The organism is Methylobacillus rhizosphaerae (genome assembly GCF_900187985.1).
GTDB classification, from domain to species: domain Bacteria; phylum Pseudomonadota; class Gammaproteobacteria; order Burkholderiales; family Methylophilaceae; genus Methylobacillus; species Methylobacillus rhizosphaerae.
The window spans coordinates 3805-59804 of record NZ_FZOA01000002.1; the positions used below are offsets into that span (position 1 = coordinate 3805).

A 56000-nucleotide genomic window follows, 5' to 3' on the forward strand; every position below is an offset into this window, starting at 1 on the left:
AGGTCAGGTCAGGTCAGGTCAGGTCAGGTCAGGTCAGGTCAGGTCAGGTCAGGTCAGGTCAGGTCAGGTCAGGAGTAGGGCGGCGATATGCTGATACTGGCTTTCTGATACGCCGGCAATTTCCGCTGCTTCCTGCCATCTTCCCACCGCATTGTGTACTTCCTCGATCACGTTTTTTGCCGTCCCTATACCGTAGCGTTGTGCTTCAGCAAGCATATCTGCCGGTGTGATCTCTTTGAATTTGCCGTTGACAGCCATGAGGTGTTGGTAGGTCCATTCTCCATGAGGGTTATAGGCAAAGCTGATGTCATACGCGGGTGCCAAGCGCCAGGCATGTTGTTGCGGCAGGATGAATGAGATATTTTTTGTATGGTCGTCACAGTTTTTTGCCATGACGTTAAACACCATGCGCCGGAAGGCTTCTTCCAGATCCTTGTATGGCAGGTTCAGTCTCTTGATGCAGGCAAATAGTTGTCCGTAGCTATTTGTTTCACGTACATTGAAATCCAGATGGGCCATGGCACAAAGCGTCTGGATATGGTTACGTGTTTCCGCGTTTCGGTCAAAACGGCGCGTCATGAAATGAGCGCGGCCATTTTCTTCGAGTAACTGGCTTTCCATCATATTGATGCCAGCAGCAATGGCCATCAGGTAATAGGCATATTCAATGCGTCCGTATCCTTGAGACATTTCCAGCTCGTTATCATGGATGCCGTCGAACTTGAGTAACCAATGTTCAAAACCCGCCGGGGTATCCATCTGGCCGGAACGGATTTCTTTCGTGACCGGGTGCATGGCAATGACCGCCTTTGCGCGTGCACCACCTGCAGAGGTGCCTACTTCGATGAGGCGGTGTAATGCCTCACGCGCCTCGTGGTTGTCAGCGAAATTTCCAGTCAGGGCCTCTCTCGCTCCTGACACCAATTGGGCCAGCTCGATTGCAGAGGAGTATTGCGCAAATGGTCTGGCATCGGGTTCGAATGTCAATGCTCCCATGGCGCGTGAACCCTGGTAGGCCAATCGATCCAAAGGGGTAATGGCCTCAGCGGGAACACCATGATCTGCCATGTAGCGATTCACCAGCGCATTGCCAAATCGATCTGGCAGGGCATCCGCCAGGAAGGCTGGTAGCCTGTGATAGGTATGCATGGCTAAGTCCGGGAATACGTATACCTTCCCGAATTCTGCCGGGGCTTGTATTGGAGAAAGCTCAATACCTGTTTCACAGAATTCTCTTGCATACGCAAATGCGTAGTAGCCGGTATTGGGATCCAGGGCCAGTCTGCCAACTTCCTGTCCCCAGATTTTGACGATGATCCGATTGACTGGAGTGTAGCCTGCAAGTGCCATTATTTCTTCTTCCCTGAGGTCGTGGTGGGAGTGGTGGCGTTATACCTGGCTAGTTCTTTTAAACTCATCTCCGCACGCTGTTTGCCAGATAGGGAGGTGATAAGGGTGTTTTTGATGACCGGCGTAGCGTCTATCGCATCAACTTGATGTTGCCGTGGTTTCACGTTCATGGCACCTGGCCTGGATGCGGCACGTTGCCGCGGTTTTGCGTCCAGCGTCATGACCAGGGGGTTGATGGCTGGGATAGGCGCTACTGTTTCAATCCAGCTCTCTCTGCCAAGTGCTTTGAGAATATTCATCAGGGTTTTCAGGGTGCACCCTTTGCCCGACTCCAGGGACTTGAGTGCGCCCAAGCTGACTCCTGCCTGGATGGCCAACTCTTGTTGGGTAATGTTGCGGTGCAGGCGTAGTTTTTTCAACTCGAGACCCAGGAACGCTTCCATTTCTTCGGGAGTGCGGTTGGTGGTCATAATAGTCTTTTTTCTGGACGTAGAAAGCTAATACATTACTCTATAGTTAATTTTATGGCTATTAATTTATTTTCATTAATAGCTTATATTAAAGCTGTTGTGTGAATAAATTCTGGCTAATAGTCGTAAATAAATCTATTAATAGATAGGGGCGTTGTCTGTAGTACGGTGTATTTACAGTGTTTGAACCATTCGGGTTCAGTATCTTTGGCTTACAGGATGTCGATGATTCATTTGAGATGGAATTTGTAATACGATGTATTACTTATCGATACATATCGAACAATAATGTGTCCGGAAATGCTTCGGTGAGAGTCCACTAGGGAATATATGAATAAAGAAGAAGTAATGAAGGCCGGGTCGCATGGTATTCAGGTGATTTCGCGGGCTTCCCTGATCCTAAGGATATTGGCCAAGAACCCGGCGGGGCTGAGTTTAGGGAAAATTGCAGACATTGCATCTCTGCCACGCTCTACGGTGCAACGGATCGTCAAGGCGCTTGAAGACGAAGAGCTGGTCACCATGCTGGATGGTGGCCGAGGCTTCAAGCTGGGTATGGCGCTGGGGCAACTCATGCATGAAACCCAGGTGGATATCATCACGGTCTTACGGCCTCATCTTGAGCTTTTGAGCAGTGATGTGAATGAAACCGTGGTGCTGTCTTCCATCTCGAACCAGCAATCCAATGTGATAGACCGCATTATCGCGGAAAGGGAGTTGCGGGTAGTGGCGGTGCTGGGCGCGGTGCATACACTTTATACGACGGTGGATGGCAAGCTGTTGCTGGCTAACCTTACCGATGAGCAAGTGATTGCACGTATAGGCAGGGATTATCCGAAAATAACGGAGAAAACCAAGCAGATCAACGATTTGCTCAAGGACCTGAATGATATCCGCAGGACGGGGTTTGCGATCGACCGGGATGAGAATGTACTGGGCATCAGTGCGGTGGCTGTTGATCTGGACACGTTCCTGGGCCGTTATGTGGTGGCGATTGTTACGCCAAGTTGCAGGTTTGAGGATTCCCTGTCAGTGTTCAAGACAAAGTTGGATACGCTCAAGCAGCGCATCCTGTTGGAATTGGGCAGGGTGGCCTGACAAATTATTGAATATATTTTTATCAGCAGGATGCGCTTGAAAACGTGTATGCCAACATAGGCTGAGCTGACAATCGGTGCAGGGTAACAATGAACGGTGTTCTCAGAGTGGGGAGTGTTTATGCATCTATAGTCATGCGTGAATGATGGAGTTGTTGTCTGCTATTGTGCGGAATGTTCATGGCGGAAAAATTTCCATTCATCTACCACAGAGCCATCTGGCAGATGGCACATGCCTTTTTCACCGGCTTCCTCTTTAACAATCTCAAGCTTGCCACCCTTGCGTATACAGTATTCGGAGGCGGGATTCACCAATCCCGTAGATAAATCCGGCTCCTGATCGGAATTGCAAGCGCTGAGCAGTAATAGTGCACACATATTGGAAAGTAGGATCGCATTACTTGCAGAAATCTTCATGGTTCCCTCCTGAAATAAATGATGGCATACCGTCAGTGGATGCTGTGATATGCGTTAACAGCCACCACCGCCATCCCCGCAACCTGAGCCGCCGCCATCGAAGCTTCCGCTATCATGGCTGCCAGAATAGCCCCCATCATGTGACTGGAAAATGGATGAAGTGCTGGAAAGGTTTTGCGTGTTGTACGCTGCAAGTACCAGGCAGGCAGCGGCCCCGAAGCCAGGAACCAGCCAGATCAATGCACATTGGAGCGCCCGTTTTGATGTAGAAGTGCCAGGAACACGAAGTACTGCAATCATCGCAATAATGTTCAAGAGCGCAAATATTGTAATAGGCACCAGAAGTATCAAGTTCATCTTGCTGGGGTCTCCTGTGTTTGGTTGATGAAGGTAGGCTGACGGGTAGTTTTCCGGCTTGTGTCCGGGAAGAGCGGGTCATCCAACCTGATGTTTCAAGTATCCCCGAAAAACTGACTAGCACCTGCTGCGATAAGGGATAGCTGGCCGAGTTCAGTAGTTAGCGCTGCAGATACCTGCCATTCCTCTGGTGATCCCTGCAGGCCGTGCATGCGCACCGAGAAGCTGACCTCACCAAGCGGAGAACAGCTGGCAGACAGTGTAAACTCACCCTCAATCGATTCCCAGCATTCATTGCCATCCCACGGATGCTCATATGAAGCCAGCCGTACAAACAGATTGGCAAGGGCTGGTGTATCCGAGTATGCCCAAACTGTCTGCGTTGCCTGGACGGAAAAACCCCTGAGTTCAACAGTGAAAGATTCACCGTGTCGTGAAAGAAACACCAGCTCCCGGTCTGATGAACTTGATTTTATCGAAAACAGAATATGCTCCTTGGAATTGGGGATTGGCAGCAGGCCCGCACTAGCGCGCCTGGCAGGACTGCCGATGTTAAGGTATCAAGCGTATATCGTCGGCAGGAAATGGTGGGAAAGGTAGATGAGTCGATGCTATCCATTTTTCGATTCACTACTTTGATTTGTTCAGTCATTATTCAATATCATCGCATCTGGTTGATCAGTACTTTCCAGTTTTCAGCATTTTTATCATCTTGACCAAAAGGCAGTGAAATCCAAAAGGGTTGTTGGCCTTTTGCAAGTTGCACCTGCACTTCAAGCGTGTAGGTGTGTGTGATGGTGGTGTGGGTTGTGGTTTGTGTAGTGGATTTTCCTTTTCCGACCATGCCAATATTTTTGCTTGCCATCAAGACGGTTCGTCGATCATGGACTGTGCTACTGGTGGTGTTATGGCTGACATGTTGCTCGGCGGTCACTCTTGTTTCCAACACGGTACGGCTTGGATCAAGCACTACATGCTGATCCTTGCTCAATGAACCAAAGTAATAGAGTAAGGCTGCATCGGGCAGGATAGCGAGATACTCCCCATTGCGTTGAATCCATTGATACCGGCCTTTGCCCATACTCGCAAGATACTCTTCAACTTCATCCTTTCGTGTATTTGCAAGCGCTGTACTGGCTTCTGTCTGCTGTTTTTTTTCATTATGGGTAAACAGGCCGACAAGGAGATGAAGTACAGATAGCGGAATCAGCATCAGGATTGCCATGAAAGCTGAACCAAGCAGGGAATGAGACCATATCCATTTGAAGAACAGTGCTCCTGCGATGATGCATTGTGCGATAAAGATGCGTTTATGCCATAGAGCTACGGCCTGACTATGTGCCTGAGAAGCCTCTTTATGCCTGTTCCGCACTTGTGACAAAGTAGGGGATGGGCTAACAATGACATGTGTTGCATTATCAGGCAGGAGAGTAGTGTCCATAAATATTAACTGTTTGTAAAATAAAGATGTTTTTATATTTTCATCGTATTCGATGCTGGCGCCTCAAGTCAATAAATCTCCCGAGTGGTGCCGGTATTTTCCAATTTACTGCATTCAGGTCATCTTAGAAACCAGGTTGTTTGCTGTCCTGAAAAATGCAGACGCGCCGACAGGGTTTGAGTGTTTCGCCTCATGCATCATTGGCAGGTGATGGCGGGCAATCGGCATATCCTTTTGATTCACGTTGCGGGCTGACCTAAAATGGCGGCATGTCATTGCCACTCATCCAACAATATCTGCCCGGTTATCCGGCCCATGTGCAGGCGCAGGTGGCGCAATTGCATGCCCGAGGGAAGTTGGGGCATTATTTTAAGCAGCGTTATCCGCAGGGGCATGCCATTCAAAGCGATAAAGCCTTGTATGAATTCTGTAATGGCCTGAAGCAGCGTTACTTGAAGAATGCGCCGCTGCTGGACAAGGTATATTTTGATAACCAGTTGACGATAGAACGTCAAACCCTGGGTTTGAATACGGCCATTTCGCGTGTGCAGGGCGGCAAGTTGAAGGCGAAAAAGGAAATCCGCATTTCTTCCTTTTTCAAAACCACTTCGCTCGAATTCCTGACTATGATTGTGGTGCATGAGCTGGCGCACCTCAAGGAGCGCAATCACGACAAAGCGTTTTATCAGTTGTGTCTGCATATGGAGCCTGACTATATGCAGTATGAATTTGATTGCCGCTTATATTTGTTATCACTGGTCGTGGACAAGCATCCTGCCAGTCCGGCTGCGCAGCTCGGCTAGGCTGGGGTCTTCGGCGCGAGCTGTCAGGCACATCCAGTAATCTCTCAATCTCCTTCTTGCTGCCTGATGTAGCTTGCCTGGAACATGGCATGGTTTCCCAACCGTTTCATGAGAATATCTACGCTGTATGATTACTTGATAGAGTGTGCCTGGTGATGCGGTCATGGCTGGGAGATATGGAATAGGTGGATGGGGATGCAGTAATGCAGATAGCGATTGAGACACATGAGATGGAACAGGGGAGGCAGGGTGTGCGGCACGCACGCTTTGCTTTTGCAGCTGTCCTGTTGAGTGTCGTTGCCTGCCTGCTGGCATGGGGCGTGCCCGCTTATGCCATTACCAGTATCAGCATCGAGGCGGATTCAGTCGAGGCGGATACTGCCAAGCTGCGCAAGGTGCGGGCGGAGTGGAAGTTGGATGGAGTGGTGCAGGTACAGGCTGATATTCGCCCTGCGGAGAGTGCTGATTGGCAGGCTGTCAGCCTGGCATGTATGCAGCCTGCGCGACCGTTGCCTGATGCCTGGCAGTGTGCCGAGGGCAAGCTGACGATGCCGGGAGTCAACATGCCATTCTCTGCGCAGGTGGTGCAGGCGTCCGGGAAGCCGCAATATCAGGTGAATGTGCGGCTGCAGCAGGCCTCATTCAGCAGCCCGGCAGGCACGCAGGCGGCAGAGAAGCTGGATGCCAGGTTGAGTCTTGATTTGCAGAGGCAGGCTGCTGGCTGGCAATGGCAGGCCATGCTGGACTGGACGGGAGGCGAGCTTTATTGGCAGCCCTGGTATTTCGCCAAGGGCGGACATCAGGTATCGGCACGTGGTTATTACGCCGGGGATGTGTTGCGGGTGGAGAATGCAGAGCTAAAGCTGGCCGGAGTGGGGAATGCCAGGCTGCAAGGCAGTTGGCAGGCAGGCAAATTGCAGGACCTGGATGTGGATGCGCAGGAGCTGGAGCTGGCACCGCTTTATGCCTTGTTGCTGCAACCCATGCTGACGGATGGGGCGCTGGGCAAGCTGGAACTGGGCGGCAAAGTTGGGGTGAAACTGGTGTTGCAGCATGGTGAGCCGGTTTCTGCCACATTGATGCTCAAGGATGTTGATCTGGAGGATAAGAACGGGCGGTTTGCGCTCTATAAGCTCAATAGCCGGATTCCCTGGTCGTACAATGAAGCGCAGGTGGTCCAGCTTGCCTATGCAGGCGGGCATGTGCTGAAAATTCCACTGGGTGAAGCCAGCATACTGGCTGACCTCAATCGCTATTCGCTGACTGCCTCACAGCTTTACCTGCCTGTGCTGGATGGCGCGCTCAGCCTGACGGATATCTCGGCCACCCGCGCTGGTGGTGATTGGCACTGGCATTTGCGCGCCAACCTGATCCCGATTTCAATGCCGGCATTGAGCCATGCGCTGGGATGGCCGCGCATGGAAGGAAAAGTGGCGGCAGCAGTGCCCATGATGACGTATAGCGGCGGTCAGCTGACGGTGGATGGCGATTTGTTGTTCCAGATGTTCAATGGCAGTGTGGCGGTGAGTAACCTCAGCATGCAGACTCCGCTAGGAGCAACTTCCAGTTTGCGTGCCGACCTTGAGGTGCAGCGCCTGGATCTGGGCGACCTGACGCGGACGTTCTCGTTTGGCGCGATTGAAGGCAAGCTGGATGGCAGTGTGAAAAACCTGCTGCTTTCCAATTGGCAGCCTGTCAGTTTTGATGCGGATTTCCATAATAGCCCCGGGCGTTATCGCAAAAAAATCTCCCAGCGTGCGGTGGAGAATATCAGTGCGCTGGGAGGGGCTGGCGCGGCCGCTGCCATACAGCGCAGTGTGTTGCGGTTTTTCAATGAATTCAATTATTCGAAGATCGGCTGGCGCTGCCAGTTGAGCAATGATGTTTGCAAGATGAGCGGGGTGGAATATACCTCGCAGGGTTATGTGATCGTGAAGGGCAGCGGCATTCCTGCGATCACGGTGATGGGCTATAACCACAATGTAGGCTGGAGCGATTTCCTGTCGCGCCTCAAGCGGGTGACGGAGGGGAACGCCAGCCCGGTAATTGAATAGCTTTCTGTGTTGGCACCAAGCGTTGAACACCACAACTAGGGTACAATTCTGCGTGAATAACTGTGGTATGAATGCACGCTTGTACGGGAGAAAAACGGAATGCAAATGAACTGGAAATGGATGGCACCTGCATTGCTGCTTGTGGCATTGCCTGCCTGTGTCACCATCAATATCTATTTCCCGGCGGCAGCGGCAGAAAAAGCTGCGGACCGCATTATTGACGATGTCTGGCAATTGAAGGACAAGGCATCTGCGCCTGAACAGACAGAAGAGGCCAAATAACATGAAACGTTTGATGAATATACTGGTGTTGCTGGCAGGTTTGATGACTGCCATGCTGGTGCAGGCGGCTGATATGGAAGTCAATACGCCTGCGATTACCGGACTCAAGGGCAGTATGAAGGCACGGCACGGGCAACTGGCTGGTTTCTATGCCAGTGGTGCTGTGGGTTTCACGCGGGATGGCCTGATCACGGTACGTGATGCCAACACTGTTCCCCTGGCGCAGCGCCAGTCAGTCAATACTTTGGTTGCTGCTGAAAACAATGACCGTAATGCCTTGTACAAGGAAATCGCCAATGCCAACGGCCATCCTGAATGGGAGGCTGAGGTGCGCAGCACGTTTGCCCAGCGCTGGATACAGAAAGCACCTGCAGGTTGGTATTACCAGGATGCCAGTGGCTGGGTGAAGAAGTAGATGACGCCTACCCTGGTCTTTGATATTGAAACGGTTCCCGATACGGCTGGCCTGCGCAAGCTGCTGGACCTGCCTGCGGAAACGTCCGATGAAGATGTGGCGCGTGTCGCGTTTCACCAGCGTCGCCAGCACAATGGCAGCGAGTTCCTGCCGTTGCACCAGCATCGTGTGGTGGCAATTTCATGCGCGCTGCGTGAGGGTGACAGCTTTCGGGTCTGGACGCTGGGTAGCCCGGATGCACCGGAACAGGAAATCATCCAGCGTTTTTATGACGGCATAGAAAAATATACGCCCAACCTGGTGTCGTGGAACGGTGGTGGGTTTGACCTGCCTGTGCTGCATTACCGTGCGCTGGTGCATGGCATCAGTGCGCCGCGTTACTGGGATATGGGCGACGATGATCGCGACTTCAAGTGGAATAATTACATCAGCCGTTACCATACGCGCCATCTTGACCTGATGGACTTGCTGGCTATGTTCAATGGCCGCGCCAATGCGCCGCTGGATGAAATTGCGCAGTTGTGCGGTTTTCCCGGCAAGCTGGGCATGGATGGCAGCAAGGTCTGGGATGCCTATGCCCATGGCGAGATTGACGCCATCCGCGATTACTGCGAAACCGATGTCGCCAATACCCACCTGGTGTTCCTGCGTTTCCAGCTGATGCGTGGCATGTTGGACCAAGGCGCTTATGAACGCGAAGTGGCATTGGTGCGCGATACTCTGGCAGCATATCCAGGGCAGCACTGGCAGGAATTTTTACATCATTGGCAGCCATAGCCCCTGTCGGCTGCCTGGTTTTACACTCGATTAATTCATGAATACATCTATTGCACTGATTGAATCCCTGGACCAGGAAGGTCGCGGGGTTGCCCATGTGGATGGCAAGACCATTTTCATTGATGGCGCTTTGCCTGGTGAACAGGTCACTTACAAGACGCGTCGCCGCAAGGAAAGGTTTGAAGTGGCGGATGTGGTGGATGTGCTGCAGGCTTCTCATCTGCGTACCCAGCCGGCATGTAAACACTTTGGCGTATGCGGTGGTTGTGCCATCCAGCACCTGGAGTTTTCCGGGCAGGTGGCTGCCAAGCAGCGCATGCTGGAGGGTAATCTCTGGCATATCGGCAAGACCCGCTCCGAGCGCATGTTGTCGCCTATCTATGGCCCGGCCTGGGGTTATCGCCACAAGGCGAGGCTGCGTGTGCGCTATGTCGAGAAAAAAGGCGGCGTGCTGGTTGGTTTTAATGAAAAATCCAGCAGCTTTGTTGCCGATATGGATAGTTGCAAGGTGTTGTCGCCCCATGTTTCCAACCTGATCGAGCCGCTGAAAGTGCTGGTGGGGAAACTCAGTATCCGTGACCGTTTGCCGCAGATCGAAGTGGCTGTGGGTGAGTTGTCCACGGTATTGGTGTTGCGCATCCTTGAACCGTTGCAGCCGCAGGATACTGCACCGATCAAGGCGTTTGCCGACCAGTATGGCGTGGAAATCTGGACCCAGAGCAAGGGGCCGGATACCGTCAGGCCGTTTTATCCTGAACAGGGGCCGGGCCTCAGTTACTCCTTGCCTGAGTTCAACCTGACTTATCCGTTCAAGCCGACTGAATTCACCCAGGTCAATCCGCATATCAACCGTGTGATGTTGCGCCGCGCCATGCAATTGTTACAGCCTCAGGCAGGTGAGCGCATTGCTGACTTTTTCTGCGGACTGGGCAACTTTACCCTGCCCATTGCGCGCAGTGGTGCGTCGGTGTTCGGCATGGAGGGATCTGCTGCGCTGGTGGCGCGCGCCAACGAAAGTGCTGACCTGAACGGGTTGGCAGGGCAGGTGGAGTTTCAGGAAGCTGACTTGTTCCAGATGACACCGGCATTACTGCAATCCCTGGGGCATTTCGATAAATGGCTGATTGATCCGCCGCGCGATGGCGCGGTTGAGCTGGTCAGGTCGCTACCGGATGTGGGGGATACGGAGGCTGAAACCGCCCATGTGCCACAGCGTATTGTCTATGTTTCATGCAATCCGGCCACGCTCGCGCGTGATACCGGTATTCTGGTGCATGAAAAGGGTTATCGCTTGCTGGCAAGCGGGGTCATCAATATGTTTCCGCATACTTCCCATGTGGAATCCATTGCCTTGTTCGAGAAGACCTGATCATGAAGCCGGGCCAGGTGTGCAAGTACATTGGTCTTGTCATCATCATGATGACTACGGTGTTCTTGCTCAATGCCTGCAACCGGCATAGCGGACAGGATGAAATCCGCAGTGCGGTCAGTCAGTTGCCCCAGACGCTGGATCCGCGCTATGCGATGGATGCAGCCTCAGCACGTGTCAATCGCCTGATTTATCGCTCACTGGTGGATTTCGACGAACACTCCCAACCGATACCTGCGCTGGCGAGCTGGCGTGTCCTGTCGCCACGCCTGTTTCGTTTTACACTGGGGCCGGAAGGCCGCACCTTCCATGATGGCCGCTACCTGACAGCAGAGGATGTGGCGGCGACTTACCAGTCCGTGCTGGATCTGCCGGATTCCCCGCTTGCCGCTGAATTTGGCAATATCAGTAAAATTGAAGTACACGATGAGAACACGCTGGATTTCTTCTTGCGTGATGCAGACAGTAATTTCCCCATGCGCTTGATACTGGGTATCCTGCCGCTGGAGTTGATTGCTACCAACCATGATTTTTCTGCAGAACCGGTCGGCAGCGGTCCGTTCAAGTATGTCTCATGGCGGCAGGCATTGCACCTGGAGCGAGTAAAGGACAAGCAGCGCTTCAGGCTGGAGGAAGTCAAGGATCCGACCGTGCGTGTGCTTAAGCTGGTGCGGGGAGAAACGGATATCCTCCAGGGTGACCTGCCGCCGGAGCTGGTACGTTACCTGCAGAAACAGCACTCACTGGAGGTGCAGGAGTCGCAAGGGACGAATTTCGCTTATATCGGCCTGAACATGCGAGACCCTGTGTTGAGCAACCCCTTGGTGCGGCAGGCCCTGGCTCATGCAATTGATCGTGAGGCCATTATCCAGCACGCGCTGGTGAGCGGCAGCCGCCTGGCGGAAACGATATTGCCGCCGGAACATTGGGCCGGCAATGCAGATTTGCAGGCAAATGCCTATGATCCCGGGCTGGCGCGGGAGTTGTTGCAGCGTGCCGGTGTCCGGCTGCCGCTGAAGCTGGTCTACAAAACTTCCACCGATGCGCAGCGTGTACGCCTGGCTACCATGATGCAGGCGCAGATGCATGAAGCGGGTATTGCGCTTGAGATCCGCAGCCTGGACTGGGGAACGTTTTTTGAAGATATCAAGCGTGGTAATTTCCAGCTTTATAGCCTGATGTGGGTGGGCATCAAAACGCCGGAAATTTATCATCTGGCTTTTCATTCCTCTGCGATTCCACCAACAGGCGCAAATCGCGGGTATTTCATGGATAAAAAAGTAGATACGTTGATTGCTGTCAGTGACTGGACTAATGCAGCAGCTCGTATTCACGAACAACTGCCTTATATCCCGCTCTGGTATGAAGGACAGTTTGCCGCCACGCAGAAGTACATCACGGGCTATACCTTGCAACCCGATGGCAATTGGGATGGCCTGGTCGATGTCCGGCGCAGCAAATTGCGTTCCGTATTCCCGGGCAAGAATACGCTGGAGGGATTCAAGTGAGAATCGAGATATCCATTCCCGCACAAACCCTGCGCCTGTATGACGCGCAGGATGTATTGCTGCGGGAATATCCAGTTTCCACAGCGCTGAATGGCGTGGGTGAGGAAAAAAACAGTTTCCGTACACCGCGCGGGCCGCATATTATCCGCGCCAAGATAGGTGCCGGGCAGGCATGTGGCACCGTGTTCCGCGCACGTCGCACAACGGGAGAAATCTGGACGCCGGAATTGCACGCGCAGCATCCCGGACGCGACTGGATATTGAGCCGTATCCTGTGGCTGTCTGGTTGCGTACCGGGCTTCAACCGCCTTGGCAATGTGGACAGCATGCAGCGCTATATTTATATCCATGGCGCGCCGGATAATGCACAGGAACCATTTGGCGCTCCTCATTCGCATGGCTGCGTACGTATGCACAACCGCGATGTGATCGAGCTGTTTGATCTGGTGCCCCTGTATACCCCGGTGATTATCCAGCATGATTAAGCGTTTGCTTGGTGTGGTGCCTGTGGTGTTTGGCGTCCTGCTACTGACTTTCCTGCTTGTGCATCTGGTTCCCGGCGACCCGATTGAGGTGATGCTGGGAGAATCCGCGCCGATGGCCGACCGCGCCAAATTGCGGGCAGAGCTGGGGCTGGATCAATCCTTGCCCGTACAGTTTCTCCATTACCTGCAGGCACTTGCCCACGGGGATTTTGGCTATTCTATTCATACGCGCAAACCCATTGCCGATATGCTGCTGATCCGTATTCCCGCAACTGCCGCCCTTGCATTGTGCGCGCTGGCCATTGCCATTGGCCTGGGCCTGCCGCTGGGCATTATCGCCGCACTCAGGCAGGGGAAGTGGCAGGATGGCCTGGCGACATTGTCCAGCCTGACCTTATCCGCCATGCCACATTTCTGGCTTGGCCCTTTGCTGATGCTGCTGTTTGCCTTGTGGCTGGGCTGGCTGCCTGTCAGCGGCATGAGCGAGCCGGGTTCCATCGTGCTGCCTGCATTGACCCTGGGGTTCGGCCTGGCGGCGATCCTGACGCGCATGACGCGCGCCAGCATGCTGGAAGTCATGAACGAGGATTTTGTCCGTACCGCCCGTGCCAAGGGTATTAATGAGCACAAGGTGATTCTGCGACATGCCCTGCGAGCCGCCCTGCTGCCGATAGTGACTGTGGTCGGTCTGCAATTGGGCAGCCTGCTGGCGGGAACTGTCATTACCGAAACCGTGTTCGGCTGGGAAGGCATCGGGCGCCTGTTGGTGGAATCCATAGAAAAACGGGATTACCCGGTGACCCAGGCTTGTGTGGTGGTGATTGCACTGACTTATGTCGTGATCAATCTGCTGACCGACCTGCTGTATACCAGGATTGACCCCCGCGTGAGGTTTGCGTCGTGAAGCGCTGGCCTTGCTGGGTACTGGCATTCTGGTCGCTGGTGATATTGGGAGCCGCGTTGTTTGACTTGCATCCCGACGTGATTCACCTGGAACAAGTGCTGGCGCTCCCCAGCCAGGATGCCGTGCTGGGTATGGACGATCTTGGACGTAGCATTGCAGCACGAGTAGCGGTCGGTGCCGGAGTATCCCTGCTGGTGGCTTCTCTGGTGACAGTGGTGACGCTCACCGTGGGCACCATGATAGGCTTGCTTGCGGGTTATTGTGGCGGCTGGGTGGACAGGGTGCTGATGCAGGTAACCGACATATTCCTGGCTTTCCCCGGCATCCTGCTGGCGATCGCTTTTGCGGCCGTGCTTGGCCCCGGTCTGGGTAACCTGTTGCTAGCCTTGTGCATGACCTCATGGGTGGGCTATGCGCGCCTGACCCGTGCGCAGACCTTGAGCCTGCGCCAACGTCAGCATGTATTGGCGGCCCAGTCGCTGGGCGCGCCCGCACATCGCATTATGTTCAGGCATATGCTGCCATTGCTGGCTGCGCCGCTGGTGGTAGAAGCCACTTATAGCATCGCCGGGTTGGTGATTGCCGAGGCCAGCCTGTCATTCCTCGGCCTGGGCATACAGGCACCGCACGCTTCATGGGGTGCCATGCTCAGGGATGGCGTGCGTTACCTGCTGGTTGCGCCACATTACGTCCTCGTTGTCGGCATCAGCCTGATGTCCGTAGTCCTTGCCATCAATGTATTGGGCGATCAGCTGCGTGATGCCTGGGATGTCAGGCGGGCTGCGGATTAGAGGCTGGTGATGCAACAGCGTACATACCGCTATTACGACTTGGTCATGGTGGCCTTTGTCGTGGTGCTGGTTTGTTCCAACCTGATCGGGCCGGCCAAGGTGGCGCAACTGGACCTGCCTCTGATTGGTACGCTGACATTCGGTGCTGGCGTGCTGTTTTTCCCGATTTCCTATGTTTTTGGCGATGTACTGACCGAGGTATACGGCTACGCGCGCTCGCGCCGCGTCATCTGGACCGGGTTTGCCGCCCTGGCATTTGCCTCGGCCATGGCCTGGGTCATCGTAGCCTTGCCACCGGCCCCGTTCTGGGAAAACCAGAAAGCCTACGAAATCGCATTTGGCTCAGCCTGGCGCATCTCGCTGGCCGGGTTGATTGCCTTTGCCTGTGGCGAGTTGGTCAATTCCATTGTGCTGGCCAAGATGAAGGTCTGGACAGAAGGGCGCTGGCTATGGATGCGCACCATAGGCTCGACCATTGTGGGAGAGGGCGTGGATTCCATGTTGTTCTATCCTCTGGCATTCTATGGCAGTGGCATCATCCCTGACGACAAGCTACCTTTGGTTATGCTGGCACAATTTCTTGCCAAGACGGGAGTCGAGGTAGTATTGACGCCAATGACGTACCGGGTCGTGGCTTTCCTCAAGCGTGCTGAAAATGAGGATTACTATGACAGATATACTGATTTCAACCCATTCCGCCTGAGGTAACAGGCATCAACCCAATTGACGTGATTACAATATGACCCTAGGCCCCATCATGCTTGACGTCGTCGGCACCGAGCTCAGCCCTGACGATATCCGCCGCATTCGCCATCCCTTGGTTGGCGGCATCATCCTGTTTGCCCGCAATTTCGAATCACCTGCCCAGCTTAAGGCACTGACCGCAAGCATTCACGCAGTCAGGCAGCCCCCTTTATTGATTGCCGTCGATCATGAAGGCGGGCGGGTGCAGCGTTTCCGGGAAGGTTTTACCTCCATTCCTCCCATGCGCGAATTTGGCAAGATCTGGGATGAGCATCCCCGTAAGGCCCGACAACTCGCGGAACAGGCGGGCTGGATCATTGCTGCAGAACTGCGTGCGCACGGTGTGGATTTCAGCTTCACGCCGGTGCTGGACATGGACTACGGCGAAAGCCAGGTCATTGGCAACCGTGCGTTTCATGGCAATGTGCAAGCCATCAATGAACTGGCGTTTTCATTGCTGCAAGGCCTGCGCCGCGGTGGCATGGCGGCGGTTGGCAAGCATTTTCCCGGACACGGCTACGTCATTGCGGATTCGCACGTGGCCATTCCCGTGGACGAGCGCGAATTTGACCAGATTGCCTCAACAGACATGCAGACCTTCCGCCAGCTGATAGATGACGGTATCCAGGCCATCATGCCTGCTCATGTCATCTACCCCAAGGTAGATGAAAAACCTGCAGGCTTCTCGGAACGTTGGTTGCAGAAAGTCCTGCGTCAGCGCCTGGGATTCAATGGCGTGATTTTCAGCGATGACCTGTCAATGGAGGGCGCCGGTGTGGCAGGAGACGTCACCCAGCGAGCGCTTGCCGCGTTGCACGCTGGTTGCGACATGGTGCTGCTATGCAACCAGCCCGAAAAGGCAGATGAACTACTGGATAACCTGAAATGGGATATCCAGGCACAAAGCCTGGCACGACTTGCCCGCATGCATGGCGGCCGCCATCCAAGCGAGATGGTAGCGCTGCATGAAGACCCTGACTTCATGAAAGCCGTGCACCAGGTGGGCATGGTAGGCAAGGCAGATGGAGACTTGCCGTTGGCGTGATGGCAAAGAGAGAGTGAGAAAGACGGTATTTATCTGCAAAATTTTATGCGAGAGGTGATGCATGCGAGGTTTGCTTGATATGAGTTCTGGCTCGGCAATTCTGACGACATTGCTGGTTCTGGCGTTGATGTCTGTGATGGCGGTTGGTATCCGACTGGTTTTTATGCAGACTTTCCAGCGCTGGCGTGAGCGTGAGAACCGTCAGATCAACGAACGATTGAAGGTGTTGATTGCCGCTTACAAGGTGTTGGGAGGTTCCTTCACGGGGGAGTTGGCGGTGAATCCTGCTCATTTGCGTGAGTTACGGGAGTCTGCTGGTGCGGAGGATGATTTAAGTGCTATTGTCAGTGCTTCTGAACGCCGTCGGCGTATCCGCGATGCGGTAGAAACGGCGCTGTCGGATATTATTCTGCTGGGTACAGAGGAACAGGTCAGGTTGGCGGCGCAGGCGGCGAACGATATGGTGGCGGGCAAGACGATCGAAACCGCCGCACTAGTGGTTTCACTGCGTAATTTTATCCGCCACTCCCTGGATTTAACACCCATTCCGGCTGGTATCACTGTACCTGACCAAGGGCCAGTACGCATTGTGACAGGCAGCAGCGCGGGTAAGCGTGGCGGTGCTGGTGGAGGTGATGCGCGTACTGGTGGTAAGGGTGGTGGAGGAAATGACGGCGGAGGTGGCGGTGGCTCTGGCGGTATTGCGCTGACGGGTAGCGGACTGACCAGTGAAACACCTTGATAACAATGTTGTCGACGCTGGCGCAGAAGGTCAGGTGAAATTGATCTTCTTCTGCGCTGATCGTGTTTCATAGCACGGTTGAATGCAGACGTGAGATGTGTATATGTCCCAAGAGATATTTGATCCAGTTCTTGAACGTTTCCTTTTACCGGCGCAGCGGGCTGAGGCCACTGCGGAGCTGGCGGCGCGTGGTGCAGCAGCGCTGCCGGTTCTGACGGCGTTGTTCGATGGTTCTGCCAGGAACAGCTACGGTATGCCGTATCGTGATCTTGGCATGCCGTTGTTGTGTGGCCTTGTTGCTGCCCGACGTCTCGGAACCATCGCACAACCGTTGGAGCCTTTTATCTGTGCAGCACTCAGGGCAAGGCACCATTATGCGGCAGAGGCTCTGGGGGCTTTAGGCAGCTTGTCCGAGGACTCCATCATTGCGCTTGCTAATGCCTTGCAGGATAACGCCCTGCTGGCGTACGAATCCGCACTGGCTCTTTCTCTGTGTGGTGCCACCGGACATCCTGCTGTCATGGAGGCTGGGGCGGTTTCTTCCATTGCTGCCAAGGCACTAGCGAGTATATCGTCAAGTGTCTAGACAGCGCAGCTCGCCCAAGTCAGAACCGGGCACGTGTGCTTGTTCATACTGATGCTACAGCGGGGCAGCCTTGTTTTCCATGCAGGATGACATCACTATTTTCAGGAATCTACAGTTTATAAACCAGGAGTAAGTCAATGAAACAACATCGTTATCGCGTCACGCTGGAATATATCGCCGATGTTGATGGCAATCCGCAGCAGCGCGAGCCGCTGGTATTTGAGGCAGGAAACCATGATGAGATTCTTGGCATTGTGGAGCTGGTACGCCGCCGTGAGCTGTTTGACGCGCAAACGACGGCTGCGTTTGTCGTTGGGCAGAAGTTGTTCGGGGCAGTGATGCTGGAAAATCGCAATAATCCGCTATTTACCGAGTTTTGGCCGCATTTTATGGATTTTATGAAGAAGCTGAAGGGAGCAGTAAAACCATAATCAGCAAACCTGGACATGGTTGCGAGCTGACAGGGGGGCAAACATAAATGTGTTCAGGTAAGGCGACTGTGTGTGTTTTTATCAAGCAGGATACGTGAAAGCGATTTTTATGTCAGCTGACAGCCGTTCGGACATCAATATATACCGTTCCCGTAAAATCGAGAGCTTGCCGCAGTGGATTGATGCAGATGGCATCAAGATCTATACCATCTCGGCGCAGAATAAGCCGGTTGACCAGGCTCCTTATCTGGCACGCCTTGCTGAGGTTAAAAAATCCAGGCGAGCTGGCTGGGCTACTACCCCCGCGTTTGTTATTTTCCACGATGGTGAGAGTATGGCCTATCTGGTGCTGGCGTGGTGGGGTAACGATAATGAGCTGTTTACGTCCGTTTCAGTCAAAACAGCATCAGGTTGGATAGAGGATGCTGGGCAATATTCGTTCTGTGTCTATGATCTTGAGGTTTTCTGGGCTGAACGCAATTATTTTGTGGAACAAATATATTGCCTGCAACCTGATCTTGCAGGGTACCGGGCCAGGCGGCTGGTCAGCGTCTGACCAAGGCTATATGCATGGTCATGCCGGAATGAAGTGGAAAACATGATACCGATGGACGTACTACTGTTATTTTTCGTGGCATCGGTTGCGCTGGCAGTTGCGCCGGGCCCGGACAATATCTTTGTGCTGACCCAATCTGCTATGCATGGCAAAAAGCCAGGTTTCATCATTATGCTGGGGTTGTGTACGGGATTGTTATTTCATATCTCTGCCGTAGCCTTGGGTGTTGCTGCAATATTCAAAACGTCAATACTGGCGTTTACGATGTTGAAAATCGCAGGCGCAGCTTATTTACTTTACCTTGCATGGCAAGCCTTTTACGCTGGTAGTGCCAGCGTTCCGGCTGCTGCCAGCGAGCGCCGCGATGGATGGACTTTATATACGCGCGGCATCCTCATGAACCTGACCAACCCGAAAGTGGCTATTTTCTTTTTGTCATTCCTGCCGCAGTTCGCAGACCCGGCACGTGGTTCTGTGTCTGTGCAGATCATGATGCTGGGGATGGTGTTCATCCTTGCGGCATTGATTGTATTCAGCCTGATTGCATGGGTTGCCAGCCATATTGCGCATTGGTTGAACAGTTCCAGGCGCGTGCAGCTCATCATCAACCGGGCGGTCGGACTTATTTTCATTACCCTGGCATGCCGCCTTTTGTTCAGCCACCAGTAAAGTGCTGCCAGAGGCAGTGCTCCATGTGCTCCGGACAACTGCAGCGGTGGAGTCGGGCCAGGTTGAAGGCATTGTACGGATGATGCTTGAGTGTGGCTCAATATGAGTGAGCCGCCATTGATTGCGCACTTGTGGCATTAATAGTTTTATTCAGACTTGTCCAGTCTGATTTATTTGTGCCAGATAGGGTAGTATGGTTGAAACTTTATGTGTAATTGGCTAGTCTTACTCATAGTTTGATTTAACAGTTTTTAACAAATAGGGGATGTGACAACATGCAACCGAATTATCAAGTCGCGAATACACAAGCGTTGCCGGTAGGGGCGCACAAGGTATTGCGCAATACGTATATGCTGCTGGGCCTGACCATGATTCCGACGGTGATTGGCGCCCTGGTGGGTATGTCCATGAATTTCTCTTGGATGGCTGCCAGCCCGATCATGTCATCATTGATCATGCTGGCCGTGATGTTTGGCTTGTTCTTTGCGATTTCTGCCAACCGCAACAACAGTTTTGGCGTGGTATTACTGTTGGGCCTGACCTTCTTCATGGGCCTGATGCTGGGCCCCATCCTGCAAGTAGCGTTGAACCTGCGTAACGGCGGCCAATTGGTGGGCCTGGCTGCAGGTGGCACCGGCCTGATCTTCATGACACTGGCAGGTATTGGCGCCACCACCAAGCGTGACTTCAGCTTCCTCGGCAATTTCCTGCTGGTCGGCCTGGTCCTGTTGATCATTGCATCGCTGGCTAACCTGTTCTTCCAGGTTCCTGCGGCCTCACTGGCAATTTCCGCGATTGCCGTGCTGTTGTTCTCCGGTTTCATCCTGTTTGATGTGAACCGCATTGTGCGTGGTGGTGAAACCAACTACGTGATGGCAACACTGTCGCTTTATATCAATATCTACAACCTGTTTGTCAATTTGCTGCAATTGCTGATGGCATTCATGGGCGAGCGTGATTAATCACGAATCCCGGTTCAAGCAAAACCCGCCAACTGGCGGGTTTTTTATTGTCACTGAGCCGTATATTGCTTTACCTGGTCCTGAGTTTATCTATGCCGGTGACGGCCAGGGATAATAGCCAGAGCAATGCCTTGAAGGTGTTCATGATGGGGATCAGGCTCCAGAAGACGCTGCCGAGAATCTGGCGGCAGAGCATGGATTTGAAACAGGCGGTTTTATAAATAGTAGACAGCAGGCACAAACCCAGCGATACAAAATAAATAACCAGGTACTCTGTTGGAATCATGTTGTCACTCCTCGTTGTCGGTTATCCCATGCGAATTGGCTTTGCCAGCTTTCTGCAGCTGTCTGCGGTCGGCAAAGAACTGTGTCAGTGTCTGGCTGCATGTTTCGGCCATCAAGCCGCTTTCAACCTGTGTGTGGTGGTTGAGTTTTGCTTCAGCCATCAGGTTGACCACACTACCACAAGCCCCGGTTTTATAGTCATGAGCTCCAAACACCAGCCGTGCAATGCGCGCGTGCTGAATGGCGCCTGCACACATGGCGCAGGGTTCCAATGTGACATATAGGGTGCAGCCTACCAGGCGATAATTGTCCAGTGACATGGCGGCCTCGCGCAGGGCACGGATTTCAGCATGGGCAGTGGGATCATGGTTGGCAATGGGGGCATTGCTGCCACGCCCAATGATCTGGCCATCCTTGACTATCACGGCACCCACAGGCACTTCGCCTGCCAGTGCGGCCTCACGTGCCAGCCGCAAGGCTTCCTGCATGAAGTCCTGATCGGTCAGTTGTTCAGGGTTTGTCATGAACAATTAATCTACCTGTTGTTTCTGGCCCCAGCGCACCAGCACGAAGGTGAGGCCCAGCATCAGGCCAGCACCTACCCATAATATGACGTCCATGGCCTCCGGGCTGACTTCCTGTACCGGCATGATGATGAGTTTGCGCAGCACCAGCACCATGGCAACTTCGATAAAGGTTTCCACTTCCAGTTTGGCGCCCATGAGGTAGCGGATTTCAGCCGAGATCAATGCGGAAATCGACCATAGCAGCATCAAAGTGCCCAGCGCGTTGAGAAAGCCGTGAATGAGGTTGTTGGCGGCAAAGGCGATGCGAACATCAAGAAAGAACAGCCAGGCGAACATGGCTACGGATACGGCCAGCGCCAGGCCGATAGTGATATGGGCAAAACCGTTGAGCCAGAGCATGGCGCGGATGGTATAACGGTTGATGGTGTTGAACTCAGGTGGGAAATGATTTTTCGCCATGATCAATAAAATTTCTCTTTGGGATGGAGATATAACGGCCATGGTGGTGGCCGTGTTGTCAGCGCACAATATATCAAATCGGTGTGCTTTGCCCCAGCAGAAAATCTTCCATACTGATTTTCTCCAGCTCCTGCAGCAGCCATTGCTGTGCCTTGCCGCCATTGCTGCGCCAGGCGATATAGGCAACGACATCCGGTTTGGGCTCTGCCACCTGCCTGATCAACAACTCGCCGCGGCTTTCATGGTACTCCGCCAGTTTGCGTGGCAGGTAGCCGACACCCAGTCCCTTGATCTGGGCCAGGGTCTTGCTGGGAATATCCGGGACGGAAAGCGTATCCTGACCATCAAGAATGCCTGAGGTTTTGGGAGGCAGGTTGCGGGAACTATCTGCTGCAGAAACTGAGCGGTGCTGCTGGATATCGAAATTGGATAGCGGTTCGGGGGCTGCTGCCAGCGGATGGTGGGGAGAGACCGCAAACACAAATTCCATGGTACCCAGCAGGCGTGTGGTGTATCCGCCACCAGACGGACCTTCACCTGGCGCGCCGATGGAGATATCTGCCCGGTTGCTGATCAGCGCATCCCAACTGCCGCCGTATACTTCGCGTGACAAACGCACCCGGGTGCCGAAATCCTGGAGATAAAAGCGTTCCAGAATGTCATATAGCGGCTCCAGCTTCAGGATATCGCTGATGGTGATACTGAGATCGGTTTCGACACCGGTTGCCACGCGGCGCACACGACATTCCAGCTCGCTGGCGGCCTTGAGCAGGTGGCGTCCTTCCCGCAACAATTCATTACCGGCCTCGGTCAGCCTGGCTTTGTGCCCACTACGGTCAAATAGCTGGATGCCAAGGTCGTCTTCCAGGGTGCGGATGGTATAGGTAATGGCGGAGGGCACGCGATGCAGGCTTTCTGCCGCGGCCGAAAAGCTGCCCTCACGGTCAATGGCATCCAGTACTTCCAGGGCCTCGATGGATAACCTGATACTCATAGGATGGCCTTGTGCTGGTCATGCTCGTGCACCCAGAACAGGGTGGCGCCAACGATAGCGGCAGGCATCATGATGATATTCAGCCCGGGAATCCATAATGCCAGATAGACACTGGAGCCAAAACCCAGGCTTTTCCAGCGTTTTTTCCGCAACCAGCGCAGCATATCCTGCCAGCCGAGTTTGTGGTTGTCTGCTGGATAGTCCAGGTATTGCACACACATCATCCAGATGCCGAACAGCAGCCACAGCGGGGCTGCCAGCAGGTTGAGGCCAGGTACCAGCGACAGTAGTAGCAAGGCAAGAGTCCTTGGCAGGAAATACATGAGTTTGCGCAACTCCCGGCCCAGTGTGCGCGGCACTATGGCCAGCAGTTCGTGTAAGTTGAATGATGGGAAATCATCCTCTCCGCGTATCAGTACTTCCGCTTTTTCTGCCAGCAGGCCGTTGAATGGAGCGGCAATCAGGTTGGCAAACAGGGTAAAGGTGAAAAAGATGATCAGCACCAGCAAAAGCACGAACAAAGGCCAGAGCAGGTAGGAGAGGAACTCCAGCCAGCCTGGCAAGGTTGCCATGAGCCTGGTCAACCAGAGGCTGAATTGCTGCACGCTGTAATACACCATGGCAACGAACAGGATGAGGTTGGTCAGGAGCGGCAATAATACAAACGCGCGCAATCCCGGGCTCAGCAACAGCCTTAAACCCTGCAGCACATACTGCGGGCCGGAAAAAACAGTGGTAGGGGTGCGGGTTGTCATACAGTCCTCATGCAGGGTATCGCAGCATCTTCATAATTTTTGAACAATATATACAAAATTCTTTGCTATTAATATCAACGCTTATTATCTACCATGCTTTTCATTGTTCAAGAATATTGAAGGTCAGGAAAGGCACATCATGATCAGACTACGCAAATCCCAGGATCGGGGCCATGCCAACCACGGCTGGCTGGATAGCTATCATTCGTTTTCCTTTTCCGAATATTACGATCCCGAACACATGCAGTATTCCGTGCTGCGCGTGATCAATGAGGATGTCATTGCACCTGCCATGGGTTTCGGCATGCATCCACACAAGGATATGGAAATCATCACCTATATGCTGCAGGGCGAATTGCGTCATGAAGACAGCCTGGGCAATGGTTCTGTCATCCGGGCGGGCGATGTGCAGCGCATGAGTGCAGGCACAGGGATTGTCCATAGTGAATTCAACGCATCCGACCGGACACAGGCACATCTTTTGCAGATATGGTTGTTGCCTGCGCAGGACGGGATTGCACCAGGATACGAGGAAAAGCATTTCGGGGCGGCGCAGAAGCGCGACCGCTGGTGTCTGATCGCTTCTCCTGATGCCAGGGACGAGTCATTACGGATTCACCAGGATGTTGCCCTTTATGCAACAGTGCTGTCTGAAAACAAGCAGATTGCTTACCAGATGGAAACAGGCCGCAGCCTGTATATCCAGGTGGCGCGCGGTAGTGTGAGCCTGGACGAGTTTTTGCTGGAGGCTGGGGATGCCATCAAGGTGGATGGACAGCAATCCATTGAGTTGACTGCAGGGGAAGAAGCCGAAGTTCTGCTGTTTGATCTCCCTGCTCATCAGGGCCATTAGGACATTACATTTTAGAAACAGGAGTCATCATGACAAAAATTGCAGTGGTTTATCACAGTGGCTATGGGCACACCGAAGCTCAGGCCAAGGCAGTGGCACGCGGAGCAGGAAAAGTGGCAGCGACTGAAGTGCAGTTGCTGACTTCTGAAGAAGCCCAGCAGAACTGGGAAGCGCTGAATACGGCAGATGCCATTATTTTTGGCAGCCCGACGTATATGGGCTCGGCCTCGGCCCAGTTCAAGGCATTTATGGATGCCAGTTCCGGGATATGGTTCAATCGTGGCTGGAAGGACAAAGTGGCCGCCGGGTTCACGACTTCTGCCAGCCAGAGCGGTGACAAACTCAATACTATTGTGCAATTGACCATTTTTGCTGCGCAACATGGCATGATCTGGGTGGGCAATGATTTGCTGCCGGGGAACAATAGCAGTACAGGGTCGGTCAATGACCTGAATCGTCTCGGTGGGTTCCTTGGGGCACTGGCCCAAGCCAACAGCGATCAGGGTGCAGATGTTGCGCCATTGCAAAGTGATTTGCTGACCGCAGAGCATCTTGGTGAACGGGTAGCCAATATCACCAGAAAAATTCGTGGTTGAAAACCAATAACATTTTTTGATAGCAGAGAGGAAATCCAATGAAGCGTTCCATTGCCAAACTTAGTCTTGTAGCCGGTTTGTTCGCGGCAAGCAGCCTGGCATTTGCTGCAACTGAAACCTATGAAATCGACAATAAGCACAGCTTTGCCAATTTCTCGATCCGTCACGTGGTTGCCAAGACTTCCGGTACTTTCAGTGATGTCACTGGCAAACTGGTGATCGACAAGGAGAATCTGGCAAATTCAAGTGTGGAAGCCAAGATCAATGTCCTGAGCGTGAGTACCAGCAATGCAAAGCGTGATGAACATATCAAGAAAGAGGAATATCTCAATGCTGGTAAATTTGGTGAGATCCACTTTGTCAGCACCAAGATTGCCCCAACCTCTGCCAGCCAGGGCAATGTGACTGGTAAGCTCACCATCAATGGCGTCACTAAGGAAGTGACATTCCCGTTTGCTGTGCTGGGCTTTGGCAATGATCCATGGGGCGGTACACGTACTGGTGTTGAAGGCAAGACCATCATCAGGGCTTCCGATTTCGGCTATACCTGGGCAGCCAAAACAGGCGCGCCTGTCGGTGATGATATCGAGGTGACTTTGTTGCTTGAAGGTATCAAGAAGTAAGCTGATGCAATTTATCTAGAAGATAAAACGCCTCCTGATTTTCCGGGATGGCGTTTTACTATTTGATTTCGGAGAATATCCATGACTGCTGATTTATTCAGTCCAACCAAGCTGGGCAGTATTGCACTCAAGAATCGTATCGCAATGGCGCCATTGACACGTAATCGCGCTGGTCAAGGCAATGTTCCGCAGCTTATCAATGCTGAGTATTATGCGCAGCGGGCTTCCGCTGGCTTGCTCATTACAGAGGCAACCCCGATTTCTGCCACTGCACATGGCTATCCGGCAACCCCCGGCATTCATGACTCGGAGCAGGTGGAAGGCTGGAAGCAGGTGACGGCTGCCGTTCACGCCAAGGGTGGCAAGATCGTACTGCAACTCTGGCATGTAGGCCGTATTTCCCATCCATCGCTGCAACCTGGTCATGCCTTGCCGGTTGCGCCGTCAGCCATCAAGCCGGCAGGACAGGCATTCACTTATGAAGGCCTGCAGGACTTTGTCACACCGCGTGCATTGTCGATAGAAGAGCTGCCCGGCATTGTGGCGGATTATGCGCGTGCCACGCAAAATGCTCTGGATGCCGGTTTTGATGGTGTGGAAGTCCATGCGGCCAATGGCTATCTGCTCGATCAGTTCCTGCGCGATGGCACCAATCATCGCACCGATGAATATGGCGGCAGCATGGAGAATCGCACTCGCTTATTACTGGAAGTCACCAAGGCGGTAGTTGAGGTGGCAGGCGCTGATCGTGTGGGTGTCAGGATTTCCCCTTTGAACCCGTTCAACGATATCAGTGATTCCAACCCGCAGGCATTGTTCAATCATGTGGCTGACAGCCTGAATCCGTTTGGCCTGGCTTATCTTCACGTGGTTGAAGGTGGCATGGGAGGGGATAACCTACCTGCATTTGACTTTGCTGCCTTGCGTCGGCATTTCCATGGCAGTTATATCGCCAATCTCGGCTATGACAAGGCCAAGGGTAATGCTGCCATTGCGTCAGGCCATGCGGATGTAGTGGCCTATGGTGCTTTATATATTGCCAACCCTGACCTGGTAGCGCGTTTCCAGCAGGATGCGCCATTGAATGCGCCCGATCATGCCACTTTCTATGGTGGCGATGCCAAAGGCTATACCGATTACCCCACTTTACAAGGATAACAAAATGAAAAAACCCGCAATCACCAGTGTTGCTATTGATAATACGATCGCCCAGCGCTGGAGTGGCCGTGCTTATGATGCCGATAAGGCAGTGACGCAGGAGCAGAAAATTGCCTTGCTTGAAGCTGCACGCTGGGCGCCATCCTGTTATGGAGACCAGCCATGGCGTTTCATTGTCTGGGACAAGAACAAGGATGCCGCCGCCTGGCAGAAGGCATTTGATACCTTGGTGGAATTCAACCAGGGATGGGTGAAAAACTCGCCATTACTGTTCCTGATCGCTGCGGATACCAAATTCAACCACAATGGCAAGCCTAACCGTTGGGCCGCCTATGACACAGGTGCTGCAGCGGAGAATATCTGCTTGCAGGCGACTGCTCTCGGCCTGATGGCCCACCAGATGGCTGGTTTTGATGCAGACAAGCTACGTGCGGCATTTGCCGTTCCAGAGCAGATCGAGATCATTGCCATGATTGCGGTAGGTTATGCAGCTGATCCTGCCACCCTGGATGATGAAACCAGGGAGCAGGAAATGGCAGAGCGTAGCCGCCGCGCATTGGGCGAGCTGTTCTTTGATAGTGCCTGGGGTAATCCGGTCGCCTGATAAGCAGGTCTGATATAATGAAATATTCCATCAATTAGCGGGATTTAATCATGCCTGTTTTGCAGCTCACCAAAGCCAACTTCAAGCAAACCATAGAAAGCAATGATTTTGTAATCGTTGATTTCTGGGCACCTTGGTGTCAACCCTGTGTGGCTTTCACGCCAGTATTTGAAGCGGCATCCGAGAAAAATCCTGATATCGTCTTCGGGATGGTGAATACGGATACAGATCCGGAAATTGGTGAATATTTCGAAGTCAGCAAGATTCCCGGAATTCTGGTGATTCGCGAACAAGCTGGTATTCATGCGCAGGTGGGTGAGATCGGGGCACCGGCGTTTGAAAAGATCATCGAATGGGCAAGAGCCTACGATATGGCGCAAGTGCGCGAGTACTATGCTCAGCAGGAAGCCGCGGCCAACAAATAGTGCTTGTCAGATAATTGGGCTGTACAAAAGAAAAGGATAGTCGCATGACTATCCTTTTTTATTGGCCGTAGGGAGGAGTTAAAACCGCCCGTTTTCTTGTCTGCTGGCCTTAGTTCTTGGGCAGGTATTTCGCCGGATCTACCGATTTTCCCTGGCGGCGGATTTCGAAATGCAGCTTGGTTTTATCGGTATCAGAACTGCCCATTTCGGCAATTTTCTGTCCCTGGGTGACTTGCTGGCCTTCCTTGACGAGAATGTTGCTGTTATGGGCATAGACGGAAAGGTAAGTGCTGTTGTGCTTGATAATAACCAGCTTGCCGTAGCCACGCAGGTCAGAACCACTGTAAATCACCTTGCCTGCTGCTGAAGCATGGACGGACTGCCCGGTCGTACCCCCGATATCCAGCCCTTTGGTGCTGGCTGAATCATTGAAGCCGGCAATGACTTTGCCACTGGTTGGCCAGGCCCACTGAATGCCATCTACATTGCTGCTGCCGGCGGGAGGGGTGGCAGTACTACTCTGCTGAACTTCAGTCGTAGAGGTGGTGGCTGCGGGAGCTGCAGCCGGCGTGCTTGCCGCTGCTGTTGCAACCTGTGGTACAGCAGCAGGAACGGGCGCATTTAGCGCGGCCGCGCTATAAGGCTGGCGTGTTGCCTTGGGTTCTGTCAGCATGCCGCTGGTGGATGCTGCAGCGGCTGTTTCAGCTGGTGTTACGGCAGTGCCGCTGTCGCCATATGTATTGAGGGGGGTAATCACGACACCATCTTCATCGGCAGTAGCCCCGGAAGTGTCCGCAGTGGTTGCTGCAGCGCGCACAGGCAGGGTGAGCTGCTGTCCCACGTGAATGGCATAGATGGGAGGAGCGATATTGTTGAGCTGTGCGATTTCCTTGTAGTCAAACCCACTTTCCAGTCCGATGCTGTAGAGGGTTTCCCCCTTTTTCACGATATGGATGTTGGGTTGTGACTCGCTGCCCGACTGTGCATCCGGGATAGGCGATGCTTGCGTTGTGGTAGTCTGTCTGCCTGTATTGGTGCGGTCTACTACCGGTGCGTGTTCCGTTGTGCTGCAACCAATGAGTAGCAGGCTGATCAGCCAGGATTTATTGATATGTTTGGTTAAATGCATTTAGTTGGTCCCACCTAACAGCGGTACAAATTTTACTGCTTCCAGTTTATTCTGCCTGAATTCAGAGCCCGCTGCAGTCTTGATATGTTCGATCAGGTAGAGGACTTGTTCATCCGTACCCACGGGAATTACCATGCGTCCCCCCACCGCCAGTTGCTCAAGCAACTCTTGCGGAATCTGGCGCGCAGCTGCTGTGACAATAATACCGTCAAAAGGTGCCATTTCCGGTATGCCCATGGAACCATCTGCGTGTTTGAGCTTGATATTGGACAACTTGAGTTCGCGCAGGTGATTGCGGGCCTTCATGAGTAGCGGGCGTATGCGCTCCACTGAATAGACTTCCTTGGCAACCTTGGAAAGTACTGCTGTCTGGTAGCCGCAGCCTGTGCCGATTTCCAGTACTTTCCCCAGGGGTTGGCCATTGCGCAATATCTCGGTCATTCGGGCCACAATATAGGGCTGCGAGATTGTCTGGCCAAAACCAATGGGAAGAGAGCCATCTTCATAAGCACGTGAAGATAATGCCTCATCCACAAAAATATGCCGTGGAATGGCACCCAGGGCAGTCAGTACTGTTTCGTCCCGGATGCCTTTTTCGCTCAGGCGGGTCAGCATGCGTTCGCGCGTACGCTGCGAAGTCATGCCAATGCCACGTAATGCAGTGCTGCTCATGTTTTAACGTGCAAGCCAGTTGTTGACCTGTTCACGCTGGCTGTATTGCGTGAGGTCGATTTGTAATGGAGTGATGGAAATGCGATTCTGGCTGACGGCATGAAAATCCGTCCCTTCCCCGGCATCCTGCGCACTGCCAGCCGCGCCAATCCAGTATACGGTCTGGCCGCGGGGTGTGGTGGACTTGATAACAGATTCTGCTTTGTGCCGTTTGCCCAGTCTGGTGACTTCCGTGCCCTGGATTTGCTCGAATGGCACATCTGGCACATTGATATTCAGCAGGACAGGGGGAGGGAAGCGGTCTTTCTGGTAACGCTCGACCAGGCTCACCATGAATTTGGCAGCAGTCTCAAAATGCTGCACACCATGACGCGACATGGACACCGCAAATGAGGGCACACCCAGCAGGAAACCTTCGGTTGCCGCTGCGACAGTGCCGGAATAAATCGTGTCGTCTCCCATATTGGCACCATCATTGATGCCGGAAATCACCATATCCGGTAACTGGTCCAGCATGCCGGTAACGGCAAGGTGCACGCAATCTGTAGGTGTACCGTTGACATAGTAGAAGCCATTACTGGCCTGGTGCAGGGATAAAGGCCTGTCCAGAGTCAGGGAATTGCTGGCACCGCTACGGTCCCGTTCTGGTGCAACAACTACGATATCAGCAACCTTGGACAGGTGCTGAGCCAGGATATTGAGTCCTGGAGCAAAGTAGCCATCGTCATTGGAGAGAAGAATACGCATCCTCCAATTATAACCGAGTCACGGCGCGCTTTTCACGCCTCTTTCACAACTAATGACACAAAAATTCCCATTGTGGTTTCAACTGCTCTGTTTCAGCTTGAGAGCGGTTTCTGCCAAGCGTTTTCCCAGTGCGATGCACAAGGCTTTTTCATCTGTGCTGATGGCCTTGTCATCCATGGTGCCGGCAAGATGGCTGGCACCGTAGGGCGTGCCGCCCGTGCTGGTATTGAGCAATGCTGGCTCGGAGTAGGGCAGGCCCAGCAGCAGCATGCCATGGTGTAAAAGTGGCAGCATCATGGAAAGCAGGGTGCTTTCCTGTCCACCATGCAGGGAGCCGGTAGAGGTAAACACTGCGGCGGGTTTGCCGATCAGGGCACCGTCCAGCCAGAGACTGGAAGTGCCATCGAGGAAATATTTCAGCGGGGCTGCCATATTGCCGAAGCGGGTGGGGCTGCCCAGGGCAAGCGCAGCACATTCTTTCAGGTCGGCAAGTTCCACATAAGGGTCGCCGCTGCCAGGAATGTCGGGTTCTGTGGCTTCATGATTGGCTGATATCCTGGGAACTGTGCGTAAGCGGGCCTGTGCGCCTGCGACGGACGATACGCCGCGGGCAATCAGTTTTGCCATGTCGCGGACAGATCCACCGTGGGAGTAATAAAGTACCAATATTTCTGTCATGGTCATGATCTCCGTCAATGGAAGCGGAAAGTATAGAGTACATCCACTGCACTTTCCGAGCCTGCCTGCGAAACGACAGACCAGTTCTTGCTGATGGTGTAGGTCAGCTTGGCGACATTGAGCAAGCCGGTCAGGCTTTTTTCATAACTGAGATAGAGCTTGGAAGACAGGCGTTTGCCGAAGTTGACAGTTGAGCTTTCCATATCGCTGCCTCCTATACTGAAGCTATCCAGCCCGGCTGCACGTGCCATCCTGGTCTGCAGGGGAACAGATTGGCCCTGGGAAAGCAGGGCGCCCGCAGCGAGAGACAGCATGGCGAATTCATTCTTGCCTGCCTGATCCAGGCCGGTACCCAAGACCAGCCACGAGAGTTTTTCACTGTCAGGCACTTCAGGCGTCGAGACGAGCTTGACGGTAGGCATCTGCGCATTGCCTGTGATTTCGACGCCGGCCTTCACTGTCTGGTTGTCTCGCATGGCAGTGATATTGAGGCCGGGATTGTCTACGGGGCCGCTGAAGTTGACGATGCCTTTTTCGATATTGAGCAGTTGTCCGTATGCCATGTAAGTCCCGCCGACCATGATGGAACCTTCCGCGCGCAGCTTGTCCGGGACGATGCCGGATAGTGTCAGTATGCCGGTGAGGTAGCCATCCAGCCCGAAACCGCGCAACAAGAGCTGCTTGCCAGGATCGACAATGCCAACAACCTCTTCTCCCAAGTTGATCCTGAGCTTGCCGATGGCAATCTGGAGCGGGCTGTTATCCTGCTCCTGTTCGCGGCCCACTACAACAACATCATTGCCCAGCTTGGGGGCGCTTTCATCAGCCAATTCAATCAGCCCGCGAATAATGCGCAAATCACCATCCAGTAGCAGTTGCTTATCCTGCAGTGTGGTCGTTGCCGTACCCTCAAGTACCAGCAGGCGGTCAGTACGTTCTGCCGCAGTGAAATTATCCAGCTGCCAATCAATATGGATATCCGGCTTGCCGGCAATCAACCGAATGTCACCACCGGCGGTGATACTGCCTTTGCCACCGGTGAAGCGCAGTGTGTTCAATGTGATCGTGTCCCCGGACAAGCTGGCATCCAGCTGTCCCTGATTCAGGTTGACTCCTTCGGCAGGTAGGGACAGCGCAAGGTCATGCCCGCGGATATAACCGTTGAACATGGGTTGTCCGACGCTGCCTGAGGCATTGATGGCAATGATGATATTGCCATCTGCCTGCATATCCGGCGTAGGCAGCCAATTGAGGCTGGACAGGTTGGCTTCAAGGTTGGCCTGCAGCGGAGCATGATTTTCCAGGGTAAATATGCCGTTCTCGCCACTTAGTATGGTGCTGGCATGGGCGGTAATATTGCCCAGCTTGTTGCCCTGGATGGTGCTTGCCAAGTCTACCCTGTTGTCCTGCATATTGAGTTGCAGGGTGATATCACCCAGTTCCAGGGGCTGGTCTGCCATGCCTTCGCGCACGACAGCCAGGTCGCCGGATTCACGCTGTAATGTGATGCTGCCATTGAGAGATTCTTCTGCCTGGATATTCCATTGCCCCGAGAATACAGGGTTGCCCTTGAGATTGGCAGGCAGGGTGAAAAACAGGGGAGGGATATCGCGCAGGGCCAGGTGTTCGATACGTCCGCGCGTGTGCATGCCTTGCGCGCCCTGCCGCAAGGTGTCCAGGCTGATCAGGCCTTGCCTGAATTGCAGGGCAAGATTGTCAATCGACAGGTCTGCATTATCGTAGCGGATAGGCGCTGGCGCCTGCAGCGTGATGGGGGCGCCAGCTTTGTAACTGAACTCCTGTAAAGCACCGATCCAGGCTCCTTCTGCGTCAAAACCGCCTGCCAGCCTGGATTGCAGTTTGAGGCTGGGGCTGCTGGCTTCCAGCGTTAATGCATGCTGGCTGCGATTGCCATTCAGTACCAGTTTGCCGTCAATGAAGCTGCCTTGATCAAGGCGTAGGCCTTCGGTTGTCAGCTCGGCATTGAGGTCACCCATGGTGTGAAGCTTGCCGTTGCCACTGATTTTCCGGGCGCTGATATTGCCTGGCAGTCGCAGATTTTCTGCCAGTAACTGGAAGTCGGCATGCAGGTCATCCAGTGTGCCGGAAATCTTGCCGCTGGCATCTGCCTTGCCTGCCAATGCGGCATCCAGCAGGGCGAGTGTGGGCAGTGAGGCTTGCCAAGTGAGGTGGCTGTCGGGGTCGCCAAGACTGCCTTCCGCGGTCAGATGGTTGGTGCCTATTGATGCATCCAGATGCACGGCATTCAGAATGTTATCAAGCAGATGCAGGCTGGCTGTCGCTTGCAAGGGCTGGCCACGCCATTGGCTGTCCAGGCTGGAGAAACTGAGATTGAGATCAGTCGCAGGCATGATGGTGCCATTGACTGCCAGGTCGAAACTTAACCTGGCTTTCATGTTCTGACCGAGGGCATCAGGTGCAAGGTCGCGCAGGCTGACATTGATGTTCAATGGCAGTTTGCCAGCCAGACCTACTTCGCCAGTGATATCCAGCCGACCTGCGGCGGGCAGGGAACTGTTTGTTGCTACCAGTGCAGGCGTACCATCCTGCATGGCAAACAGGTTATGCATTTCAAACCGCAATGCCTGCAGATCGCCAGACAGTATGGTATTGAGGTCATACAATGCGCTGCCTTGGGATTGCAGGACATGGATATTGCCCGAGAGCGGGAAAGGTTTGCTGTTCTGCAGTGACAAGTCGGCTGTGATGTTGCCCCAGGGCGTTTCTGCCCGCGCCAGTTGCAGGTGTATGTTGCTGCCGTCGGCTGTGAGGTTGAGCGTGACATGGCGCAAGATTTTATGGTTGTTGCCGGCAATGATCTCGATTTCATCAATGGCGGCCTGGTCGACTTCGATCGGGAACGGTATACGAATAGTGTCTGGCAGGTCCGGTAGGCTGGATGCCGGTTCTGCAGGATTTTCCTCTGCCGGTACATCCTTCATGGTGATGACCAGGCGCTCTGCATGCAGCTGATCCACGCGCAGGCGGCCTTCCCGTGTTGGCAGCAGGCGCAGCTGGCTCTTGAATTGCAACAGGTCAATTTCCATGCTGCCAGTGTCGTAATGCAGGTCCTGCAGGCTGGAATTGAGCTGGATCAAGGCGTAGGCAGGCGCGATGCAAGGCAGGAACCACAACATGAGTATCAGGAGCAGGCGCCTTGGCATCAGAATGTCACTCCCAGGTTGAAGTGCAACCTGTATTCACCTGTTTCCTGGCCATGGGCGATATCAATGCCGATAGGCCCGGCAGGACTCTTGAAGCGAGCACCCAGGCCATAGCCATAGACAGGTTTGAGGTCATGCATATTATTGGCAGCGTTGCCGAAATCAACAAATGCAGCTGCGCCCCATGATGCGGTCAACCATTGGATGACTTCGATACTACCAGTGACGAGGTAGCGACCGCCTACGACGGCATCGCCGTCTGCGATCCCCAGGCTCTGATAGGCGTAGCCGCGCACGGATTGGTCGCCACCGGCACGGAACAGGTAAGTGGCCGGGGCATTGTTGGCACCGCTGACAGCGCCGACTTCCAGCCGGGTAATGAGCTGGGTGCTGCGTGTGATGGGGTAATAGGCCTGGGTCTTGGCATAACTTTGCAAGAACTGGCCACGGGCCATGACATCCAGTGGTGCCCCGGTAAATACTGCATTGAATAAATAACCACGTGTCGGGTTCAGCTCATTGTCGGTGCGGCGCAGGGTAATACCGTAAGAGAGTGTCGCAGCATAATTGTTCTGCGACTCACTGCCATCAACTGCGACATGTTCCAGCAGGTAACCGGCTCCCACGGTTTGTTCAAAACTGCGCGGGCCCCAGGCGCGCTTGACACCGGTGCTCAGGGTCGAGGTGATCTGGCCTTCCACATCAATACGCTTGAGGTCGGCATTGAAGCTGTCGCGAAAACCATTGCTGTCTGTCGGCAGGCGGATCAGTGACGACAGGGACTGTGCCTTTTGTTCCAGTTTGAACGTGTTAGTGAAGCGCCATCCGCGATTGAACAGATTGAGATCCTGGTAAGTCAGCGTTGTGCGGGCACCTGTATTGGTACTGGCACCGACCCCGATCCCGACCTGTATGGATTGCAGTTCTGTCACATTGACAATAATGGGTGCTGCATCCGGATCAGCATCATCGGTACGCGATGTTACTTCGACATTACTGAAATAGCCGCTGGCCTGCAATTCAGACTGGAAAAACAATAAGCGGGCCTGGCTGTATGTCTCCCCGGGCTTGATGGGGTTGATATTCTCGACCAGATCGGGGGGGTAGCGCTGCAAGCCATTGATTTCCAAGCCACCAAAGCGGAATGGTGCACCACTGTCGATTTCCACGGACAGTTTTACCTGATTATTGGCAGCATCGACTACCGCCTTGCTGCTGGTGATTTTTGCATTCGGGTAGCGGTTCAGCACCAACCCGCTAAGTAGTCCGCGTTTGGCGCTGTCCCAGCGATCCTGGCTGAAGCGCATTCCCTGCTTCAATGACCAGCTTTCAAGCAGATGCGCGATGTCAGGTTGTTCGCTGGCAGCTTGTGAGGTAATGGCGCCGCTGAAGCGGATATCAATATCCTGGATGGTGGCTGGTTCGCCTGGGTCAATCGTGAATGTTGCCCGGCGTTTGGTGATATTGCCCTCCCTGTCGTTTTCCACGGATTGTTCTATGCGGGGAGAAAAATAGCCTTCAGTGGTGAGTAGGTCCTCGATATTGCGCGGTGTTGCCTGCAGCAGGCGGTGCCATTCTGCAGTGTTCATGCGCGGACTGTTGAGCCAGCGCCTGATTTCAAGGTGTTTTTCCAGCATATCGTCGACAGAAGAGGGGGCGGATATGTCGACACTGTACCGGTTGTCTGCTGCATGAGCAGTTGGGATCGCCAGCAACAGCCAGGCCACGAACGCAAGAAAATATGCGTTGATGGCCTGGATCGTGGCTAGGTTAGCCTGGGCGGGAAATAGACGCAAAGGCACAAGGGAATCAAAATTTTTTAAATGGATTTCGCTAGTGCGCCAGCTTTTCCCGTGTAAGTGGCTGGAGTCAGCTGCAACAAGGCTTGTTTGGCTTCTTCCGGAATCTTGAGCTCCTGGATGAAGGCATGCAGTGATTCCTTGTTGATGCCGCCCTTGCCGCGTGTCAGGGCCTTGAGCTGCTCATAAGGATTGGGCACACCATAGCGACGCATGACAGTCTGGATCGGCTCGGCCAATACTTCCCAGTTGTTGTTCAGGTCTTCTGCCAGGCGCTGCAGGTTGACTTCCAGCTTGTTCAGGCCCTTGAGACAGGAGTCATAGCCCAGCAGGGCATAGCCCAGCGCAACACCCATGTTGCGCAACACGGTGGAATCAGTCAGGTCACGCTGCCAGCGGGAAACCGGCAACTTTTCTGCCAGGTGGCGCAGCACGGCATTGGCCAGCCCCAGGTTGCCTTCGGAATTCTCGAAGTCGATCGGGTTGACCTTATGCGGCATGGTGGAGGAGCCGACTTCGCCTTCTTTCACCTTCTGCTTGAAGTAACCCTGGGAAATATAACCCCAGATATCGCGGTCGATGTCGATCAGGATAGTGTTGATGCGTGCAACGGCATCATACAGTTCTGCCATGTAATCGTGGGGCTCGATCTGGATGGTGTAAGGGTTGTAGGTCAGACCCAGGCTTTCCACAAAGGCGCGGGCAAAGTTTTCCCAGTCGAATTCCGGGTAAGCTGACAAGTGGGCATTGAAGTTGCCAACTGCGCCATTGATCTTGCCGAGGATTTCATTCTTTGCCAATTGTTCACGCTGGCGGCGCAGGCGATACACTACATTGGCGAGTTCCTTGCCCAGTGTGGTGGGGGAGGCGGTCTGCCCGTGCGTGCGTGACAGCATGGGAACCTCTGCCAGTTCATGCGCCAGCTCGGTGAGGCGGGCAATGATCTTATCAACGGCAGGCACGATCACCTCATCACGCGCATGCTTGAGCATCAGGGCGTGTGAGAGATTGTTGATATCTTCAGATGTGCAGGCAAAATGAATGAATTCGCTGACTTCGCGGATTTCATGATTACCGTCGAAATGTTCCTTGAGCCAGTATTCCAGGGCTTTCACATCATGGTTGGTTCTGGATTCGATAGCTTTGACCTGCAACGCTTCTGTCTCGCCAAATGCTGCAATGACTTTATCCAGCTCCTTGATGGTGGATGCACTGAATGGTGCAATTTCCTCAAGGTTTTTTTCAGCAGAGAGCGCCTTGAGCCATTCAACTTCAATCAATGCACGGAAGCGAATCAGCGCATATTCACTGAAATAGGGACGCAGCGGATCCAGCTTGGATTGATAGCGACCATCAAGGGGAGAAAGTGCGTTGAGGGGGGTAAGCTCCATCAGTAAACCTTTTTGCATGGTGTAAATGCGGATGCGCGTGACTGTATCTAGGTCGGGCAGTTACGATCCGCGTTGGAAAAACGTGATTTTACCTGACATCTGCGATTGACAAAATCTCGGATTGCTATGACTTGCTCCCAATAATGCAAACCATACGATATTGCGCTGAACAGGTGCACGCCTAAGGTGTCATGCACCATTGTGCCTGCAGGTAGGCCGCATTATTTTAATGCAGATTAGGCAAGTGTGATGGTGTTACATGATGATCTGGTAACTATGAATATTTCGTGACAGGGTCGGTTTTTATGCAAACAAGATTCATTTGCGTAAAAAGACTGTAAAAACAGGCACGTTCATTGCATGTTGAAAACGGTTGGCGTTTTATAAGCAGGCTGCAAAGCTGTATAATTGCCCTATTCATGTCGTGCAAAACGTATTTTGGCAGTGAGTGTTGATGCTGCCTGAACGCCTGTTGGGAATCAGACCTGAATATCAGGATGTTTTGCCGTCTCACGTTATCAGGAATTAATAGAAAACCATGCTAATTGCTTATCGAAAACATGTAGAAGAACGTGCTGCTGCCGGTTTGCCGCCTTTGCCGCTTGATGCGGAGCAGACGGCAGCCCTGGTGGAGTTGTTGAAAAATCCACCTGCAGGAGACGAGCAGGAGCTAGTCGATTTGCTGGAAAACCGTATTCCAGCCGGGGTGGATCAGGCAGCTTACGTCAAGGCAGCTTTCCTGGCGGATATTGCCAAGGGAGAAGCCACTTCTGCGTTGATCAGTCCGGAGCATGCAGTCAAGCTGCTGGGCACCATGCTGGGTGGCTACAATGTGCAGGCATTGGTGGCATTGCTGGATACGCCACTGGCACCCCAGGTAGTCAAGGCGCTGTCTCATACCATTCTCATGTTTGATGCATTCCATGACGTGGCCGAAAAAATGAAAGCAGGCAATACGCATGCCAGAACGCTGATTGAGTCTTGGGCAGCAGGTGAATGGTTTACCAGCCGTGCAGCATTGTCGGAAGAGATCCGCCTGGTGGTGTTCAAGGTGGATGGTGAAACCAATACAGATGACCTGTCACCGGCACAGGAAGCCTGGTCACGCCCTGATATTCCATTGCATGCCAAGGCCATGCTGATCAATAAAATGCCAGATGGCCTTGATACCATAGAAACCCTGAAGCAGAAGGGCTTGCCACTGGCTTACGTCGGTGATGTGGTGGGCACGGGTTCTTCACGTAAGTCTGCGATCAACTCTGTACAGTGGCACATGGGCAATGATATTCCCTACATTCCGAACAAACGTACTGCGGGTGTGGTGCTGGGTGGCAAGATTGCCCCTATTTTCTTCAACACGGCAGAAGACTCCGGCGCCTTGCCCATCCAGTGCGATGTGAGCGCCATGCAGACTGGTGATGTGATTACTGTGCGCCCTTACGATGGCAAAGTGCTCAATGAACAAGGTGCTGAAATCGCCAGATTTGATCTTGCGCCGTTGACCATGCCGGACGAAGTCCGCGCGGGTGGTCGTATTCCCCTGATCGTGGGCCGCGGCCTGACCAGCAATGCACGTCAGCTGCTGGGCCTGCCGGCTTCTGACCTGTTCATCAAGCCGATTGCACCAGAAGATACCGGCAAGGGCTATACCCTGGCCCAGAAAATGGTCGGGCGTGCCTGTGGCCTGCCTGAAGGTGTGGGTGTGCGTCCTGGCACGTATTGCGAACCCAAGATTACTACTGTCGGCTCGCAGGATACAACCGGTGCCATGACACGGGATGAACTCAAGGAGCTGGCCTGTTTGGGCTTTTCCTCTGATCTGGTCATGCAGAGCTTCTGTCATACAGCTGCTTATCCCAAGCCGGTCGACATCAAGTTGCAGCATTCCTTGCCAGAGTTCATTTCCAGCCGTGGCGGCGTCAGCCTGCGTCCCGGTGATGGCGTGATCCATTCCTGGCTCAACCGCCTGATCCTGCCGGATACTGTAGGTACTGGCGGCGACTCCCATACCCGTTTCCCGATCGGCATTTCCTTCCCGGCAGGTTCCGGGCTGGTGGCGTTTGCGGCTGCCATGGGAGCGATGCCGCTGGATATGCCGGAATCCGTACTTGTGCGTTTCAAGGGTGAAATGCAGCCTGGCATCACGCTGCGCGACTTGGTGAATGCCATTCCTTACGCTGCCATCCAGAAGGGTGAGCTGACGGTGGGCAAACAGGGCAAGAAAAACATCTTTAATGGCCGCATTCTGGAAATTGAAGGTCTGCCTGACCTAAAGGTAGAGCAGGCATTCGAGTTTGCTGATGCCTCGGCAGAGCGCTCTGCCAACGGCTGTACTGTGCACCTGAACAAGGAGCCAGTGATCGAATTCCTCAAGTCCAACATCGTGTTGATGCAAAACATGATAGATAACGGCTATGAGGATGCACGCACCTTGCAACGCCGTATCGAATCCATGGAAGCCTGGCTGGCTGATCCGCAATTGCTGCAACCTGACGCAGATGCGGAATATGCCTATGTGCTTGAGATCGACCTTAATGAAGTCAAGGAGCCCTTGGTGGCCTGCCCGAACGACCCGGACGACATCAAGCCGCTGTCCGCCGTGGTTGGCGACAAGATCGACGAAGTCTTTATCGGCAGCTGCATGACCAACATTGGCCATTACCGCGCTGCAGCCAAGGTGCTGGAAGGCGCTGGTGGCATTCCAACGCGTCTGTGGATTGCGCCGCCGACTCGTATGGATGAAAGCCAGCTGCGTGATGAAGGTGTGTATTCTGTATTTGGCGTGGCTGGCGCACGTACCGAAGTGCCGGGCTGCTCATTGTGCATGGGTAACCAGGCGCGGGTAGCGGATAAGGCGACGGTGTTTTCGACCTCTACGCGTAACTTTGATAACCGCATGGGCAAGGATGCACGCGTTTATCTTGGCTCTGCCGAATTGGCAGCGGTATGTGCGCGTTTGGGACGCATCCCGACTCAGGAAGAGTATCTGGATACGGTAGGTGACAAGCTGAGCAAGAATGCGGATAGCATCTACAAATACCTGAATTTTGACCAGATGCCTGAATACGTCAGGAAGATCATTCCGATTTCAGAGGTTGCAAGCTGATCGGAAGCGATTGAAAAGTGAAACCAGCAAGCCGCATTATGCGGCTTGTTTGCTTTCTGCAGCTTGAACCGGGAAGATGTGAGTGTTGGGACGGATGTAAGGCAATAGAGAGTTCTGCGGCAGAGGGAATGCTATTTCATCATTAACATCAAAAGGTTTTGATATGCGATATGGTTTCCTTCTCGTGTGCCTGGGGATGTACCTGAACGCGGCACAGGCGGCAGAAAAAGTCAGTCCAAGGGTGACGTTGCAATATATCGCGCCTGAAAAATTCACTGATATTTCCAGGACGCATGACGGCCCGCCGGATAGTCGGTATCTGGATCAGCTGCAGCAGTATTTCGTGAAAAAAGCGGCCACTTATCTGGCGCCGGGCCAGCAACTCAAGGTGGATGTCAGTGACATTGATATGGCTGGTGGCTTTGAACCATGGGTGATGCCGCTCAATCCTGATCTTCGTATAGTGCGTGATATCTATCCGCCACGTATCACGCTGCATTATGAATTGCGCGATGCGCAGGGAATGGTGCTGAAACAGGGCGAGGCCAGGTTAAGCAACCTGACTTATCTCTTCAATGCACGGCCCGATGCGACAGATGCCATGCGACATGAAAAAGCCTTACTGGATGACTGGCTGCGTAAACTGTTTTCCGGCAAACAGCAGAATGGAGAGGAGATATAGCGTCATGATGATTGATTGGGAACATGCAACGCCACTGGCCTCGTTGGCTGGCGGAGCATTGATTGGGCTGGCGGCTTTAATATTGGTCGTGGCAAATGGCAAGGTGGCAGGGATCAGCGGTATTGTTGCGGGAAGCCTGCGTCGGACAGGCCGGGCGAGCACCTGGCGTGTTGCCTTCCTGTTCGGCATGTTGCTTGCACCTGTTGCGTATGCAGTTTTCTGGCAATTGCCAGAGATGGAAGTGACGAGCGAAATACCATTATTGATCAGTGCCGGGCTGCTGGTCGGTTTTGGTACCCGGCTGGGGAATGGTTGTACCAGTGGACACGGTGTGTGCGGTATTGCAAGGCTGTCGTTGCGCTCAATCGTGGCTACCCTGATTTTCATGGCGGCTGCCATGCTGACGGTGTGGGTGCGCCATGGAGGATAGGCAACAATGGGTGCCATTGGTGACGGCATTGATTGCGGGACTATTGTTCGGAGCCGGGCTGGTTCTCTCGGGCATGATCAATCCGGGGAAAGTACTGGCTTTTCTGGATATCACTGGGGTGTGGGATCCTTCACTGGCGTTTGTCATGCTGGGAGCGATCCCGGTGGCTGCAGTTGGTTTTTATATCATGCGTGCTAAAGAGCGTAGCGTACTCAGGCAGGAGATGCAGATACCGAAAAACAGGCAGCTTGATACCAGGCTGATAGGCGGTGCAGCATTGTTCGGGATTGGCTGGGGGCTGGTGGGTTATTGTCCAGGCCCAGCAGTGGCAAGCCTGGGAGTTGGCGGTATCAGTAGTGCGATATTCGTTATCGCCATGGTGGCAGGAATGTGGTTGTACCAGCTATTTGAATTGCGCTACGGTCATTGAGTGCGGATAGGCAGCAGCTGAGAGCTGCTGCCGGTATGGCCGTTACATCAGTGTTTCTGCGCGTCAGGATGCGCCATGATGCGATCTATCCAGGCGATGGAAACGGCAGAAGCAATGAATGCCATATGGATCACGGTCTGCCAGATCAGGGTTTTGTCATCCAGGTTCTCCACATTGATGAACGTCTTGAGGAGGTGGATCGAGGAAATTCCAATGATGGACATTGCCAGCTTGACCTTGAGCAGGTTGGCATTGACGTGGGAAAGCCAGTCCGGCTCGTCCGGGTGACCATTCAAGTTGAGACGGGAAACAAAGGTTTCATAACCGCCGACAATGACCATGATCAGCAGGTTGGAAATCATCACCACATCAATCAGGCCCAGTACCATGAGCATGATGTCGGCTTCATTCAGGTGAGGCAGGCGTGCAATCAGGTGTGTCAGCTCCACCATGAAATGGATGACATAGACCAGCTGTGCCACAATCAGGCCCAGGTAAAGCGGCAGTTGCAGCCAGCGGCTGCCGAACAGGATGGCACTCAGCGGGCTCATCTTGCTATTGCGGGGAGATTCCATTCAGTTTCCTTTTTTACTAGATTGGGATAGACGAAAAGTAAGTGTGCCTGAGCAATGTTCAGGGAATATGATGTTCCAGCGAATATTGCGCGCCCTGATCCAGGCCCAGCACGTCGACGAGGTAAGGTACTGCCTGTTCAAGTGTCTTGGGTAGTGTCCAGGGGGGATTGATGACAAACATGCCACTGCCGTGCATGCCAAAGCCATCCGCAGCAGGTGCATGGACACTCAGGGTAACATGCAGCCAGCTAGGTGCTCCCAGTTTGAGCAGCTTTTCCTGCATGACACTGATTTCCGGGCGTTGCAGCAATGGATACCATAATAGGTAAGTGCCTGTGGCAAAGCGTTGCAGGCTGTCTTTTAATGCGTCGACCACGCGCTGGTAATCCCGTTTTTCTTCATAAGGTGGGTCTATCAGCACGACTGCCCGGCGCGGAGGAGGGGGCAGCAATGATTTCAGCCCGGAAAACCCATCTTCCTGCGCCAGCAAAACCTTGCGTCCCGCAGACTGGAAATGCCGAGCTAGCAGCTTGAAATCACTGGAATGTAATTCAAACAGGCGCATTCTGTCATCAGTGCGCAACAGGGCCTGTGCAACGCTGGGTGAGCCAGGATAGCGCCTGGGTGTTGCATCTGGATGATTGCCGCGTATGAGTTGCACAAACTCAACCAGTGGCTGCGGCATATCCTGAGCATTCCATAAGCGCGCGATTCCTTGCTCGAACTCCGCATTCTGCACGGCGTAGCCATGATCCAGCGCATACATGCCAGCCCCGGCATGCGTGTCGATATACCAGTAGGGTTTGTCCTTTTGGTTGCTATAGGCAAGCACTTGTTGCAACACAAAGTGCTTGAGGACATCGGCATGGTTGCCTGCATGGAATGCGTGACGATAGCTTAGCATGGGAGCATGGGGTTAAAGATTGGGCGATATTATAAAGGATGGGATGACAGCTGCGGTGCTTTGACAGGAATTTGTCTGTGCCGCTTTTTTATTGGGCTTATGCCTGCTAGCATTACAACCCTATGGGAACTCATCAACATCACCACCATCATCACGACCACGACGGCAAAGCGCCGTCATTGCTTCTACCCTTAATCCTGATTGCAGGGTTTGCCGTGGTCGAAGCCATTGGCGGCTGGTGGACCGGGTCGCTGGCATTGTTGGGTGATGCCGGGCACATGGTATCCGATGCGCTGGCGCTTGCCTTGGCCTGGCTGGGCAGCTGGGTAGCGCGTAAGCCAGCAACCCGGAAACATAATTTTGGGCTGGTGCGCGCCGAGGTGATTGTTGCCCTGGTCAACTCCCTGCTGATGCTGGCTGTCATTGCCGGTATTGCTTACGAGGCCGTGCATCGGCTGGTAGAACCACAACCTGTACAAGGTGGAGAGGTCATGCTGATCGCATTCATCGGCATGCTGATCAATATTGTCGTGGCCTGGATGCTGCATTCCGGACACCATAGCCTGAACAGCCGGGCAGCATTGCTGCATGTCCTGGGCGACCTGCTTGGATCAGTTGCTGCAGTGGTGGCTGGTGCCGTGATTTACTTTACAGGCTGGATGCCGATTGACCCGATACTGTCGATTTTCATTGCGGTATTGATCCTGATATCGACATTGCGCTTGCTGAATGAGGTATTGCACGTGCTGATGGAAGGTGTGCCGCGGCATATCGATATCCAGGCAGTCGAGCATGCCCTGACTGCCACCGCCAAGGTACGGGAGATTCATCATCTGCATATCTGGGCATTATCCTCGGAAAAGACAGCACTTTCTGCCCATGTGGTGCTGGAAGATATGCGGGACTGGCATCCTGTGCTGAGCGATTTGCGCCATATGCTGCATGAGCGTTTCAATATCGGGCATGTCACGTTGCAGCCGGAAACAGTGGATGCATTGACTTCAGGAGCGGCAGGATGCTGGCTGACCGGTAAGGAAGCCAGTGAGCCTCACCATGAGTGCGATGATCACGACCATGACCATCCGCATACACACTGATATCCTGTCTTCCATATTCATCATCAGGAGAACATCATGCCATACGTCAATATCAAGGTTGCCGGATCACTGACCAGGGAGCAGAAAGCCAAGATCGCTGCAGAGGTTACCGACACGCTGGAACGCATTGCCAACAAGCCCAAGTCCTATACCTACATTACCTTTGAAGAGGTGAAAGGTGAGAACTGGGCGGTGGCAGGCGATCTGCTGGACAGTGATTAATACAAGTAACTGCAATTGAGCAAAACTGATTCACCTGTCGCCCCAAAGCCGGATGCATTCGACCCCAAACCGGTATTGAAGAACCTGCCCAACTTGCCGGGCGTGTATCGCATGATCAATGAGCGGGATGAAGTCATTTATGTAGGCAAGGCGCGCGATCTCAAGAAGCGGGTGTCTTCCTATTTCCAGAAAAACCTGCCCAGCCCGCGTACGCGCATGATGGTGTCCAACATCACCCGTATTGAAACCACAGTAACGCGCTCTGAAGCAGAAGCCCTGTTGCTGGAAAACAACCTGATCAAAAGTTTCATGCCGCGGTATAACGTGTTGTTCCGCGACGATAAATCCTACCCTTACATCAGTTTGAGCGGAGATGATTTCCCCCGCCTTGCTTTCCACCGCGGAGCGCAACGTAAGGGCAGTAGCTATTTTGGCCCATTCCCCAATGCCGTGGCGGTGCGTGAGAGCATCCAGCTTCTGCAGAAAGTATTCCGCTTGCGTACTTGCGAGAATACCGTGTTTTCCAATCGTTCAAGGCCTTGCCTGTTGCACCAGATCGAGCGCTGCACGGCTCCTTGCGTCGGACTCATTTCCGAAGAGGATTACCGCAGCGACGTGATGCACGCTACCTTGTTCCTGCAGGGCAAGGAGCAGCAGGTGATGGATGAGCTGGGTATCAAGATGAACGAAGCGGCAGAGCAAATGGAATACGAAATGGCTGCCGTGTATCGTGACCGCATCCAGAGCCTGCACCAGGTGCAGGCCAAGCAGTTTGTCAGTGATTTCAGCGTCAGCGATGCCGATGTGATTGCCTGCGTCGAACTGCAAGGGCAATGGTGCGTCAACCTGGTCATGATTCGTGGGGGTCATCATCTGGGTGACAAGAGCTTCTTCCCCCGCAATGCGGATGGCGCTGATCTGGAAACTACGGTAGAAGCCTTTCTCGAACAGCACTATATGACAGGTGCCATTCCCCCTTTGCTGGTTGTCGGCGCGGCGCTGGAAACTGCAGCCCTGGAAGAAGTGTTCTCGGAGCAGGCGGGTAGAAAGATCAAACTCAATACCAATCCGATCGGCGATAAGCGCGTCTGGCTCAAGATGGCCCAGACCAATGCCGAGCTGGCCCTGTCCCAGCGTGTTGCCCAGCAGGCCAATCAACAGGCTCGCCTGACCGCGTTGCGGGAAGCGCTGGCCCTGTCGGAAAGCACCGAGCGTATTGAATGCTTCGATATCAGCCATACCATGGGCGAGGCGACAGTGGCTTCCTGTGTGGTCTTTGATAAAGGCAATATGCAGAATTCCGAATATCGACGGTACAATATCACCGGCATTACCCCGGGCGATGATTATGCTGCCATGCGAGATGCATTGACGCGCCGCTATCGCAAGGTCGCGGCAGGTGAGGGTAAACGTCCTGACCTGATCTTCATTGATGGCGGGAAAGGTCAGTTGGGTGTGGCGGTAGAAGTCATGAGCGAAGTCGGCCTGGCAGATATCCAACTGGTCGGGATCGCCAAGGGCGAGGAGCGCAAGCCAGGGTTGGAGCAGATGTTTTTCCCCGAGCGCGACACGCCGGTAGGATTGAATAAGGATCATCCGGGGCTGCATTTGTTGCAACAAATACGGGATGAGGCTCATCGGTTCGCCATTACAGGGCATCGTGCCAAGCGTGGCAAGGCGCGCATGCATTCAAGCCTGGAAGATATCAGCGGGATAGGGGCCAAGCGACGCAAGAGCCTGTTGACCCGGTTCGGCGGCCTGGATGGCGTGAAAAATGCTAGCGTGGACGAAATTGCGCAAGTGGATGGCATCAGCCAGGCGCTGGCACAGAAAATTTATGAGGAGTTGCACTGATGTTCTGGAATGTTCCCAACAGCCTGACCCTGATGCGGATAGTATGCATCCCGATCTTTGTGGGTATTTTTTATTTTCCGGCAAGCAGCTTGCCCATCCATGACAAAAATGTACTGGCTACGTTTATTTTTGCCTTTGCCGCTATTACTGACTGGTTTGATGGATACCTTGCACGCGTGCTCAACCAGACTTCCGCTTTTGGCGCTTTCCTTGATCCCGTGGCAGACAAACTCATGGTGGCAGCGGCATTGATACTGCTGATAGAGCTGGATCGCGTAGGTGCAGTGGTTGCACTGATCATCATCGGACGTGAAATTGCCATCAGCGCATTGCGCGAATGGATGGCTGGAGTAGGGGAGCGTGGCAGCGTTGCAGTGGCGAATATCGGCAAGATCAAGACAGCGGCACAAATGGCTGCCATCCTGCTCCTGCTGTATCACGATCCGATTGGATCATTGCGTATCAATTTTCTTGGCGAAGTGCTGATTTACATCGCGGCATTTTTGACATTACTGTCAATGGCTTATTACTTGAAAGCCGCGTGGCCACGCATGAAGGCAGGGTGATTGTTGCAAAATACGCTTGACACAATTCTTAAAATCCTTAGAATGGCGCCTTCTTTCGATGCGGGAATAGCTCAGTTGGTAGAGCGCAACCTTGCCAAGGTTGAGGTCGCGAGTTCGAGACTCGTTTCCCGCTCCAGGATTTAAAGAGGAAAACAGTAAGCAGGTTTTTCTTGTTTTATCAGATGTTGCATCTGATGCTGATTATGGCGCGATAGCAAAGCGGTTATGCCGCGGCCTGCAAAGCCGTTTAGGCCGGTTCGACTCCGGCTCGCGCCTCCAGAAAATGATTTTGCTGTGAAGCAACGCGGGAATAGCTCAGTTGGTAGAGCGCAACCTTGCCAAGGTTGAGGTCGCGAGTTCGAGACTCGTTTCCCGCTCCAAAATTCCATCAAGGCCCAGACTTCGGTTTGGGCCTTTTTGTTTTCTCCTATCCAGGCCCTTCCCAGAATTGTCAGAATGCCAATCACGCATACAGCACCGCTGCTGGCTACTATATTTCCAAGTTTGATGTTCTATCAGCCTGTGCCGGGTAAAGCAAAAAACATTCATCCCTGGTTCAATGGCACGCGATAAATCGCTGATCTGAAACAGGGGGGGCAATGATGAAATCATTACCACAAAACATAATAAGAATTATTTATCGCATCCGTAGAAACTATTAATTTTTGTTCGGCAATTAATTGTATTAATATCCAGATACCCTAATTAAAAAATGGGTTCTTTTAATCAATTTGTATCAGTAGGAGCTGCCATGAACAACGATGCCAAGAAGTGTCCAGTGACCCACCTGACGACCGATTTCGGCGCTCCGGTTGTGACCAACCGCGACAGCCTGACCGCTGGCCCACGTGGCCCCTTACTATCCCAAGATGTATGGCTGAACGAGAAACTTGCCAATTTCGTGCGTGAGGTCATTCCTGAGCGCCGTATGCACGCCAAAGGCTCCGGTGCCTTTGGCACTTTCACGGTTACCAAGGACATTACCAAGTACACACGCGCCAGGATTTTCAGCGAAATCGGCAAACAAACCGAAATGTTTGCCCGTTTCACGACCGTAGCTGGCGAACGTGGTGCTGCTGACGCCGAACGCGATATCCGTGGTTTCGCCCTCAAGTTCTACACAGAAGAGGGTAACTGGGACATGGTGGGAAATAACACACCTGTGTTCTTCATCCGCGATCCGCGCCAGTTCCCTGACCTGAACAAGGCTGTCAAACGTGACCCGCATACCAACCTGCGTAGCGCCACCAATAACTGGGATTACTGGACGCTGCTGCCCGAGGCATTGCATCAGGTTACTGTCGTCATGAGCGACCGCGGTATCCCCGCCAGCTATCGCCACATGCATGGTTTTTCTTCACACACCTACAGTTTCTGGAATGCAGACGGTGAACGCTTCTGGGTGAAAATGCACTTCCGCACCCAACAAGGCATCAAGAACCTGACTGATGCCGAAGCCGCGGAGCTGGTCGGAAACGATCGCGAAAGCCATCAGCGCGACCTGTATGAAGCGATTGAGCGTGGCGACTTCCCCAAGTGGACGATGTACGTCCAGGTCATGCCTGAGACTGACGCCGAGAAATACAGCCTGCATCCTTTCGACCTGACCAAGGTCTGGTACAAGGGCGACTATCCGTTGATTGAAGTCGGCGAGTTCGAACTCAACAAGAATCCCGAGAATTTCTTCGCCGATGTTGAGCAGGTCGCCTTCGCACCGAGCAACCTGGTGCCTGGTATCGGCGCCAGCCCTGACCGCATGCTGCAAGCACGTCTGTTTAACTACGCCGATGCGCAGCGTTACCGTTTGGGTACCAACTACCAACAGATTCCAGTGAACCAGGCGCGCTGTCCTGTGCACAGCAACCACCGTGACGGACAGGGGCGGGTAGACGGCAACTACGGTAGCGCACCGCATTACGAGCCCAACAGCTTTGGACAATGGCAGGGCCAGCCTGAGTTTGCCGAACCGCCCTTGAAGATCAATGGTGATGCCCAGTTCTGGTCCTATCACCAGGATGACGCCAACTACTTTGAGCAGCCGCGCAAGCTGTTCCAGTTGATGACACCGGCGCAGCAGGAAGCGCTGTTCGGCAATACTGGTCGTGCCATGGGTGATGCGCCGGAATTTATCAAGTTCCGCCACATCCGCAACTGCCACGCCGCCGATCCAGCCTATGGCGCAGGCGTGGCCAAGGCACTGGGTATCGACTTGCAGAAAGCCCTGGCCTCAAAACCGGACGACCCGATGTACGGCAACCCCCTGGTGCCGCTGCCAGCTTGAGGTAGTGATATGTTGAAGTGTAGGGATATCATGGCCTGCCTGTGAGAACTCTACACTTTAGAAGGGAATAAAAAAGAGAGCTTTGCTCTCTTTTTTTGTGGGCGCAGGCAGCCTTGGTGGGAGACTTTCCATGACTTGATTATGGATGAGCCATGGGGCTGAAAATGGATACTTGATTGGGTAGTCTGGTTAAACTAATTTGATTTGCAAATCAAATTAGTTTAAATTCTATACATGGACATTAATTCTTCTTCCCGCTCACGTTTCGGTATCCATTTTTCTCTGCTTGCCCGGCGCTGGCGTGCTGTGCTTGAGGTGCATCTGGCAAATGCCGGGCTCACTGATGCAACCTGGTCGCCGTTGATTCATCTCAGTGAAACTGGGGGTGGCATGACGCAGAAAGACCTGGCATTGCTGGTGGGGGTGAATGACTCCAGCCTGGTTCGGGTACTTGATATTCTCGAACGCCAGGGGCTGATCGAGAGGCGCAGCAGCGAATCCGATGGGCGTGCCCGTCTGGTATACATGACGCCTGAAGGTGAGCAGCGCGTGGCTGAAATCCGGCGTGAACTGAGCAAGGGAGAGCAGATGCTGTTGGCGGATATTGCAGACTCGGAGATTAGTGCGATGCTGAAATCCTTTCATATCATTGATCAACGGATCACTGCATTCGAAAATGAGATGCTGACCTCAACAGCTAGCGATAGAAAGATGAAACAACATGGCCGATAAACCAAGGAAAATAAGGAAGGGCCGGGCTGGTAGGTCTGCAAGCCGGTTCGATACGGTGCTCCGCCTCCTGAACCCGCATCGCTTTGGAGAAAGCCTGGAGCTTGGCGCACAGCCTTCATTACGCAACGCAACCCTTGCAGGGTTGCAGGCGGCTATCGCCGTTGCTGTTTGCGTGCCGCTGTTAGAGCTCTCACCATGGTCTCACCTTGTGGGATTTGCCGCCTTGGGCTCTCTGGTCGCGCTCTTCGGCCGCTTTGCGCCTCAGTATCACCGTTCCGGTATCGTGCTGAAATGCGTATTCTGGCAGACCGTTGCTGTGTTCAGCATGTCGGCTACAGCCTGGCTGGGCTGGTCGCAGACGGCTCAACTAGCGTTGCTGGCTTTTGCTTGCGGTTTTTACCTGCTAGTCTGTTTCAATGCCAAGTTCGGCGCTCCTGGCCCGTTGATTTTCATCTTCGCAGTTGGAGCTTCCATCACGGATACGCTCAGCCTGGAACAAGTCATGGAGCGCACGCTGGCGACTGCCGCCGCTGCCTTGTTTGCCTGGTTGATCTGCGTTGCCAGCGAAAAATTACGCGATTTCCCGACAGCAGAACGTCCTTTTCCCACCGTGCCAGATCAGTCAGTCAGCTATCTGCTCTTCATGTCGGCACGGGTTGCGCTTGCGGCATTCATTGTTGTCTTTCTCAGCCATGCCTGCGGGTTGCAGTATCCGGCCTGGGCGGCGATGGGGGCAGTGGCGGTCATGCAGGGCAGCCATCTTCACATCAACATGCACCGCGCCTTGCAGCGCACGCTGGGAACCATCGTCGGCGCTATGCTGGCATGGTTGCTGCTCGCGCAGCAACCTTCGATCTGGCCGCTGATCATTGTGCTGGTGCTGCTGCAATTCCTGATCGAGGTTGTGATTGGCATTAACTATGCGTTAGGGCAAGTGCTTGTCACCCCAATGGCACTGTTGATGACCCATCTGGCCGCACCTGCGTCAGCCGGGGCTTCCATGGTGCCCGAGCGGGTGATTGATACCTTGCTCGGTGCTATCGTTGGCATGGTGATTTCCATCGTGCTCTCGAATATCGAAGATAGGCAGATGCTGGAGCGTTATCACCGGTCGCGCATGCGACGATAGCCTGGCCGCGCCATTTGCCTTGTGTGGTCGCGGTTATTGGCTGGAAGTAGGGGAGAGTCAGGCTGCTGACGTGCGGTTGATGGCAATGTGGGGAAGCCGCATGATCTTGTCAATGGCGAGCCGCGCCAATGCCCAGGCACGTTCTTCCCGCATCAGCTCTTTTTCGCTCTCGCTATGGGGAAGGAACTGCCCGCCGAATGTCAGGGAGTGACGGATGGTGGTGCGCTCATTCATATAGGCTTTGACCACATCCTGCACACGTTCTTCACGACTGTTGTATAACGACGGCATACCGAAAATCTTTCCTGCATCTGTTTCACAGCATTAATGTTACATGGCGTTTATGGCACTTTGGCAAGTCATTTCGTGATGAAGTTAAAAATTCCTACACAGTATTCGGAATGAGGATGATTGCATCAAAAGGCGGGACATATCTAGCATAGTGCAGTTTGTTAGTGAAGGATGGATACATGAAGTTCTGCCAGTATGCCGTGTTACTGCTGATGGTTTGCCTGCCTCTGCATGCCTATGCCGAGAATGAGGCGGCCAAGGGGTATTGCGATAATACGATTTGCTCAAAAGTCAGGTCAGCACTGGAGCGCGACTCCACACTCAAGCCGTTTGATATCCAGGTGCAGTCCGATGACCTGGGCGCAGTACATTTGAGCGGCACGGCAAAATCCCAGGCGGAAGTGAGCCAGGCCGTTATTGTGGCGCGTAGCGTGAGCGGAGTGATGTCAGTGCAGAATGACATCGTGATCGACAGCGCAGACGACACCAAAAAGAGATAACGGCAGGCTGTGCTTCAAGGCTAGAATACAGGGGTTAGTGCTGAGAATAAGGTAGTAAGCCTGCATGCAGGCCGATGAGCCGTCATTGACCCAGTGTGACTCTGCCGATATAGATTGGGCGCACTAACCTGAATAATGGCAGGCCATGCATGTGCATGGCCTGTTTTTTATATCTGCCTCTCGCAGAGGTGGCTGATGTCTATTGGATCGGTTGTCCCAGCTCAAGCAGGGCCAATAGTTCATTCAGCAGACAGGCGTTGGTAAATATCCGCCACAATCCGGTATGACTGCAGTCTTACCGCATGGTCGAACACATGCCCGGTCACCATCAGCTCATCCGGCTTGACGTCATTCAGCAGCATTTGCAACCCGGATTCCACAACGTCAGGGGAGCCCACCAGGGAGCAGGACAGCATGCGCTCCACGCCAGCCTGGGTGGAAGCATCCATATAATCGTCGATATGCTCGACCGGCGGTGGCAGTTCCGCCGCCTTGCCTCGATGCACATTGGCAAAAGCCAATTGTTGCGAGGTGAACCAGTAGCGGGCTTCAGCATTGGTTTCCGCAGCTAGGATATTCACCGTAAGCATGAAATAGGGCTGTTGCAGCTGCGCGGACGGGACAAAGTTGCGCCGGTAGATATCCACAGCCTGCAACAGGAAAGTCGGCGCAAAGTGGGCGGCAAAGGCGAAAGGCAGGCCATTGGCTGCGGCATATTGTGCGCCATAGAGGCTGGAACCCAATATCCAGAGCGGGATATCCAGGCCAGCGCCGGGCACAGCTCGTAGCGACTGTCCGGCTTGCGCTGGCGCAAAGTATTGCCGTAGCTCGGCTACCAGCTCCGGGAAATCATCTGCATAGATATTGAGATTGCGGCGCAGCGCACGTGCGGCGATGCTATCGCTGCCCGGAGCACGGCCCAGTCCCAGGTCTATACGTCCGGGGTAGAGCGATTCCAGCGTGCCAAACTGTTCCGCAATCGCCAGCGGTGCATGGTTGGGCAGCATGATGCCGCCTGCGCCAACCCGTATCCTGCTGGTATGACCGGCAATATGGCCGATGACCACAGAAGTTGCCGCGCTGGCAATGCCGGGCATATTGTGGTGTTCGGCAAGCCAGAAACGATGATAGCCCAGCTCATCCGCAAGCCGGGCCAGACTGACGGAGTTGCGGAATGATTGCGCTGGCGTGCTGCCCTGAGTGATAGGGCAGAGGTCAAGAATGGAAAATGGAATCATCTGTGCAGTGTCGGGTAAAGCGGCGGCGAACGCAAGGGATGCGCCAAAAGGCGCTGTGAGGAATAATGCCCCAGTCCCAACAATTTCTGTGGGTAACTTTGTGGGCAGCATGGGCATGACTATGCTAACTGTTTGTTACAATAAGGCGAAATTGAACCTGCCTATTTTTTATACAAATGCGCATGATTTAATTGCGCTCTGCGGTGAACATACCGCGCCAGATTCTGTCACGTTGTCATGAGGACAACATTTTTCCACCCATCCACGATTGCTGAATATGCTGACTTTCGATAACCGATTCCTGCGGGAACTGCCGGGTGATCCAGACACCACCAACCAGCTGCGCCAGGTATTCCATGCCTGTTGGTCGCACGCCATGCCAACCTCGGTATCTGCGCCCAGGATGCTGGCTTACTCGCGGGAAATGCTGGAAGCGCTGGAACTGAGTGTGGAAGACATTACCTCCCCGGATTGGGTCAATGCGCTGGCCGGCAACAGCCTGCTCCCCGGGATGCAGCCTTATGCCATGTGTTATGGCGGGCACCAGTTCGGGAATTGGGCGGGGCAACTTGGCGATGGTCGCGCCATCAGTCTCGGTGAAGCGGTCAACAGCAAAGGGCAGCGCTGGGAGCTACAGCTCAAGGGCGCAGGTGTCACACCTTATTCGCGCATGGCCGATGGACGGGCCGTATTGCGTTCCTCCGTGCGCGAATTCCTTTGCAGCGAGGCCATGTATCACCTCGGCATCCCAACCACGCGCGCACTGAGCCTGGTGCAGACCGGCGATGTCGTCATCCGCGATATGTTCTACAACGGCAACCCCCAGATGGAAAAAGGCGCCATTGTCTGCCGTGTTGCGCCATCCTTCATCCGCTTTGGCAATTTTGAGATTTTTGCCATGCGCGATGACAAACAAACCCTGCAAACACTGGTGGATTTCACTATTGACCGCGATTTCCCCGAGCTGAAGGACTACCCGGAAGAAGAGCGTTTTGCCGAATGGTTTGCCATCATCTGCGTGCGCACTGCGCGCCTGATCGCGCAATGGATGCGCGTAGGCTTTGTGCATGGCGTCATGAATACCGACAACATGTCCATCCTTGGCCTCACCATTGATTACGGCCCCTATGGCTGGGTCGACAACTTTGACCCGGGCTGGACACCCAACACCACCGATGCCGCCGGACGCCGCTACTGCTTCGGACGCCAGCCTGACATCGCCCGCTGGAACCTGGAACGCCTGGCCCAGGCATTGCATTGCCTCAAGCCAGAGCGAGAAATCTACGATGAAGGCCTGATGCTGTACGACCAAACCTATAACCGGGAATGGGCCGCGGTCCTGGCAGCCAAATTCGGCTTCAGTGCATGGCGTGATGAATACGAGCCCCTGATCAACGAAGTATTCGACCTCATGTATCACGCCGATATCGACATGACAGAGTTTTTCCGCAAACTGGCCACAATCGAAGCCAGCCAACCCGATCTCGCGCACCTGCAAAGCGCCAGTTACAGCCCTGCACTGTGGGAAACCTTCAAGCCCAGGTTTGAACAATGGCTCAGCCAATATGCCACCGCCACCGTGGCCGATGCACGCGACCCGGCTACCCGCACCAGCAGCATGAATAAGGTCAACCCGCGATATGTATTACGCAACTACCTCGCCCAGCAGGCCATAGACCTGGCAGACCAGGGAGACACCAGCATGATAGAAGAACTGCTGGAAGTCCTGCGGCGACCTTATGACGAACAGCCGGGCAAGGAGCGCTTTGCAGAGTTAAGGCCGGAATGGGCCAAACACAAGGCAGGCTGCTCCATGCTGTCTTGCAGTTCCTGATTCAAGGTTTACCGTAAGGTGATAGGTGATTACTGATACTGTCTCCGGCCTGGAGCCGGAATCCGGTTCTGTTTTAACTAGCCGCAACCAAGACAAAAAAATGCCGGGATAAACCCGGCAGAGGGAGTGGATGCATGCCGGACATCATCCGGCATGAGAGAAACCTACATCCAGTAAAACCCTGATATCAGCAGACTCAACTCAACTGCCAGCAGCAGGAAGAACAGTGCAGGCAGCACGATCATCCAGCTTTCGTGCAGCAGCCATTGTTTGAGACAGATGATGAGCCTGGATAATGGCATTCACTTATTTCCTTGGGTCAAAGGAATAACTCAGACTGACCCAAGCTGCTCGTGGTGCACCAGGAGCCAGGAAATTTGTCATGAGCCAATCACTGGAATTATGGTTGTAACCATCTGGACCAATAGCTCCATTGATAGATGGCGAGAATGGATTTCTCCCCAATTGGCCTGCACTGAAGTATTCCTTGTCCAACAAGTTGTTAACACGTAGGCCAAGAGTCCATTCTGAGGTTAAGCGATAACTGGTTTGTAAGTTCAGCGTCATATATCCTGGGGTTGTGCCAGGATTATTTGTTGTTTGACGAGCTACACTTATTAACTGACCGGTAGAGCCATCCTCCACCGTGTCATAAATAACCTCCCCAGTACGGTGTTTGTTATTTTCATTTCCACGAACAAAAGCAAAGGAGTGTGCAACAGCTGTAAGTCCAATTTGCCATTTAGGAGTTACTTGATAACTTAGGGTTGCATTAAGGTTGTGTAATGGAACACCTGGCATACGATCACCAGGTTTTACTTGTATTAGTCGGCTATAGTTCTGACCATATACCTGTTCTACCGAGCTACTATTATCATTGGCTGGCATCCAGAAATTAGATTGAAATGTAGCTTCTGTCAGTGCATAGTTCAGTCGCAAACGCCACTTTTCGAATGCTGCTGTAATACCTGCCTCAATGCCTTGGCGACGTGTA

The 56000-nt window shown here is 53.6% G+C and carries 62 protein-coding genes and 3 tRNA genes (1 of these 65 running past the window's edge); 41 read left to right on the forward strand and 24 right to left on the reverse strand.

Going from position 1 to position 56000, the window contains the following annotated elements; all coding sequences use genetic code 11:
• Positions 1-63 precede the first annotated feature (63 nt).
• On the reverse strand, positions 64-1350 hold the full coding sequence (locus tag CHB59_RS02235) for a type II toxin-antitoxin system HipA family toxin (protein WP_089374625.1): 1287 nt from the start codon (positions 1348-1350) through the stop codon (positions 64-66).
• Positions 1350-1820: a helix-turn-helix transcriptional regulator gene (locus CHB59_RS02240; RefSeq protein ID WP_245835007.1), complete on the reverse strand. Its 471-nt coding sequence runs from the start codon at positions 1818-1820 to the stop codon at positions 1350-1352. The genes CHB59_RS02235 and CHB59_RS02240 overlap by 1 nt, the downstream gene beginning before the upstream one ends.
• Positions 1821-2150: 330 nt before the next feature.
• Here CHB59_RS02240 and CHB59_RS02245 point away from each other — a divergent pair, with 330 nt between their 5' ends.
• Positions 2151-2918 carry an IclR family transcriptional regulator gene (locus CHB59_RS02245; RefSeq protein WP_245835008.1) on the forward strand — a complete coding sequence of 256 codons (768 nt, stop codon included), beginning with the start codon at positions 2151-2153 and terminating at the stop codon, positions 2916-2918.
• A gap of 161 nt (positions 2919-3079) precedes the next feature.
• Here CHB59_RS02245 and CHB59_RS02250 read toward each other — a convergent pair whose 3' ends face one another.
• The 4 genes from CHB59_RS02250 to CHB59_RS02265 form a co-directional block, all read right to left on the reverse strand.
• The gene (locus tag CHB59_RS02250) at positions 3080-3334 is read right to left on the reverse strand and encodes a putative hemolysin (protein WP_089374626.1); all 255 of its coding nucleotides are present in this window, start codon (positions 3332-3334) and stop codon (positions 3080-3082) included.
• 54 nt (positions 3335-3388) lie between these two features.
• Positions 3389-3691, reverse strand: coding sequence for a hypothetical protein (locus CHB59_RS02255; protein ID WP_089374627.1), 303 nt, complete (start codon positions 3689-3691; stop codon positions 3389-3391).
• Positions 3692-3786: 95 nt separating this feature from the next.
• A complete protein-coding gene (locus CHB59_RS02260; RefSeq protein WP_089374628.1) occupies positions 3787-4137 on the reverse strand; it encodes a DUF6228 family protein in 351 nt (116 codons plus the stop codon).
• Between the two features lie 215 nt (positions 4138-4352).
• Entirely contained in the window at positions 4353-4916 is a 564-nt protein-coding gene (locus CHB59_RS02265; protein ID WP_089374629.1) for a hypothetical protein, read from the reverse strand.
• Between the two features lie 485 nt (positions 4917-5401).
• On the opposite strand from CHB59_RS02265, the gene CHB59_RS02270 reads away from it, so the two are divergent.
• The 18 genes from CHB59_RS02270 to CHB59_RS02350 all read left to right on the forward strand — a co-directional run bounded on the left by CHB59_RS02270 (position 5402) and on the right by CHB59_RS02350 (position 20255).
• A complete protein-coding gene (locus tag CHB59_RS02270; RefSeq protein ID WP_089374630.1) occupies positions 5402-5935 on the forward strand; it encodes a M48 metallopeptidase family protein in 534 nt (177 codons plus the stop codon).
• A 203-nt stretch (positions 5936-6138) separates the two neighbouring features.
• Positions 6139-7989: a translocation/assembly module TamB domain-containing protein gene (locus CHB59_RS02275; RefSeq protein WP_245835009.1), complete on the forward strand. Its 1851-nt coding sequence runs from the start codon at positions 6139-6141 to the stop codon at positions 7987-7989.
• 105 nt (positions 7990-8094) lie between these two features.
• Positions 8095-8271, forward strand: coding sequence for a hypothetical protein (locus CHB59_RS11675; protein ID WP_179212042.1), 177 nt, complete (start codon positions 8095-8097; stop codon positions 8269-8271).
• A gap of 1 nt (position 8272) precedes the next feature.
• Complete coding sequence (locus CHB59_RS02280; RefSeq protein WP_089374631.1) at positions 8273-8686, forward strand: YdbL family probable chaperone protein; 414 nt, start codon at positions 8273-8275, stop codon at positions 8684-8686.
• Positions 8687-9463 (forward strand): 3'-5' exonuclease, encoded by a 777-nt coding sequence (locus CHB59_RS02285; protein ID WP_089374632.1) that lies wholly within the window; start codon positions 8687-8689, stop codon positions 9461-9463.
• A gap of 37 nt (positions 9464-9500) precedes the next feature.
• Positions 9501-10832 carry a 23S rRNA (uracil(1939)-C(5))-methyltransferase RlmD gene (rlmD, locus tag CHB59_RS02290; RefSeq protein WP_089374633.1) on the forward strand — a complete coding sequence of 444 codons (1332 nt, stop codon included), beginning with the start codon at positions 9501-9503 and terminating at the stop codon, positions 10830-10832.
• A 2-nt stretch (positions 10833-10834) separates the two neighbouring features.
• Positions 10835-12340: an ABC transporter substrate-binding protein gene (locus CHB59_RS02295; RefSeq protein WP_245835010.1), complete on the forward strand. Its 1506-nt coding sequence runs from the start codon at positions 10835-10837 to the stop codon at positions 12338-12340.
• Positions 12337-12825: a L,D-transpeptidase gene (locus CHB59_RS02300; protein WP_089374634.1), complete on the forward strand. Its 489-nt coding sequence runs from the start codon at positions 12337-12339 to the stop codon at positions 12823-12825. Before CHB59_RS02295 ends, CHB59_RS02300 begins: the two co-directional genes overlap by 4 nt.
• Positions 12818-13729, forward strand: a complete 912-nt coding sequence (nikB, locus tag CHB59_RS02305) for a nickel ABC transporter permease (protein WP_089374635.1) — start codon at positions 12818-12820, stop codon at positions 13727-13729. The genes CHB59_RS02300 and nikB overlap by 8 nt, the downstream gene beginning before the upstream one ends.
• The gene (locus CHB59_RS02310; protein ID WP_089374636.1) at positions 13726-14520 is read left to right on the forward strand and encodes an ABC transporter permease; all 795 of its coding nucleotides are present in this window, start codon (positions 13726-13728) and stop codon (positions 14518-14520) included. The genes nikB and CHB59_RS02310 overlap by 4 nt, the downstream gene beginning before the upstream one ends.
• Positions 14521-14529: 9 nt before the next feature.
• Positions 14530-15228 carry a queuosine precursor transporter gene (locus tag CHB59_RS02315; protein ID WP_179212043.1) on the forward strand — a complete coding sequence of 233 codons (699 nt, stop codon included), beginning with the start codon at positions 14530-14532 and terminating at the stop codon, positions 15226-15228.
• A gap of 31 nt (positions 15229-15259) precedes the next feature.
• On the forward strand, positions 15260-16309 hold the full coding sequence (gene nagZ, locus CHB59_RS02320) for a beta-N-acetylhexosaminidase (RefSeq protein WP_089374638.1): 1050 nt from the start codon (positions 15260-15262) through the stop codon (positions 16307-16309).
• Positions 16310-16388: 79 nt separating this feature from the next.
• Positions 16389-17051, forward strand: a complete 663-nt coding sequence (locus CHB59_RS02325; RefSeq protein WP_218816190.1) for a hypothetical protein — start codon at positions 16389-16391, stop codon at positions 17049-17051.
• Positions 17052-17154: 103 nt separating this feature from the next.
• Entirely contained in the window at positions 17155-17637 is a 483-nt protein-coding gene (locus tag CHB59_RS02330; RefSeq protein WP_089374640.1) for a hypothetical protein, read from the forward strand.
• A gap of 137 nt (positions 17638-17774) precedes the next feature.
• The gene (locus CHB59_RS02335) at positions 17775-18068 is read left to right on the forward strand and encodes a DUF3861 domain-containing protein (RefSeq protein WP_089374641.1); all 294 of its coding nucleotides are present in this window, start codon (positions 17775-17777) and stop codon (positions 18066-18068) included.
• 94 nt (positions 18069-18162) lie between these two features.
• Positions 18163-18624 carry a hypothetical protein gene (locus tag CHB59_RS02340; RefSeq protein WP_218816191.1) on the forward strand — a complete coding sequence of 154 codons (462 nt, stop codon included), beginning with the start codon at positions 18163-18165 and terminating at the stop codon, positions 18622-18624.
• A gap of 51 nt (positions 18625-18675) precedes the next feature.
• Positions 18676-19293: a LysE family translocator gene (locus CHB59_RS02345; protein WP_245835011.1), complete on the forward strand. Its 618-nt coding sequence runs from the start codon at positions 18676-18678 to the stop codon at positions 19291-19293.
• Between the two features lie 275 nt (positions 19294-19568).
• Positions 19569-20255, forward strand: coding sequence for a Bax inhibitor-1/YccA family protein (locus CHB59_RS02350; RefSeq protein ID WP_089374643.1), 687 nt, complete (start codon positions 19569-19571; stop codon positions 20253-20255).
• Positions 20256-20325: 70 nt separating this feature from the next.
• Here the strand turns inward: CHB59_RS02350 and CHB59_RS02355 are convergent, their stop codons facing one another.
• The 5 genes from CHB59_RS02355 to cysZ all read right to left on the reverse strand — a co-directional run bounded on the left by CHB59_RS02355 (position 20326) and on the right by cysZ (position 23275).
• On the reverse strand, positions 20326-20541 hold the full coding sequence (locus tag CHB59_RS02355; protein WP_089374644.1) for a hypothetical protein: 216 nt from the start codon (positions 20539-20541) through the stop codon (positions 20326-20328).
• A 4-nt stretch (positions 20542-20545) separates the two neighbouring features.
• Positions 20546-21064 (reverse strand): tRNA adenosine(34) deaminase TadA, encoded by a 519-nt coding sequence (gene tadA, locus CHB59_RS02360; RefSeq protein WP_089374645.1) that lies wholly within the window; start codon positions 21062-21064, stop codon positions 20546-20548.
• Between the two features lie 6 nt (positions 21065-21070).
• The gene (locus tag CHB59_RS02365; RefSeq protein WP_089374646.1) at positions 21071-21526 is read right to left on the reverse strand and encodes a phosphate-starvation-inducible PsiE family protein; all 456 of its coding nucleotides are present in this window, start codon (positions 21524-21526) and stop codon (positions 21071-21073) included.
• 73 nt (positions 21527-21599) lie between these two features.
• On the reverse strand, positions 21600-22520 hold the full coding sequence (locus CHB59_RS02370) for a LysR family transcriptional regulator (protein WP_089374647.1): 921 nt from the start codon (positions 22518-22520) through the stop codon (positions 21600-21602).
• Positions 22517-23275, reverse strand: coding sequence for a sulfate transporter CysZ (gene cysZ, locus CHB59_RS02375; RefSeq protein WP_089374648.1), 759 nt, complete (start codon positions 23273-23275; stop codon positions 22517-22519). The genes CHB59_RS02370 and cysZ overlap by 4 nt, the downstream gene beginning before the upstream one ends.
• 139 nt (positions 23276-23414) lie before the next feature.
• On the opposite strand from cysZ, the gene CHB59_RS02380 reads away from it, so the two are divergent.
• The 6 genes from CHB59_RS02380 to CHB59_RS02405 all read left to right on the forward strand — a co-directional run bounded on the left by CHB59_RS02380 (position 23415) and on the right by CHB59_RS02405 (position 27534).
• On the forward strand, positions 23415-24128 hold the full coding sequence (locus CHB59_RS02380; protein WP_089374881.1) for a pirin family protein: 714 nt from the start codon (positions 23415-23417) through the stop codon (positions 24126-24128).
• 29 nt (positions 24129-24157) lie between these two features.
• Positions 24158-24724: a flavodoxin family protein gene (locus tag CHB59_RS02385; RefSeq protein WP_089374649.1), complete on the forward strand. Its 567-nt coding sequence runs from the start codon at positions 24158-24160 to the stop codon at positions 24722-24724.
• Between the two features lie 38 nt (positions 24725-24762).
• Positions 24763-25347, forward strand: coding sequence for a YceI family protein (locus CHB59_RS02390; protein WP_089374650.1), 585 nt, complete (start codon positions 24763-24765; stop codon positions 25345-25347).
• A gap of 81 nt (positions 25348-25428) precedes the next feature.
• Positions 25429-26505, forward strand: a complete 1077-nt coding sequence (locus CHB59_RS02395; RefSeq protein WP_089374651.1) for an alkene reductase — start codon at positions 25429-25431, stop codon at positions 26503-26505.
• 4 nt (positions 26506-26509) lie between these two features.
• Positions 26510-27109, forward strand: a complete 600-nt coding sequence (locus CHB59_RS02400) for a nitroreductase family protein (protein WP_089374652.1) — start codon at positions 26510-26512, stop codon at positions 27107-27109.
• Between the two features lie 50 nt (positions 27110-27159).
• On the forward strand, positions 27160-27534 hold the full coding sequence (locus tag CHB59_RS02405; protein WP_089374653.1) for a thioredoxin family protein: 375 nt from the start codon (positions 27160-27162) through the stop codon (positions 27532-27534).
• Positions 27535-27643: 109 nt separating this feature from the next.
• Here the strand turns inward: CHB59_RS02405 and CHB59_RS02410 are convergent, their stop codons facing one another.
• The 7 genes from CHB59_RS02410 to purB form a co-directional block, all read right to left on the reverse strand.
• Positions 27644-28663, reverse strand: a complete 1020-nt coding sequence (locus tag CHB59_RS02410) for a peptidoglycan DD-metalloendopeptidase family protein (RefSeq protein ID WP_089374654.1) — start codon at positions 28661-28663, stop codon at positions 27644-27646.
• Entirely contained in the window at positions 28664-29335 is a 672-nt protein-coding gene (locus CHB59_RS02415; protein WP_179212044.1) for a protein-L-isoaspartate(D-aspartate) O-methyltransferase, read from the reverse strand. It abuts the gene before it with no gap.
• A 3-nt stretch (positions 29336-29338) separates the two neighbouring features.
• Positions 29339-30082 carry a 5'/3'-nucleotidase SurE gene (gene surE, locus CHB59_RS02420; RefSeq protein WP_089374655.1) on the reverse strand — a complete coding sequence of 248 codons (744 nt, stop codon included), beginning with the start codon at positions 30080-30082 and terminating at the stop codon, positions 29339-29341.
• Positions 30083-30160: 78 nt separating this feature from the next.
• On the reverse strand, positions 30161-30760 hold the full coding sequence (gene wrbA / locus CHB59_RS02425) for an NAD(P)H:quinone oxidoreductase (protein WP_089374883.1): 600 nt from the start codon (positions 30758-30760) through the stop codon (positions 30161-30163).
• Positions 30761-30774: 14 nt separating this feature from the next.
• A complete protein-coding gene (locus tag CHB59_RS02430) occupies positions 30775-33945 on the reverse strand; it encodes a translocation/assembly module TamB domain-containing protein (protein ID WP_089374656.1) in 3171 nt (1056 codons plus the stop codon).
• The gene (locus CHB59_RS02435; RefSeq protein ID WP_245835012.1) at positions 33945-35747 is read right to left on the reverse strand and encodes an autotransporter assembly complex protein TamA; all 1803 of its coding nucleotides are present in this window, start codon (positions 35745-35747) and stop codon (positions 33945-33947) included. Before CHB59_RS02435 ends, CHB59_RS02430 begins: the two co-directional genes overlap by 1 nt.
• 17 nt (positions 35748-35764) lie before the next feature.
• Positions 35765-37135, reverse strand: coding sequence for an adenylosuccinate lyase (purB, locus tag CHB59_RS02440; RefSeq protein ID WP_089374885.1), 1371 nt, complete (start codon positions 37133-37135; stop codon positions 35765-35767).
• Between the two features lie 538 nt (positions 37136-37673).
• Here purB and acnB point away from each other — a divergent pair.
• The 4 genes from acnB to CHB59_RS02460 all read left to right on the forward strand — a co-directional run bounded on the left by acnB (position 37674) and on the right by CHB59_RS02460 (position 41783).
• Positions 37674-40241 (forward strand): bifunctional aconitate hydratase 2/2-methylisocitrate dehydratase, encoded by a 2568-nt coding sequence (gene acnB / locus CHB59_RS02445; protein ID WP_089374657.1) that lies wholly within the window; start codon positions 37674-37676, stop codon positions 40239-40241.
• Positions 40242-40404: 163 nt separating this feature from the next.
• Positions 40405-40923 (forward strand): DUF3016 domain-containing protein, encoded by a 519-nt coding sequence (locus tag CHB59_RS02450; protein ID WP_089374658.1) that lies wholly within the window; start codon positions 40405-40407, stop codon positions 40921-40923.
• A gap of 4 nt (positions 40924-40927) precedes the next feature.
• The gene (locus CHB59_RS02455; RefSeq protein ID WP_089374659.1) at positions 40928-41353 is read left to right on the forward strand and encodes a YeeE/YedE family protein; all 426 of its coding nucleotides are present in this window, start codon (positions 40928-40930) and stop codon (positions 41351-41353) included.
• Positions 41343-41783: a YeeE/YedE family protein gene (locus CHB59_RS02460; RefSeq protein ID WP_089374660.1), complete on the forward strand. Its 441-nt coding sequence runs from the start codon at positions 41343-41345 to the stop codon at positions 41781-41783. Before CHB59_RS02455 ends, CHB59_RS02460 begins: the two co-directional genes overlap by 11 nt.
• A gap of 47 nt (positions 41784-41830) precedes the next feature.
• On the opposite strand, the gene CHB59_RS02465 is transcribed toward CHB59_RS02460, so the two are convergent.
• Together CHB59_RS02465 and CHB59_RS02470 are read right to left on the reverse strand one after the other, a co-directional pair.
• Positions 41831-42358, reverse strand: coding sequence for a TIGR00645 family protein (locus CHB59_RS02465; protein WP_089374661.1), 528 nt, complete (start codon positions 42356-42358; stop codon positions 41831-41833).
• A 58-nt stretch (positions 42359-42416) separates the two neighbouring features.
• Complete coding sequence (locus CHB59_RS02470) at positions 42417-43262, reverse strand: 23S rRNA (adenine(2030)-N(6))-methyltransferase RlmJ (protein WP_089374662.1); 846 nt, start codon at positions 43260-43262, stop codon at positions 42417-42419.
• A 122-nt stretch (positions 43263-43384) separates the two neighbouring features.
• Between CHB59_RS02470 and CHB59_RS02475 the strand changes: the two genes are divergently transcribed.
• The 10 genes from CHB59_RS02475 to CHB59_RS02520 all read left to right on the forward strand — a co-directional run bounded on the left by CHB59_RS02475 (position 43385) and on the right by CHB59_RS02520 (position 51143).
• Positions 43385-44359, forward strand: coding sequence for a cation diffusion facilitator family transporter (locus CHB59_RS02475; protein WP_089374663.1), 975 nt, complete (start codon positions 43385-43387; stop codon positions 44357-44359).
• 36 nt (positions 44360-44395) lie between these two features.
• Positions 44396-44581, forward strand: a complete 186-nt coding sequence (locus tag CHB59_RS02480; RefSeq protein WP_089374664.1) for a tautomerase family protein — start codon at positions 44396-44398, stop codon at positions 44579-44581.
• A 15-nt stretch (positions 44582-44596) separates the two neighbouring features.
• On the forward strand, positions 44597-46435 hold the full coding sequence (gene uvrC, locus CHB59_RS02485; RefSeq protein ID WP_089374665.1) for an excinuclease ABC subunit UvrC: 1839 nt from the start codon (positions 44597-44599) through the stop codon (positions 46433-46435).
• A complete protein-coding gene (gene pgsA, locus CHB59_RS02490) occupies positions 46435-47001 on the forward strand; it encodes a CDP-diacylglycerol--glycerol-3-phosphate 3-phosphatidyltransferase (RefSeq protein WP_089374666.1) in 567 nt (188 codons plus the stop codon). Before uvrC ends, pgsA begins: the two co-directional genes overlap by 1 nt.
• A 60-nt stretch (positions 47002-47061) precedes the next feature.
• Positions 47062-47137 (forward strand) — tRNA-Gly (locus CHB59_RS02495).
• Positions 47138-47206: 69 nt separating this feature from the next.
• Positions 47207-47280: transfer RNA gene (locus CHB59_RS02500), tRNA-Cys, on the forward strand.
• A gap of 25 nt (positions 47281-47305) precedes the next feature.
• Positions 47306-47381 (forward strand) — tRNA-Gly (locus tag CHB59_RS02505).
• Between the two features lie 371 nt (positions 47382-47752).
• Complete coding sequence (locus tag CHB59_RS02510) at positions 47753-49282, forward strand: catalase (protein ID WP_089374667.1); 1530 nt, start codon at positions 47753-47755, stop codon at positions 49280-49282.
• A 234-nt stretch (positions 49283-49516) separates the two neighbouring features.
• Positions 49517-50014, forward strand: a complete 498-nt coding sequence (locus CHB59_RS02515; RefSeq protein ID WP_089374668.1) for a MarR family winged helix-turn-helix transcriptional regulator — start codon at positions 49517-49519, stop codon at positions 50012-50014.
• On the forward strand, positions 50004-51143 hold the full coding sequence (locus tag CHB59_RS02520) for an FUSC family protein (protein WP_089374669.1): 1140 nt from the start codon (positions 50004-50006) through the stop codon (positions 51141-51143). Before CHB59_RS02515 ends, CHB59_RS02520 begins: the two co-directional genes overlap by 11 nt.
• A gap of 57 nt (positions 51144-51200) precedes the next feature.
• Here the strand turns inward: CHB59_RS02520 and CHB59_RS02525 are convergent, their stop codons facing one another.
• Positions 51201-51434: a hypothetical protein gene (locus CHB59_RS02525; protein ID WP_089374670.1), complete on the reverse strand. Its 234-nt coding sequence runs from the start codon at positions 51432-51434 to the stop codon at positions 51201-51203.
• A 179-nt stretch (positions 51435-51613) separates the two neighbouring features.
• Between CHB59_RS02525 and CHB59_RS02530 the strand changes: the two genes are divergently transcribed.
• Positions 51614-51934: a BON domain-containing protein gene (locus CHB59_RS02530; RefSeq protein ID WP_089374671.1), complete on the forward strand. Its 321-nt coding sequence runs from the start codon at positions 51614-51616 to the stop codon at positions 51932-51934.
• A gap of 239 nt (positions 51935-52173) precedes the next feature.
• Here CHB59_RS02530 and CHB59_RS02535 read toward each other — a convergent pair whose 3' ends face one another.
• The gene (locus tag CHB59_RS02535) at positions 52174-53283 is read right to left on the reverse strand and encodes an LLM class flavin-dependent oxidoreductase (protein ID WP_342743054.1); all 1110 of its coding nucleotides are present in this window, start codon (positions 53281-53283) and stop codon (positions 52174-52176) included.
• Between the two features lie 166 nt (positions 53284-53449).
• Between CHB59_RS02535 and CHB59_RS02540 the strand changes: the two genes are divergently transcribed.
• Complete coding sequence (locus CHB59_RS02540) at positions 53450-55006, forward strand: protein adenylyltransferase SelO (RefSeq protein ID WP_089374887.1); 1557 nt, start codon at positions 53450-53452, stop codon at positions 55004-55006.
• Between the two features lie 164 nt (positions 55007-55170).
• Here the strand turns inward: CHB59_RS02540 and CHB59_RS11680 are convergent, their stop codons facing one another.
• Positions 55171-55308: a hypothetical protein gene (locus CHB59_RS11680; RefSeq protein WP_179212045.1), complete on the reverse strand. Its 138-nt coding sequence runs from the start codon at positions 55306-55308 to the stop codon at positions 55171-55173.
• Positions 55309-55312: 4 nt separating this feature from the next.
• Positions 55313-56000 carry the 3' end of a TonB-dependent receptor gene (locus CHB59_RS02545; RefSeq protein WP_245835014.1) on the reverse strand. 2846 nt of this gene lie beyond the right edge of the window, so 688 of the gene's 3534 nt are visible here — the last part of the coding sequence; its start codon lies off the right edge, out of view; it ends in the stop codon at positions 55313-55315.

Bases quoted from the DNA above. Each gene is read 5' to 3' on its own strand.
- CHB59_RS02235 (WP_089374625.1), bottom strand. From the start codon at position 1,350: ATGGCACTTGCAGGCTACACTCCAGTCAATCGGATCATCGTCAAAATC.
- CHB59_RS02240 (WP_245835007.1), bottom strand. From the start codon at position 1,820: ATGACCACCAACCGCACTCCCGAAGAAATGGAAGCGTTCCTGGGTCTC.
- CHB59_RS02245 (WP_245835008.1), top strand. From the start codon at position 2,151: ATGAATAAAGAAGAAGTAATGAAGGCCGGGTCGCATGGTATTCAGGTG.
- CHB59_RS02250 (WP_089374626.1), bottom strand. From the start codon at position 3,334: ATGAAGATTTCTGCAAGTAATGCGATCCTACTTTCCAATATGTGTGCA.
- CHB59_RS02255 (WP_089374627.1), bottom strand. From the start codon at position 3,691: ATGAACTTGATACTTCTGGTGCCTATTACAATATTTGCGCTCTTGAAC.
- CHB59_RS02265 (WP_089374629.1), bottom strand. From the start codon at position 4,916: ATGGCAATCCTGATGCTGATTCCGCTATCTGTACTTCATCTCCTTGTC.
- CHB59_RS02270 (WP_089374630.1), top strand. From the start codon at position 5,402: ATGTCATTGCCACTCATCCAACAATATCTGCCCGGTTATCCGGCCCAT.
- CHB59_RS02275 (WP_245835009.1), top strand. From the start codon at position 6,139: ATGCAGATAGCGATTGAGACACATGAGATGGAACAGGGGAGGCAGGGT.
- CHB59_RS11675 (WP_179212042.1), top strand. From the start codon at position 8,095: ATGAACTGGAAATGGATGGCACCTGCATTGCTGCTTGTGGCATTGCCT.
- CHB59_RS02280 (WP_089374631.1), top strand. From the start codon at position 8,273: ATGAAACGTTTGATGAATATACTGGTGTTGCTGGCAGGTTTGATGACT.
- CHB59_RS02285 (WP_089374632.1), top strand. From the start codon at position 8,687: ATGACGCCTACCCTGGTCTTTGATATTGAAACGGTTCCCGATACGGCT.
- rlmD (WP_089374633.1), top strand. From the start codon at position 9,501: ATGAATACATCTATTGCACTGATTGAATCCCTGGACCAGGAAGGTCGC.
- CHB59_RS02295 (WP_245835010.1), top strand. From the start codon at position 10,835: ATGAAGCCGGGCCAGGTGTGCAAGTACATTGGTCTTGTCATCATCATG.
- nikB (WP_089374635.1), top strand. From the start codon at position 12,818: ATGATTAAGCGTTTGCTTGGTGTGGTGCCTGTGGTGTTTGGCGTCCTG.
- CHB59_RS02315 (WP_179212043.1), top strand. From the start codon at position 14,530: ATGCAACAGCGTACATACCGCTATTACGACTTGGTCATGGTGGCCTTT.
- nagZ (WP_089374638.1), top strand. From the start codon at position 15,260: ATGACCCTAGGCCCCATCATGCTTGACGTCGTCGGCACCGAGCTCAGC.
- CHB59_RS02325 (WP_218816190.1), top strand. From the start codon at position 16,389: ATGAGTTCTGGCTCGGCAATTCTGACGACATTGCTGGTTCTGGCGTTG.
- CHB59_RS02330 (WP_089374640.1), top strand. From the start codon at position 17,155: ATGTCCCAAGAGATATTTGATCCAGTTCTTGAACGTTTCCTTTTACCG.
- CHB59_RS02335 (WP_089374641.1), top strand. From the start codon at position 17,775: ATGAAACAACATCGTTATCGCGTCACGCTGGAATATATCGCCGATGTT.
- CHB59_RS02345 (WP_245835011.1), top strand. From the start codon at position 18,676: ATGGACGTACTACTGTTATTTTTCGTGGCATCGGTTGCGCTGGCAGTT.
- CHB59_RS02350 (WP_089374643.1), top strand. From the start codon at position 19,569: ATGCAACCGAATTATCAAGTCGCGAATACACAAGCGTTGCCGGTAGGG.
- CHB59_RS02355 (WP_089374644.1), bottom strand. From the start codon at position 20,541: ATGATTCCAACAGAGTACCTGGTTATTTATTTTGTATCGCTGGGTTTG.
- tadA (WP_089374645.1), bottom strand. From the start codon at position 21,064: ATGACAAACCCTGAACAACTGACCGATCAGGACTTCATGCAGGAAGCC.
- CHB59_RS02365 (WP_089374646.1), bottom strand. From the start codon at position 21,526: ATGGCGAAAAATCATTTCCCACCTGAGTTCAACACCATCAACCGTTAT.
- CHB59_RS02370 (WP_089374647.1), bottom strand. From the start codon at position 22,520: ATGAGTATCAGGTTATCCATCGAGGCCCTGGAAGTACTGGATGCCATT.
- cysZ (WP_089374648.1), bottom strand. From the start codon at position 23,275: ATGACAACCCGCACCCCTACCACTGTTTTTTCCGGCCCGCAGTATGTG.
- CHB59_RS02380 (WP_089374881.1), top strand. From the start codon at position 23,415: ATGATCAGACTACGCAAATCCCAGGATCGGGGCCATGCCAACCACGGC.
- CHB59_RS02385 (WP_089374649.1), top strand. From the start codon at position 24,158: ATGACAAAAATTGCAGTGGTTTATCACAGTGGCTATGGGCACACCGAA.
- CHB59_RS02390 (WP_089374650.1), top strand. From the start codon at position 24,763: ATGAAGCGTTCCATTGCCAAACTTAGTCTTGTAGCCGGTTTGTTCGCG.
- CHB59_RS02395 (WP_089374651.1), top strand. From the start codon at position 25,429: ATGACTGCTGATTTATTCAGTCCAACCAAGCTGGGCAGTATTGCACTC.
- CHB59_RS02400 (WP_089374652.1), top strand. From the start codon at position 26,510: ATGAAAAAACCCGCAATCACCAGTGTTGCTATTGATAATACGATCGCC.
- CHB59_RS02405 (WP_089374653.1), top strand. From the start codon at position 27,160: ATGCCTGTTTTGCAGCTCACCAAAGCCAACTTCAAGCAAACCATAGAA.
- CHB59_RS02410 (WP_089374654.1), bottom strand. From the start codon at position 28,663: ATGCATTTAACCAAACATATCAATAAATCCTGGCTGATCAGCCTGCTA.
- CHB59_RS02415 (WP_179212044.1), bottom strand. From the start codon at position 29,335: ATGAGCAGCACTGCATTACGTGGCATTGGCATGACTTCGCAGCGTACG.
- surE (WP_089374655.1), bottom strand. From the start codon at position 30,082: ATGCGTATTCTTCTCTCCAATGACGATGGCTACTTTGCTCCAGGACTC.
- wrbA (WP_089374883.1), bottom strand. From the start codon at position 30,760: ATGACAGAAATATTGGTACTTTATTACTCCCACGGTGGATCTGTCCGC.
- CHB59_RS02430 (WP_089374656.1), bottom strand. From the start codon at position 33,945: ATGCCAAGGCGCCTGCTCCTGATACTCATGTTGTGGTTCCTGCCTTGC.
- purB (WP_089374885.1), bottom strand. From the start codon at position 37,135: ATGGAGCTTACCCCCCTCAACGCACTTTCTCCCCTTGATGGTCGCTAT.
- acnB (WP_089374657.1), top strand. From the start codon at position 37,674: ATGCTAATTGCTTATCGAAAACATGTAGAAGAACGTGCTGCTGCCGGT.
- CHB59_RS02450 (WP_089374658.1), top strand. From the start codon at position 40,405: ATGCGATATGGTTTCCTTCTCGTGTGCCTGGGGATGTACCTGAACGCG.
- CHB59_RS02455 (WP_089374659.1), top strand. From the start codon at position 40,928: ATGATGATTGATTGGGAACATGCAACGCCACTGGCCTCGTTGGCTGGC.
- CHB59_RS02460 (WP_089374660.1), top strand. From the start codon at position 41,343: ATGGAGGATAGGCAACAATGGGTGCCATTGGTGACGGCATTGATTGCG.
- CHB59_RS02465 (WP_089374661.1), bottom strand. From the start codon at position 42,358: ATGGAATCTCCCCGCAATAGCAAGATGAGCCCGCTGAGTGCCATCCTG.
- CHB59_RS02470 (WP_089374662.1), bottom strand. From the start codon at position 43,262: ATGCTAAGCTATCGTCACGCATTCCATGCAGGCAACCATGCCGATGTC.
- CHB59_RS02475 (WP_089374663.1), top strand. From the start codon at position 43,385: ATGGGAACTCATCAACATCACCACCATCATCACGACCACGACGGCAAA.
- CHB59_RS02480 (WP_089374664.1), top strand. From the start codon at position 44,396: ATGCCATACGTCAATATCAAGGTTGCCGGATCACTGACCAGGGAGCAG.
- pgsA (WP_089374666.1), top strand. From the start codon at position 46,435: ATGTTCTGGAATGTTCCCAACAGCCTGACCCTGATGCGGATAGTATGC.
- CHB59_RS02510 (WP_089374667.1), top strand. From the start codon at position 47,753: ATGAACAACGATGCCAAGAAGTGTCCAGTGACCCACCTGACGACCGAT.
- CHB59_RS02515 (WP_089374668.1), top strand. From the start codon at position 49,517: ATGGACATTAATTCTTCTTCCCGCTCACGTTTCGGTATCCATTTTTCT.
- CHB59_RS02520 (WP_089374669.1), top strand. From the start codon at position 50,004: ATGGCCGATAAACCAAGGAAAATAAGGAAGGGCCGGGCTGGTAGGTCT.
- CHB59_RS02525 (WP_089374670.1), bottom strand. From the start codon at position 51,434: ATGCCGTCGTTATACAACAGTCGTGAAGAACGTGTGCAGGATGTGGTC.
- CHB59_RS02530 (WP_089374671.1), top strand. From the start codon at position 51,614: ATGAAGTTCTGCCAGTATGCCGTGTTACTGCTGATGGTTTGCCTGCCT.
- CHB59_RS02535 (WP_342743054.1), bottom strand. From the start codon at position 53,283: ATGCTGCCCACAAAGTTACCCACAGAAATTGTTGGGACTGGGGCATTA.
- CHB59_RS02540 (WP_089374887.1), top strand. From the start codon at position 53,450: ATGCTGACTTTCGATAACCGATTCCTGCGGGAACTGCCGGGTGATCCA.
- CHB59_RS11680 (WP_179212045.1), bottom strand. From the start codon at position 55,308: ATGCCATTATCCAGGCTCATCATCTGTCTCAAACAATGGCTGCTGCAC.